The following is a 55,847-nucleotide window of genomic DNA, read 5'->3' as shown; positions in this document are numbered from 1 at the left end:
GTCAGCACCACGGCATCGGCGTCGACCCGTGGCAGGTCGCGCCCCTCGGCAAAGTGTTCGAGATGCAGGTCGGAGAGAAGCCTGAGGCGCATCGTCGGTTCCCTGTGCAACGAGCCATTCGCTCCAGTGTGAGGCACGGAGCGGACGAACACTACCGGACGCTCGGTACCTGACGGTCGCTCCTTGCGCTCCGCCGGCAAAGCCGTCAAGCGGAGCGAGCCTCGCCAGACAGGCCGAGTTGCTGAAAAACCCTTCCATCAAGCATGCTGCGTCTCCAACCCCATTTGCCAGGAGACCTTCCATGTCCCAGCCACGAATCGGCTTCATCGGCATCGGCCTGATGGGCGATCCCATGACTCGCCGCCTGCTGGAAGCCGGCTTTACCGTCACGGTCTGGAACCGCTCGCCGGACAAGACCGCCGGCGTGGCCGCGGCCGGCGCCCGGGTGGCGAACTCAATCGAGGCGCTGATGGCCGAGGTGGACGTGGTGCTGCTGTGCCTGGCCAACACCGCCGTGGTGGAAGCCGTGGTGTTCGGCGAGGGCGGCGTGGCCCAGCATGGTCGTGCCGGCCAGCGCCTGATCGATCTTTCCAGCTGCGACCCGGCGGCGACGCGCGACTTCGCCGACTGGCTCCAGAGCGAGAGCGACATGCGCTGGGTCGATGCCCCGGTCTCCGGCGGCGTCGCCGGCGCCGAGACGGGGAGCCTGGCGATCATGTGCGGCGGCGAGGCGGAGGATATCGAGGCGATCAGCCCGGTGCTGACGCCGCTCTCCGCCCGGTTGACCCACATGGGGCCGGTGGGCAGCGGCCAGGTGACCAAGGTGTGCAACCAGATGATCGTCGGCTGCCAGGCGGCGGTGATCGCCGAGATGGTGGCCCTGGCCGAGGCCAGCGGCGTGGAGGCGACCCGACTCACCGAGGCGCTGGCCGGCGGCTTCGCCGACTCGACGCCGTTTCGCATCCTCGCCCCGCGCATGGCGGCAAGCGACTTCGACGCCCCGCCCTGGCACCTGCGCACCCTGCTCAAGGATCTGGACCTGGCGGTGGCCCAGAGCCAGCGCGCCGGCAGCGCCACGCCGATGAGCGGACTGGCCGCGCAGCTGATGCGCACCCACGCCGCCCGCGGCCACGCCGAGCACGACCCCGCCACCCTGGTCGAGGCCTACCGCGGTGCCGGTCAAGCGGAATAGCGGCGGCGGTTTCGTCCGCTTGGGCGGTGACGCCATTCCTCGACGTCGTTTGTCGATGAGCCACCCCTACCGTACACTCGTTTGATTTCCGACGATCACGACTTCGAGGCCCGATCCATGGCGTTTGAATCCACTTCCACCTATGTGGCCACCGAGTCGCTCAAGCAGGCGGTGAACGCCGCCGTGACCCTGGAGCGGCCGCTGCTGATCAAGGGCGAACCGGGCACCGGCAAGACCCTGCTGGCCGAGGAGCTGGCCGCCTCGCTGGATACCCGGCTGATCACCTGGCACATCAAGTCCTCCACCAAGGCGGCCCAGGGGCTCTACGAGTACGACGCGGTCAGCCGGCTGCGCGACTCCCAGCTGGGGGTCGAGGGCGTGGAGGACGTCGGCAACTATATCCGCCCAGGCAAACTGTGGGAGGCCTTCACCGCGGATAAGCGGGTGGTGCTGCTGATCGACGAGGTCGACAAGGCGGACATCGAGTTCCCCAACGACCTGCTCCAGGAACTGGATCGCATGGCGTTCCACGTCTTTGAAACCGGCGAGACCATCACCGCGACGCACCGTCCGATCATCGTCATCACTTCCAACAACGAGAAGGAGCTCCCCGACGCCTTTCTGCGCCGCTGCTTCTTCCACTACATCGAGTTCCCCGACCGCGAGACCATGCAGGCAATCGTCGACGTGCACTTCCCCGACGTCGCCCCGAGGCTGGTCGGCGAGGCGCTGGAGGTGTTCTTCGAGCTGCGCCAGGCCCCGGGCCTCAAGAAGCGGCCCTCCACCTCGGAGCTGGTCGACTGGCTGAAGCTGCTGATGAGTGATGAGCTGGCCCAGGAGGCGCTCTATCAGCGCGACCCGGCGAAGGCGCTCCCGCCGCTCGCCGGGGCGCTCGTCAAGAACGAACAGGACACCCAGCTGCTGGAGCGGCTGGCGTTCATGATGCGCAGGAAAGGCCGCTAAGCCATGTTCATCGGCCTGTTCGAGACCCTCAAGCGCCACGAGGTGCCCGTCTCGCTGCGCGAGCTGCTCGACCTCCATGCGGTGGTCGAGCGCGGCGTGGTGTTCGCCGACATGGAGGCCTTCTACCAGGTGGCGCGCACCGTGATGGTCAAGGACGAGCGCCATTTCGACCGCTTCGATCGCGCCTTCGCCGCCTGGTTCGAGGGGCTCACGAGCCTCGATGCCGCCATCGAGGCGATGATTCCCGACGACTGGCTGCGCCGCGAGTTCGAGAAGCAGCTCTCCGATGAGGAGAAGGCCAGGATCGAGTCCCTGGGCGGCCTAGAGCAGCTCATCGAGACCTTCAAGCAGCGCCTCGAGGAGCAGCAGGCGCGCCACGCCGGCGGCAACAAATGGATCGGTACCGGCGGCACCAGCCCCTTCGGCGCCTACGGCTACAACCCCGAGGGCATCCGCATCGGCCAGGACGGCTCGCGGCATCGCCGCGCGGTGAAGGTGTGGGACGAGCGGCGCTTTCGCGACTACGACGACAGCCTCGAACTCGGCACGCGCAACATCAAGATGGCCCTGCGCCGGCTCAGGCGGTTCGCCCGCCAGGGGGCGGCACAGGAGTTCGACATCGATGCGACCATCCGCGAGACCGCCCGGGATGCCGGCCTGCTCAACGTGCGCATGCGCCCGGAGCGCCACAACGCGGTGAAGGTGCTGCTGCTGCTCGACGTGGGCGGCTCCATGGACGACCACGTACGGGCCTGCGAGGAGCTTTTCTCGGCGGCGCGCTCGGAGTTCAAGCACCTGGAGTCCTTCTACTTCCACAACTGCCCCTACGAGGGACTGTGGCGTGACAACCGGCGACGCGGCAGCGAGCGCATCCCGACGCTGGACGTGCTGCACACCTACGGCAGCGATTATCAGGTCGTGATCGTCGGCGACGCCGCCATGTCACCTTACGAGCTGACCCATCGCTACGGCAGCGTCGAGCACATGAATGACGAGGCGGGCGCCGTCTGGCTCCAGCGCTTGGTCGCTGCCTTCCCGCACCTGGTCTGGCTCAACCCGCTCCCGCCGCGCGCCTGGGAAGTGACCCACTCCACCCGGCTGATCCGCGAGCTGATCGAGGATCGCATGTACCCCATGACCCTGGCGGGGCTGGAGCGCGCCATGGGCGAGCTGGCTCGCTAGCCGTTCTGAAGTTCTCCTGGGAAGCCCTTCTGGGAAGCCCTTCTGGGAAGCTCTTCTAGACAAGCCCTGCCATAGCCCTTAATCACTATAAAACAAATTTATAGCCTTTAAGGGCTATCACGTTGCACTATAGGCCTCCACGGCTATGCTGGCGGTAGAGTCCTGCGGAGAGTGCGCCATGCCAAGACGAATCGCCGTGCTTACCGGCGACGTGATCGAGTCCCGCAAGGTCGGCGACCGGCCGCGGCTCTACCGACGGCTGGAGGATACCCTGGCGACGCTCGCTGCCCGCCACGGCGGCCACGGCGAGCGCTTCCGCGGCGACGGCTTCCAGCTCGCCCTGCCCCGGGCGGCGACGGCCATGGAGGCCGCCGTGACCCTGCGGGCGGCGCTGATCGAGCACTCGGAACCCGACCAGCGCTGGGATGCGCGAATCGCCGTGGCAGTCGGCCCGGCGGAACAAGGGATGAACGAGGCCGACGGCGAGACCTTCATCGCCTCGGGGCGCGCCCTGGATGCGCTCTCGAGCACTCCCGGCCACCTGGCCCTGACCCTGCTCGACGAACCCGAGGACGAGGGGCTCGGCTTGCTGGTGCGTTTCATCGACGACCTGCTCGATGGCTGGTCTCCCTATGCAGCCGAGGTCGTCGGACTGAGCCTGGGCCATGACACCTCCCGGCAGGTCTCGCAGCAGGCCCTCGCCGAACGCCTGGGCATCTCACAACCCAGCGTGCACAAGCGCCTGCGGGCCGCGCGCTGGGCGCTGCTCTCCGACAGCCTCGCCTACCTGCGCCGGCGGCTCGACGACCGGGAACCGTCGACATCAGGTCCGACGCCATGAGCCCCGAGGCCCTCTCGCTGCTCATGGCGCTGGTGCTGGCCCACCTGGTGGGCGACTTCCTGCTGCAACCCAGCCGCTGGGTGGAGGAGCGCTACCGCCTGCACCAGCGCTCCCCACGCCTGCTGCTGCATGCCCTGCTGCACGGCCTGCTCGCAGGAGGCGTGCTGCTGGTGGCCGCCGGCGACGCGTCACGAGGGCCGGCCGCCGCGGTGCTCGGCGCGCTCGCGGTGGGCGCGAGCCACTGGCTGATCGACTTCGCCAAGTCCCGGCTGCCGGCCGGCGAGCTGCGCTGGTTCCTGCTCGACCAGGCCGGCCACCTGCTGGTGCTGGCGGGCCTCTGGCTGGCCTGGCTGGAGAGCCTTGCCCCGCTGCAGACGCTGGCCGCCTGGCTGGCCTCGCCGACGGTACTCGGGGTGGCCACCGCCTACCTGCTGGTGACGCGCCCGCTGTCGATCGCCATCGCGCTGATCATGCGACGCTGGAGCGCCGAGCTCGAGGACACCGGCACCCTGGCCAGCGCCGGCGCGCGCATCGGCGTGCTGGAACGGCTGCTGGTGCTGACCCTGGTGCTGCTGGACCAGCTCACCGCGGTGGGCTTCCTGCTGGCCGCCAAGTCGGTGCTGCGCTTCGGTGACCTGCGCGAGACCCGCGACCGCAAGCTCACCGAATACGTGCTGCTCGGCACCCTGCTCAGCGTCTCGACGACCCTGGTGCTGGGCATGCTGGTGCGCCTGCTGCCGCTGGGAGGCTGAGCCATGCGCTACCGTGTGATGCTGCCTCTGCTCATCCTGACGCTAATGCTGGGCGCCTGTGCCGGCCCCGAGACGCTGGAGCGCCGGGCGGGCTACACGGTCGACCACAGCCAGGTCGCGCCCTCCCACAACAGCCGGGTCCGCCACCTGGTGCTGCACTACACCGACGGCGACGAGGCCGAGGCGCTGGCCACCCTGACGGGCCCCCGCGTCAGCAGCCACTACGTGCTGCCGCGCGGGCCCAGGGGTCGGGTCTACCAGCTGGTGGATGAATCACGGCGTGCCTGGCACGCCGGCGCCAGCCGCTGGAAGGGAGGCTCGGATCTCAACGCCACCTCCATCGGCATCGAGATCATCAACGCCGGGCCGGATCACAGGGCGGCCGAGATCGAGCGCCTCCTGGCGACCGACCGGGCAGGTGCCATCGCCTGGGCGCCCTACCCCGAGGAGCAGCTCAGCACCCTAATCGCGCTGTCCCGGGACATCATCGACCGCCACGGTATCGAAGCCACGAACGTGGTGGCCCATTCCGACATCGCCCCCACGCGCAAGATCGATCCCGGTCCGGCCTTCCCCTGGCGGCGCCTGCATGAGGCCGGCATCGGGCCCTGGCCCGAGCCCTCCGCCGTGGCCCGCTGGCGGACCCGCTTCGCCGGCGAGTCGCCCTCGCTTACCCGCCTGCAGGAGGCGCTTGCGGCCTGGGGCTATGGCCTTGCGATCACCGGCGAGGCCGACCCGCCCACCCGGGCGGTGCTGCGCGCCTTCCAGATGCGCTTTCGCCCCGCCGACTACCGCGGCCTGCCCGACGCCGAGACCGCAGCGATCCTCTGGGCGCTGCTGGAGCGCTACCGGCCCGAGGCCATGCCGGGACGCTGAGCCCCGGCGGGCCGAGTCTCGTGACGGGCCCTCGCGACGGGCCCTGCCAGCGGGCTTTTGCCGCCAACCGGGGTTGGCCGTACAATGCGGGGTCATTGTCGCCGCTCCGTGCGGCCCCGTATCCGCTTCTGCACAAGCCCCCGCTCGAGGAAACCCCGGACCCATGCGCGCCAGTCAACTGTTGATCGCCACCCTCAAGGAAACGCCTGCCGACGCCGAGGTCATCAGCCACCAGCTGATGCTGCGCGCGGGCATGATCCGCCGCCTCACCTCTGGCCTCTATACCTGGCTGCCGATGGGGCTCAAGACCCTGCGCAAGGTCGAGCGCGTCGTGCGTGAGGAGATGGACCGTGCCGGCGCCCAGGAGCTGCTGATGCCCGCGGTGCAGCCGGCGGAGCTGTGGCAGGAGTCCGGCCGCTGGGAGCAGTACGGCCCGGAACTGCTGCGCCTCAAGGATCGCCACGACCGCGACTACTGCGTCGGTCCGACCCACGAGGAAGTGATCACCGACCTGGTCCGCAAGGAGATCGCCAGCTACAAGCAGCTGCCGGCCAACTTCTACCAGGTGCAGACCAAGTTCCGCGACGAGATCCGGCCGCGCTTCGGGGTGATGCGCTCCCGCGAGTTCATCATGAAGGACGCCTACTCCTTCCACGTGGATGAGGCCTCGCTCAAGGAAACCTACCAGGCGATGTACGATGCCTACGTGCGCATCTTCACCCGCCTGGGGCTCGACTTCCGCCCGGTGATCGCCGACAACGGCGCCATCGGCGGCACCGGCTCCCACGAGTTCCACGTGCTCGCCGACTCCGGCGAGGACGACATCGTCTTCTCCACCGGCTCCGACTACGCCGCCAACATGGAGAAGGCCGAAGCGCTGCCCCCCCAGGGCGAGCGCGCCGCCCCGAGCGAGGAACTGCGCCTGGTCGACACCCCCAATGCCAGGACCATCGCGGCGCTGGTCGGGCAGCACGGCCTACCCATCGAGAAGACCATCAAGACGCTGATGGTCCAGGGCGCAGAGGGCGGCCTGGTCGCCCTACTGGTGCGCGGTGATCATGAACTCAACGAGGTCAAGGCCGAGAACCTCGCCGAGGTGGCCGCCCCGCTGACCATGGCCACCGAGGAGGAGATTCGCGCCGCCGTGGGGGCCGGTCCGGGCTCGCTGGGTCCGGTGAACCTCGAGATGCCGATCATCATCGATCGCAGCGTGGCGCTGATGAGCGACTTCGGCGCCGGTGCCAACGTCGACGGCCAGCACTACTTCGGCATCAACTGGGAGCGCGACGTGGCGCTGCCCAAGGTGGCCGATCTGCGCAACGTGGTGGAGGGTGACCCCTCGCCGGACGGTCGGGGCGAGCTCGCCATCAAGCGCGGCATCGAGGTCGGCCACGTCTTCCAGCTCGGCCAGAAGTACTCCGAGGCGATGAACGCCACCGTGCTGGGCGACGAAGGTCGCGCCGTGCACCCCTGGATGGGCTGCTATGGTATCGGGGTGACCCGGGTCGTGGCCGCCGCCATCGAGCAGAACCACGACGATGCCGGGATCATCTGGCCCGACGCCATCGCGCCCTTCCACGTCGCCATGGTGCCGATGAACGCCCACAAGTCGCAGCGGGTGCGTGAGGAGTCCGAGCGACTCTACCAGGCCCTCACCGCCGCCGGCCTCGAGGTGCTGCTGGATGATCGCGACCTGCGCCCTGGCGTGCGCTTCGCCGACCATGAACTGATGGGCATTCCCCACCGCCTGGTCGTCGGCGATCGGGGGCTGGACAAGGAAGAACTCGAATACAAGGGACGCCGTGACACTGACGCCACCATGGTACCGGCCGGGGAGATCATCGACTTCCTGCGTGCGAAGGTCGCGATCTAGGCGCTATCGGGCCGCCGCCCTGGCGGCGGCCTGCCTCCTGCCGGCCCTGACGGCCCTGGGTCAGGGCGACCGGGACTTCCTGGCCGCCCTGTCCACCGACGCCCAGGCCGCCGACCACCCAGTCCCCTTCGTGCGGGCCCTGCCGGCCACGCCGGCCAGCCTGCGCGACACCCTCGACGCCGTACGCGACTCGCCCGCCTCGCCTGCCGATATCTGGGCGGCGCGCCAGTGGCTGAACGCCATGGCGCCGCGGCTCACCCGCTACGTGCCGGATGAGGGCCGTCGCCGGGAACTGCTGGGCCGCGTCCACCACGAGGCGCGCCTGGCGGGCCTGTCGCCCTCGCTGGTGCTGGCGGTGATCCAGGTGGAGAGCGCCTTCCAGGCCCAGGCCGTCTCCTCGGCCGGCGCCGTCGGGCTGATGCAGATCATGCCGTTCTGGGTCCGCGAACTGGGCCTTCCCGCCGACGACCTCAAAGACCCGCACCGCAACCTGCGCTACGGCTGCACGATCCTGGCCCACTACCTGGCCGTCGAGCGCGGCGACCTGACCCGAGCGCTGGCGCGCTACAACGGTAGCCTCGGCAAGACCTGGTACCCGGAACGAGTGATGCGCGCCCTGGCCGACCGCTGGTCGGTGCAGGACGCCGGCCATGCCACTGCCCGGCGCTGAGGCGTCAGGCTACCAGCAGGCGAAGCGGCGACACCGAGATGAGAGACGTACAGACGAAAAAAAGCCGACCCATGTGGGTCGGCTACTGGGGGGAAAGCTCCCCCCTCCCCTGACGACTAGTGAAGCGGCTGGATCAGTGCTTGTTCTTGCGATGGTGATCGCGAACGATGAACGCGATCCAGCCCCCCATGAAAGCGATCATCATCGCGACGGTAACAAGTCCGAAAATTACGGCGTCATCCAAGTACATGGTGTGTCCTCCCGTCTCGATGTGTTGAATGCACTTTAGCGCGGCATCACGGGACGCAAACTGACCTGCATCAAGTTTTCCGCCGGCCCCGGAGTAGGGGCCGGCGGGAATTGACGCAGATCAGATTCGGGGGCACCGACAGCAAAATCGACGGTGAAACGCCGCGCTCAGCGCTCGACATCGGGCGCAATCAGCTCGGCCGCCGCCAGGTCGTCGAAGAGCCGCGCCACGTCCCGGGCAAGCCGTGCGGACTCGACCGTGGGGAAGCGCTCGGCCAGCAGCGCCACCACCTCAGACAGGCTCAGGGCGTCGAGCTCCAGCAGGCGCCAGATGCCGGCGGCCACGGCGCTCAAGCGATGCACTCCGCCCCGGGGATCGACCAGGAAGTGCTCCTCGCCCAGCGGGTACTCCGCCTCGACCGGCCGGCGACGCCAGGCCGCGCCCGGGACGCCGATGGCCGATGCGCGCTCTGTGGCCCCAGCGGGCGGGCACCGGCCGGCCTCATCCAGGGGCGAGTCGATCAGCCCCGCCTCACCCTGTTCAGCATCGGCCAGTCCCGCCACCACCCGCTCGACGGCCGCTTTGGGGTCGTCGTAGCAGAGCAACCGGCACGGCAGGCCCCGCATCATCGGCAGCAGCCGCTCGACCAGTCGCCCGGGATCGTGCGCGTCACCGGCGAGGCTCTGGCCCAGCAGCCGCAGCAGGCCATCGCCGGGGGAGAGGCGCGTCAGGCTCGGGGCCGGCGTCCCGGGGACGCGGTCAAGCATCACGATGGCGCCGATGGGAAGCCGCTCGCCGTGGCCGGCGAGGCGGTCGTCGCTCAGGGCCAGATAGTGATAACGCTCATCCGAGACGCCGTCGTGGGCGGTGATGAACGCCGCCAGGTCGGCAGGGAGGTGCGACGGCAAGGGCAGGCGCAGTCGGGGGGGCGATGCCCAGCGCCTCGCCCATTGGCTTTCCCATTGATTCTCCCGGCGCGCGGCCTTGGCCCCTGCTCCCGTCCTTGTCGCCTCCCTTGTCCCCCTCATCGTCGCTAAGCATCAGTACGTCGTCGGCGAAGACGCGATAGCCGGCGGCGGCGAAGGCGGCGCTGAGCAGGCTCTTGCCCGACCGATGGGTGGCGGGAAAGAGCACCAGCCGACCGCCGATCTCCACGGCGGCGCAGTGCAGGCCGCTCTGGTGGGGCCTCGACTCGAGCAGCCGGTCGATCAGGTCGGCGATCAGGCTGGCCGCCGCGGTGGCGGGGCCGGAGAGCCGACGGGGATGCGCGCGCCCCGGCACCGCCTGGGCATAGCCGTTGGCTTCCCGCCAGGCGGTGAGCGCCTCTTCCGAGGGTGCAGGGCACAAAGAGCGGGCGGCCTGCACGGCTTCGAGCGGCCAGCCGGGCATCGCCCCGAGCAGCGCCTTGGCAAGCTCGGGCGCCTGCTCGAGTCGCAGGGCCACCTCGAGCCCTGCTGGCTTGAGGATCTCGAGGCTCCGAGCGTTGGCATGCGGCGCGCTCACCAGCGGCTGGGGTAGCTGTGGCTGGGATAGCTGAAGCTATGGCTATGGCTATGACTGTGCTTCGAGTGCCGGTGACGTCGGTGATGCTTGTGATGGCGGTGACGGCGATGTTCTCGGTAGTCGTCCACGTAGCGACGCTCCCGGGTCTCCGGGTGGGTTTCATAGACGATCCGCCAGCGCCCGTCGTCCCAGTCGCCGGCCTGGGCCTGCCCCAGGGTGGAGAGGGTCGGGGCCGCGTAGGCGGCAACGCCGAACAGGCCGAGGGTGGCCAGCAGCTTGCGTCGGCGGGGGCAAGGGGCAGAGTGGTCGCTCATCGATGGGCTTCCCTGGGTGGCTGAACGAGGCGCCCAGCCTACCGCGAGTCGACCGCGACGCGGCCTGCCCCACGCGCGTTTCCCCAGTCGCTGCAAATTGCCGCCGGCGCTGTCGCCCGGCGACGACGCTCAGACCATCTTCTTGTCTTCCACTTCGCCGGGCTCGGTGCCGGGCGGCAGCGGATGGCCCTTGGCGAGCTCCGCGCGGGTGGCCTCGCGGACCTCGAGCACCTCCAGACGATAGCGCAGGCTGTGTCCCGCCAGGGGATGGTTGGTGTCGATCATCACGCCGTCGTCGCGCACCTCGAGAATGGTAACGATCTCGGGGCCGTCATCGCCGGGGGTCTGGAAGCGCATGCCCGGGGCGAGGTCGGGGGCGGGAAAGGCGTGCCGCCCGACCTCGCGCACCAGCGCTTCGTCGCGCAGCCCGTAGGCCTCGGCCGGCATCAGGGTGACGGAGAGCTCGGCACCGACGGACTGGCCCTCCAGATCACGCTCCAGGCCGGCCATGATGTTGCCGTGGCCGTGCAGGTACTCGAGCGGCTGCGACCGAGCCCGGGAATCGTCGAGGACGTTGCCGTCCCGGTCGCTGAGCACGTAATGCAGGGTCACGACGCGTTGCGGGGCGATGGTCATGGGGTCTCCTTGAGCAATGAAGGAATAGGCGACGAGGCTGACGGCTAGTCGCGGCGGCGCAGCTGGCCGACGGGCATCTCGAGGCGCTGCTGCTGGTGCAGCAGGTTGAGCAGCACGATAGCGCGCTCCTCGCCCTTGTGGCTTGCGAACACCGCCTGCAGGTCCTTGAAGGGCCCCTCGGTGATCTCCACCGCGTCGCCGGCGCGGAAGTAGACGTTGGCGGTCGCATCCTGCTCGTCGCTGCCATGTTCGAGCAGGGTCGTGATCAGCGAGTCGCCGACCGGCACCGGCTGCGCGAGGCCGAAGGTGACGATCTTCAGCACCCCGCGGGTGGAGCGAATGGGTCGCCAGTTACTGGCCAGGCGATCGAGCCGGATGAACAGGTAGTAGGGAAAGAGCGGTTCGCTGACCCACTCGAGCTTGCCGCGGCGCTTCTTCTGGACCTGCAGCACGGGATGGAATATCTCGTACCCCTGGTTGGTCAGGTGCTCGGCGGCGCGGAAGGATTCCCCGCCCTTGCACTGAATCACGTACCAGCGGGGGACGGCATCATCGGCCTTTTCGTGACGAATCTCTGAATCGCTCATATGGCTCCTGATCGGCTTCCTGCTGGCATCACTGCCGGTGCTCTGCAACAATCCCACCGCATGTCAGACCCGGGCATCGGCCCGCGGGCGACATGGGCCGAACGGCCGCTGGTCCGGCGACTGATGGCAATTTTATCATCGATGGCGGGGACCTGCGTGACCGCCCTCGAGTTACAACGCACGCCCCGGCGCAAGGAGTCCTCCCCGACATGTCGCCCCCCACCGCTCGCCGCAGCTGGCATGACGCCCTGGTGATCTATCTGCGCGCGCCGGTCATCACCATGCTGTTCCTGGGTTTCTCCGCCGGCCTGCCCTTCCTGCTGGTCTTCTCCACGCTCTCGGCCTGGCTGCGCAGTACCGGCGTCGAGGTGGCGGCCATCGGCTTCTTCGCCTGGATCGGCATGCTCTATTCGATCAAGTTCTTCTGGGCCCCGGTGGTGGACCGGCTCGCCCTGCCGCTGCTGACCCGCAACTTCGGTCAGCGTCGCGGCTGGATGCTGCTGGCCCAGGCGATGATCGCCGCGGGCCTGGTGGGGCTCTCCGGCGTCGACCCGGTCGATCACCTGCCGCTGGTCGCCGCCTTCGCGCTGCTGGTGGCCTTCGGCAGCGCGACCCAGGACATCGCCATCGACGCCTTTCGCATCGAATCGGCCCCGGACGACGTCCAGGCCGCCATGGCCTCGACCTACATCATCGGCTATCGCGGCGGACTGCTGGCCGCCGGCGCCGGCGCCCTCTACGTGGCTTCGCTGATCTCCTGGGAGGCCGCCTACCTCTGCATGGCGGCACTGGTCGGCGTCGGGGCGGTCACGGTGCTGCTGCGCCCGGAGCCCCAACGGACCTCGCTCGGCACCCAGCTGATCCACGAGCCGCGGGTGCGCGCCTTCCTGCGCGCCTCTCGCGGGCGGCCCAAGCCGCTGCGCCGCCTGGTCGCCTGGGTGATCGGCGCCATCGTCTGCCCCTTCACCGACTTCTTCACCCGCCATCGCCGGCGCGCGATCTGGCTGCTGGCGTTCGTGGCGGTGTTTCGGATCAGCGACCTGGCCATGGCCTCGATGGCCAACCCGCTCTACATCGACCTGGGGTTTTCGCTTTCGACCATCGCCAACGTCACCAACGTCTTCGGGATCGCCATGAGCATCGGCGGGGGGATTCTCGGCGGGCTGCTGGTGGCCCGCTACGGCATCGGGCCGATCCTGGTGCTGGGCGCGGCGGCGGCGGCGTTGACCAACCTGCTGTTCGTGGCCTTGTCGCTGGCGGGACAGAACGTGGCGATGCTGGTCATGGCCATCGTCGGCGACAACCTGGCCAACGGCCTGGCGAGCGCCGTCTTCATCGCCTTCCTGTCGAGCCTCACCTCGCGGGCCTATACGGCGACCCAGTACGCGCTCTTCTCGTCGCTGATGACCCTGCCCGGCAAGTTCCTGAGCGGCTTCGGCGGCCTGCTGGTCAACGCAGAGGGCTACGCCACCTTCTTCATGGTGTCATCCGTCCTCGGCCTGCCCGCTGTGCTGCTGGCGATCTGGATCAGCCGAGACCGGACGTTGATGGCCTCGCCGCGGGCGGCCTGAGCGCGGCTCGCTCGCCGGCATCCAAGCCTGCACTCCACGCCGGCGCGCGGCCGGCGGGTCACTCGCCCAGTCGGCCCTGCAGCCAGTCCAGCGCGCCCGGGGTGGTGCGCCACTGGTCGCGCATCAGGGTTCGATACTGCCAGGCCTCGGCCCGGGAACCGGGCGCGGCGACCCCATCACCGCCGCCGACCGGGCGCGGGTTCTCGGCACACAGCATCGGGACCGCATGGGTATTGTGGCGGCGCACCTCGGCCAGCGCCGCGTCGGCCTCGTCCCGGCGCTCCAGGCGATAGAGCGCCAGCACGCGTCCCATCAGCAGGCCCAGCGGCGGCGCCTCGTCGTCCTCGCCCTCGAGTTCGCGCACACTCAGCTCCAGGGCCGCGCGATCGCGCCCCTCTCTCAATAGCTGGTCGAGCACCAGCTCGCGCAGTCCCAGGCTGTCCTGGGCGTCCAGGGTCAGCAGGCGCTCGGCCAACTCCCGTGAGCGGGCGCGGGCGCCACGCTCCATGCCGACCACCAGGGCCAGGCCCGAGCGCAGCAGCACGGCGTTATCGGCGCTGTCCCACACGAAGCCGCCCTCGCCCTCGGCCCGGACCTGTTCGAGCCAGCGCTCGAGCCGGGTCGCCAACGGCTCGAACAGGCTCGGCGCCATCCACGGCAGGCTGCCGAAGCGGCTGGCCAGCGCCAGCGCCAGGGCCTGAAGCACGGCCGGCGAATCCAGCCACTCGGGATGAGAGCAGAGGGCGGGGAGCCACTCGCCGGCACGGGACCAGGGATCCTCGTCGAAGCCCATGGGCGCATCGCTCTCGACCTGGGACTGGAAGACCTTCTGCCAGGCAGCGAACAGGGTGTCCTCGCGGGCGGTGGAGTGGTACTCGAGGCCACCCTCGGCGTCGCGGCGGATCTCCAGGCGCGGGGCGACGGGCAGCTCGGCGAGCAGCGCTTGCAGGGCCACCAGCGGCTCGGCCAGATCCTCCTCGGCGCTGAGCAGCTGGTCGGCCAGGGTCGCACCGGGGTTCTCGGCGAGATCGGCCAGGAACTGCAGCTGATCGGGCTCCAGGTCGCCCTGGCGAGCCAGGCGCCGGAACCAGAAACGCGAGCGCTCCGCGGCCTCCTGCTCGTGCCCCTCGTGGAGCAGTAGCATGGCCTCGATGTAGGCCAGCGTCGGCGAGTCGGGCAGCGCCTGCTGGGCGCGCACGAAGGCCGCCCGGGCGCTGTCCAGGTCGTCGTTGTCCAGGTGCATCAGGCAGAGGCGCTCCAGGGCCACGCCGCGCAGGAACAGCGGCCCGCGATCGAGCACCGCATCGAGCAGCGCCTCGCGCTTGCGATTGAAACCGCGCTCCTGATAGAGATCGATGAGGATCTCGAAGGCGGGCTCGGCCTGTTCCGGCAGCGTCAGCCAGTCGGCGCGCTCGAACAGCGACTCGAGAATCTGCTGGGCGCGCCCGCGCTGGCCCGACTCGGCGGCGATCAGCCCGGCCTCCAGCAGCGCCTGGGCCGGCGCCTGGCCGCTGGCCAGCGCCGCCTTCAAGGTATCGCCCTTCCAGTCGCGCAGCGAGAGCATCCACATCAGGTGGGTCGGTACGTGCCCGGGCAGGCTGACCGCCCCGCAGCAGTGCTTGGTCTTGCGCCCGGAGTCGCACCAGCAGGGCTCGTTGCGCCCCGGCCGGGCCAGCGGCTCGGCGGCGAAATCGAGCCGTGCCAGCGGCGTCTGTGACCACAGCTCAGGGGCCAGCGCCTGGGCCAGGGCTTGATCGCCGCCGACCAGCGCCGGTCCCTCCTTGCGGGCCCAGGCCATCAGCGTCGGATAGCGCTCATCCTCGCGAATGGCGCCCAGTGCCCCCGAGGCAAAGCCCAGCAGCTGTTCCACCCATACTGCCAGCATCACACTCTCCGCAATCCACAAAATGGCACAGTCTACCAGCCTGCCGCCGGGCTGGGCAGGTGGCTCAAACCGTCGCGCTCGGCAGCAGCGCGCGGGTACGGGCGTGCATGTCGAGACGCGCGCCGAGGCGCACCAGGTTCCAGTAGTGGCCGTTGAGGGTGCGTGACAGCAGCAGGGTATCCGCCGGCGGCTGCAGGCGGTCCATGGCCGCCCACACCTTCGGGGAGAGATCGCGCAGCCGGCGATGCACCCGCACGTCGCCGAAATCCTGCTCGCCTGGCTGGAAGAGCGGGGACACCGCCTCGGCCGACTCGCGGTAGAGCGACAGCGGGGCACCCTGCCCCTGGCGGCCACCGAGTTCGAGCAGCGCGGCGTCCATGGCCATGGCATCGCCCTCGAGGGTCGCCTCGAGCAGATGCATCATCGCCGTGAGGCGTGCCTCCGGCACCGGGATCACCGCGCCCAGATCGTAGATCACCAGGCGCCCCGCCTCGTCCGCGGCGAAATTGCCGGCGTGGGGGTCGGCGTGCAGCTCGCCATGGGTGAAGAGCTCCTCGGTCAGCCAGTCGGCAAGCGTCGTCGCCACCTGCTGGCGCCGCTCATGATCGGCCTGCTCGAGATCACGCAGCGGGGTGCCGGCCACGTAGCGCATGGCCAGCACCCGGGGGCCGGAGAACTCGGGCAGCGGCTCGGGGATCACCAGACGCTCGAGATGGGCGTAGCGCTCGCGATAGCGGGCCAGCGCCTCGGCCTCGGCATGATAGTCGAGCTCGCCGCGCAGGCTCACCGCCAGCTCCTCGAACAGCGCATCGAGGCGCGCCTGGGGCACCTTGAACCAGCGCCCCAGACGCATCAGGCGCCGCACCTGGGCCAGATCGCTCTCCAGCACCTCGGCGAGACCGGGATACTGCACCTTGAGCACCAGGGTCTCGCCGTCGTGAGTCACGGCACGATGCACCTGCCCCATGGAGGCGCTGGCGAAGGGGCGGTGCTCGATCTCGCGAAACGTCGCATCGAGATCGCCGTACTGCTCGACCAGGGTGCGCCGGACACCCTCCCAGGGCATCGGTTCGGCCTGACGCTGGAGGCGGGCGAGTTCCTCGGCGAGGTCCGGCGGCAGGAGGTCGTCCCACTGGGACATGATCTGAGCCAGCTTCATGGCCGGCCCCTTGAGCTCCGAGAGCCCCTCGAAGAGCGCCTCGCCCAGGGCCCGCCAGTCGGCCTGTCCGCCCAACCGGGTGCGGATCAGCGCCCCGCCGGTGCGGGCGCCGAGGCCCAGCAGGCGTCGAGTACGGCCACGTTCGCGCATCGCCTTATCTCCTCTCGAGAATTTGTACAACCATTGTACACCTAGCGATCAGCTTACACCTGGCGAGGCGCCGAGAATACTGGAAGAATGTCCATGTCATTTCCGCCGACGAGCCGTCATGCGCCTGATCATCGCCGAAAAACCGAGCCTGGGCCGGGCCATCGCCGACGCGCTGCCCGGCAGCCCACGCCGCCACGACGGGGCCGTCGTGGTCGGCGACACCACGGTCACCTGGTGTCTGGGGCATCTGCTGGAGCAGGCGCCGCCGGACGCCTACGACCCCGCCCTCAAGCAGTGGCGCCTCGACGCCCTGCCGATCCTGCCGAGCCGCTGGAAGCTGATGCCCCGACCCAAGGCGCGCGGCCAGCTGGCGGTGATCCGCAAGCTGCTCAAGGACGCCCGCGAGGTGGTTCACGCCGGCGACCCGGACCGCGAGGGGCAGCTGCTGGTACAGGAGGTGATCGAGCACCTGGGCTGGAAGGGCCCGGTCTCGCGCCTGCTGGTCAGCGACCTCAACCGTCCGGCGGTCAAGCGGGCGCTGGGGCGGCTCGAGGACAATGCCCGCTACACGCCTCTCTATCGGGCGGCCCAGTCTCGAGCCCGGGCCGACTGGCTCTACGGCATCAACCTGACCCGCGCCTGGACGGTCAGCGGGCGACAGGCCGGCCACGACGGGGTGCTCTCGGTGGGCCGGGTGCAGACGCCGGTGCTGGGGCTCGTCGTGCGCCGCGACGCCGAGATCCGCGACTTCCGGCCCACGCCCTTCTTCGTGCTGTGGGCCGATCTCGCCGTCGCGCAGGGGCGGCTGAGGGCCTGGTGGCAGCCCGGCGAAGCCCATCCCCTGGACGATCAGGGGCGATTGCTGGCGCGGGAACCCGCCGCCTCCCTGGCCGAGCGCCTGCCCGGCGCCCAGGGCCGGCTGACCCAGCTGGAGAGCCGCGACAAGCGCCAGGCCGCGCCCCTGCCCTACTCGCTCTCGGCGCTGCAGGTGGACGCGGCGCGGCGCCACGGGCTCTCGGCCAAGGCGACCCTGGACGTCTGCCAGCGCCTCTACGAGCGCCATCAGCTGATCACCTACCCGCGCTCGGACTGTCGCTACCTGCCCGAGGAGCACTTCGCCGCCGCCCGGGCCACGCTCGAGGGCGCCTGTCGCGCCGATGACACCCTGCGTGGCTGGCTCGCCGGCGCGGATTTCTCGCGTCGCTCCAAGGCCTGGAACGACAAACAAGTCGGCGCGCACCACGCCCTAGCGCCCACCGGCAAGCCCGCCGACCTCGCGCGTCTCGAGAAGGCCGAGGCCGACGTCTTCCGGCTGATCGCCCGCAACGTGCTGGCCCAGTTCTACCCGCCGCTGGCCGTGCGCGAGGTCAAGGCGGACTTCCTGATCCTAGAGGAGCCCTTCCGCGCCAAGGGACAGGAGATCCTCGACCCCGGCTGGAAGCCGCTGTTCACCACTCGCGAGGAGGCGCCGCCCTTGCCGCCGCTCACCGAGGGCGAGGCCTGCCGGGTGGCGGAGGCCGGCGTGGAGGATCGCGAGACTCGCGCCCCCGAGCCCTTCACCGACGCCAGCCTGATCAAGGCGATGATGAATATCGCCCGCTACGTCGACGACCCGGCGGTGCGCCGCACCCTGCGCGAACACGACGGCCTGGGCACCGAGGCGACGCGTGCCGGCATCCTCGAGACCCTGGTGGAGCGCGGCTACCTGGTGCGCCAGGCCAAGGCGCTGCGCGCCAGCCGGCTGGGTAGCGCGCTGATCGCCTCACTGCCCGACGCGGCCGGGCGTCCCGAGCGCACCGCCCTGTGGGAGCAGCGGCTGAGCGCCATCGCCGAGCAGGGCGACGATCCGGCCCCCTTCCTGGCGGCGCTGATCGAGGACCTGCGCGGCCTGCTCGGCGCCGCGGACGCCGGCCGGATACGCACCGCGCTCGCCGGCGCCCAGGGCGAACAGGCGCCGACGCCCAAGCCTGGCGCCAAGAGTGCCAAGAGCGGCAAGAAACGCGGCGCCCCCCGCCGCCGCAGCGGTGCCGCGGCCAAACGCCCCCGGAAGACATGACGCACCGCGCCGCCGCCTAGTGTGCTGTAAAAGCGTGCTGCGAACGCTTGCCGCGGACACTTGCCGCCCACGATGCCGCGGCCACGAATTCGAGGAGAAGTGCCATGACCCTGACGCGACACTGGATCGTCGGCCCCGGCGCGCTGGGCCGACTGATCGCCCTGCGGCTGGCCGGCACGGCCGAGGTGACGCTGATCGCCCGCCGCACGCTGCCCGCCGAGCAGACGCTGATCACCCCGGAGCACGCGGCGCTCGTGCGCCGCGTCGACGTGGCCCACATCGAGGCCCTGCCATCGCCGCCCCCCGATGTGATGCACCTCACCACCAAGGCGCACGGCGCCGAGGCGGCCCACGCCGCCTTGGCCGGCCACCTGCCCGAGGGGGTACCGCTGGTGCTGTGGCAGAACGGCTTCGCCTGCCAGCCGCGGCTCAGCGAGCGCCACGCGGGGCCGGCGCTGTGTGCCAGCACCACCGAGGGAGCGCACGTCCAGGACGATGCCCGGGTGACCCATGCCGGGCACGGCCACACCTTCCTTGGCAGTCTCGATGGTCGCCACGGCGAGCTCGCCGCGCGCCTGGCTGAGACGCTCGCCTCGGCGGGCCTTCCCGCCGAGGCGGTCGACGACATCCGGCTGCGCCTGTGGCGCAAGCTCGCCGTCAACGCGGCGATCAATCCGCTGGTGGCCCGGTTCGGCATCCGCAACGGCGAGCTTCGCGACGCCGCCTTCCGCACCCGGGTCGAGGCCCTGCTCGCCGAGCTCGCGCCGATCCTCGCCGCCGAGGGCATCGCACCGCCCGATGGCGAGGGGATCGCGGGCTGGCGACGCCTGGTGTGGCAGGTCATCGAGGCGACGGCCGCCAACCGCGCCTCCATGCTGCAGGACGTCCAGGCCGGGCGCCTCACCGAACACGAGGCGATCCTCGCGCCGCTGCTCTCTGCGGCCGAGCAACACGGCCTGGCGGCGCCCGACCTGGCCGATCATCTGACCGCCCTGCGGGCGCGCGCCGACGCATTGGCGCAACCTGGAGGCGGTTGCTAGATTGAGAGGGTGATAATTCCGGGCCGGCATCCCCACTGCCGACTCAAGGTCGGAGATCATGCACCCGAATTCGCGCTTTCTCATCGCCCTGACCGCCCTGCTGGCGGTCATTGCCCTGCCCTGCCAGGCCGACCTCGAGCTTGAACTCGACGCCGACACGGAGATCGAGGCCGACATGCCCGCCTACGGCGGCATCGCCCAACCCCTGGTGCTGCTCGATAACGGCATGCTCGTCCAGGGCGACGACGTCGCTAGCCCCGATGGCGCCACTTCCGGCTTTCGCCTCACCGCCGGCTTCACCCCAAAGAACCTGCCGCGCCTCGATCTGGGCGCCGAGGTCAGCTATCAGCGCAGCGATAACGTGCCGATCACCGGAGAAGACGGTTCGCGGCTTCACGAAACCACCAGCCTCGGCGGCAGCCTGCTGGCCGGTGTGCGCGTCGGCGCCCTCGGCCTCTATGCCAAGGCGGGTCTCGCGGAGTGGCAGGGCGACCCCATCGGCTCCGACGATCGCGCCGCGCAACGTCGCGGCACGGCGCGGACCCAGGGCTTCGGGGCACGCCTGCAGTTTCGCCAGGTGGTCAGCCGCCTCGAATTCGAACAGATCGATGCCCCGGCCATGGAGCACCTCAACCTGATGACCGCCTCGATTCACCTTCCCTTCTGAGATTCTGAGTCCAAGAACCTCTGATTCCCACACTGAAACGATCTCGCCCCGACCAGTGATGGTCGGGGCGAGATCGTGTGCCTGACAGGATCTGGCTGGCGGAAAGGGCTCAGCCGGTATTGCGAAGCCCCGCCGCGATACCCGCCATGGTCACCATCAGGGCCCGCGACAGGTCCGCGCTGATGGCGCCGTCGGCATCGCGGTTACGCTGCAGCAGCTCGGCCTGGAGGCCGTGTAACGGATCGATGTAGGGATTACGCACATCGATGGCCTGGCGAATCAGCGGCGTGCCCTCCAGCAGCTCCTGCTGGTCGAGTACCTGCAGCACCGCGTCCTGAAGGCGACCGAAGCGCGTCCGCAGCCGCTCCCCCAGCGCCTTGAGGGCCGGCTCGTCGACCAGGCGATGCTCGTAGTAGGCGGCGATGTCCACGTCGGCCTTGGCCAGCAGCATCTCCAGCATGTCGAGATAGGTGCCGAAGAAGGGCCACTCCTGGCGCATCTCGCGCAGCAGCTCGAGGCCGCCCGGCGTCTCGAGGCGCTCGCTGAAGGCCTCGCCGCTGCCGAGCCACGCCGGCAGCATCAGGCGGGTCTGGGTCCAGGCGAAGATCCAGGGGATGGCGCGCAGGGTCTCCACCCCGCCGTCCTGGCGACGCTTGGTCGGCCGCGAGCCGAGCGGCAGGCGACCCAGCGCTCCCTCCGGGGTCACCGAGCGGAAGTAGGGCACGAAATCGGGATCCTCACGGACCACGCTCACGTAGGCGCCGTGGGCCACCTTGGCCAGGCGATCCATCTCCTCGCGCCACTCCGCGCGCGGCGACGGCGGCGGCAGCAGGCTCGCCTCGAGCACCGCGCAGGCATAGATCTCCATGGAGCGCAGGGCGATCTCGGGCTGGCCAAACTTGAAGCGGATCATCTCGCCCTGCTCGGTCACCCGCAGGCTGCCGTTCACCGAACCCGGTGGCTGGGAGAGGATGGCCGCATGGGCCGGGCCGCCGCCGCGCCCCACGGTGCCGCCGCGACCGTGGAACAGCGTCAGGTCGACGCCGTGGCGATCGCACACCTCCACCAGCGTCTCCTGGGCGCGGTACTGCGCCCAGGCGGCGGCCAACTGGCCGGCATCCTTGGCAGAGTCCGAGTAGCCGATCATCACCTCCTGGCTATCGCCGGCGAGCTCGCGGTAGCCCGGCAGCGCCAGCAGGTGGTCGATCACCTCGCCGGCATGATCGAGGTCATCGAGGGTCTCGAACAGCGGCGCGATGGGCAGGCTCACGGCGCCGCCCACCTCCTTCATCAGCAGCGCTACGGCCAGCACGTCGGAGGGCTCCCCGGCCATGGAGATGATGTAGGTGCCGAGCGCCTCGCGATGCTCGGAGGCGATCACGCGGAAAGTGTCGATGACCTCGCGGGACTCCGCCGAGCACTCCCAGCGCCGCGGGATCAGCGGGCGCCGGGAGGACAGCTCGGCGAGCAGGAATTCCTGGCGCTTCGCCTCGTCCCAGTCACGATAGTGGCCAAGGCCCAGGCCGTCGGTGAGCTCCTCCATCACCTGGGCGTGGCGGCTGGCCTCCTGGCGCAGGTCGAGCTTGGTCAGGGTCACGCCGAACACGGCGACGCGGCGCAGGGTATCGAGCAGCGCGCCGTTGGCGATGGTGTCCAGGCCGACGTCACACAGCGACCGGTAGCAGGCCAGCAGCGGCGCGTAGAGCTGATCGCGGGTCTCGATGATCGGGGCCTCGTCGACGCTGCGCCCATCGAGCTGCGCCTTGGCCCAGTCCCGCGTCGCCTCGACGCGGGTCACCAGACGCTTGAGCAGCTCGCGGTAGGGCTCGGCCACCTCGCCCACCTCGGCGCGCAGCGCGCTGTTGGCCTTCCACATGGAGAGCTCGGCCTTGAGCTGCTCCAGGTCGCGCAAGTAGAGATCGGCGGCCATCCAGCGGCCCAGCAGCAGCACCTCCCGGGTCACCTTGGCGGTGACGTTGGGATTGCCGTCGCGGTCGCCGCCCATCCAGGAGGCGTAGCGGATCGGCGCGGCGTCCAGCGGCAGGCGCTCGCCGGCGGTCTCCAGCAGCAGGTTGTCGAGGTCGCGATGGAAATCGGGCACCGCCTGCCACAGCGAGTTCTCGATCACCGCGAAGCCCCACTTGGCCTCGTCCACCGGGGTCGGCCGCTCGTGACGGATCTCGTCGGTGTGCCAGGCCTGGCTGATCAGCTCCTCCAGGCGCCCCTGGGCGCGCACGCCGCGCTCCGGATAGTCGCCGGAGGATTCGATGGCGGTCAGGCAGTCGTCGATGGCGTCGTACTTCTGAATCAGGGTCCGCCGGATGACCTCGGTGGGGTGGGCGGTGAGGACCAGCTCGACGCGCATGCCGGCGAGGCTCTCGACCAGCTTGCGCGGCGAGTGGCCGGCGCCCCGGGCACGCTCGAGCAGCTCGGAGAGCACCGGCTGGGTGCCGGGCCGGTAGTCCTCGACCCGGCGAAAGCGCGCCCGGTAGTGCTGCTCGGCGATGTTGGCCAGGTTGAGGAACTGGTTGAAGGCGCGGGTGACCGGCAGCAGGTCGCGGTCGGGCAGCTGGCGCAGGTATTCGATTAGCTCGCGCTGGCTGCCGTCCTCGCCCTGACGCCCGCCCTTGGCGAAGCCGCGGATGGTCTCGATGCGATCGACGAAGCCCGGCCCGAGATCATCGGCGATGGTGCGCCCGAGGCTATCGCCCAGGATACGAACGTTGTCACGCAGTGATTCATGCAGGTCATGGCTCATGGCTGACTCTCTCCTTGCGGCGATTCCTTGAGGGGGACGTCGTGTCGCTTGGCCGCCTGCCAGTGGCGCTCCATGGCCGCGAGGCCCGCCTCGGGCAGCGGCACGTCCTCGGCGGCCAGGGCCGCCTCCAGGTGGCGAAAGCGCCGCTCGAACTTGGCATTGGTGTGGCGCAGGCACTGCTCGGGATCGGCCTTGAGGGTGCGCGCCAGGTTGGTGACGGCGAACAGCAGGTCCCCCACCTCCTCGGCGGCATGCTGGCGATCCCCTTCGGCCAGCGCCTCCTCGACTTCGTCGAGCTCCTCGCGGATCTTCGCCAGCACGCCGCGTGCATCGGGCCAGTCGAAGCCGACCCGAGCCGCCCGCTTGGAGAGCTTGGCGGCGCGCGCGAGTGCCGGCAAAGTGCGCGGCACGTCATCGAGCACCGAGTGGGCCTCAGCGTCATGTGCTCGCTCGGCGCGCTCCTCGGCCTTCAGCGACTCCCAACGCGAGTGCACCTGCCGGGTCTGGACCTCGGCGGCGCTCATGCCCTCGCGACGCGAGGCGAGGGTGCCGTCGGGGAAGACGTGGGGATGACGGTGCAGCATCTTGGCGGTCAGGGTGTCGACCACGTCGTGGAAGTCGAAGCGCCCCTCCTCGGCCGCGAACTGGCTGTAGTAGACCACCTGGAAGAGCAGGTCGCCGAGTTCGCCGGGCAGCTCGTCAAAGGCGCGACGCTGGATGGCATCGGCAACCTCGTAGGCCTCCTCGAGGGTATGGGGGACGATGGAGTCCCAGTCCTGCTGGACGTCCCAGGGGCATCCCTGCTGGGGGTCGCGCAGCACGGCCATCAGCTCGAGCAGGTGGTTCAGATCGTGGCGGGTATCGCTCATGTGGCCTTCCTCTTGCTCTTGCCCTTGCCCTTCTTGCCACCGCCGCGCAGGCGGCGCACCTCGATCACGTTGGGCAGCTGCTGAATACGCGAGAAGAGCCGCCCCAGGGTCTCCAGGCCATCGACCTCGACGGTGATGGACATGCGGGCGATGCCGTCGTCGGTATCGGTGAGGGTGTTGACGGAGAGCACGTTGAGGCGGTCGTTGCTGAGCACGCCGGTGACGTCGCGCAAGAGCCCTGAGCGGTCCCAGGCCTGGATCTCGATGTCCACGGGGTACTGGGTGCGGGCGCGCTCCCCCCACTCCACCTCGATGATGCGTTGCGGCTCATCGAGACGCAACTGCAGGATATTGGGGCAGTCCTGGCGGTGCACGGTGACGCCGCGCCCCTGGGTGATGAAGCCGACGATGGCCTCGCCGGGCACCGGATGGCAGCAGTTGGCCATGCTGGTCTTGAGGTTACCCACGCCGAGCACGGTGATGTCGCCGCCAGAGCCCTTGCCGGCGGCCTTTCGCGGCTTGGCCAGCAGGCGGTCGAGCTGCTCCTGGTCGTCGCTCTCGCCGAACAGCTGCTGGGCCTGGTGCAGCACCTGACCGATGCGCAGGTCGCCGGCCCCCAGGGCGGCATGCATGTCCTCCGGAGTCGGATAGTTGACCTTGTTGGCCAGGCGGGTGAGGTCCATGTCCTCGATGTCGAGGCGCTTCATCTCGCGCTCGAACAGCGCCCGGCCCTCCTCGAGGTTGCGGTCGCGCGCCTGCAGCTTGAACCAGGCCTGGATCTTGGCCCGGGCCCGGGAGGTGCGCACGTAGCCCAGGTTGGGGTTGAGCCAGTCGCGGCTCGGCCCGCTCTTGCTGGCGGTGAGGATCTCCACCTGCTGGCCGGTCTTGAGTCGATAGGTGAGCGGCACGATGCGCCCGTCGACCTTGGCGCCGCGACAGCGATGGCCCACCTCGGTGTGTACCCGGTAGGCGAAGTCGATGGGCGTAGCGACCCGCGGCAGGTCGATGACGTGGCCGTCGGGGGTGAAGACGTAGATGCGATCAGGTGCCACGTCACTGGTCAGCCCCTCGCGCAGGTCGCCGAAGTCGCCGACATCCTCGTGCCACTCGAGCACCTGGCGCAGCCAGGCGATCTTCTCCTCGTAGCTGGCGCTGCGGGCGCTGGTATCGTGCCCCTTGTAGCGCCAGTGCGCGCAGACCCCGAGCTCGGCCTCCTCGTGCATGGCGAAGGTGCGGATCTGGATCTCCAGCACCTTGCTCTCCGGACCGAACACGGCGGTGTGCAGCGACTGGTAGCCGTTCTTCTTGGGGTTGGCGATGTAGTCGTCGAACTCGTTGGGCACGTGGTGCCAGCGCGAGTGGACGATACCCAGCACCGTGTAGCAGTCGCTCACCTCGGGTACCAGTATGCGCACCGCACGGATATCGTGGACCTGGGAGAAGTCGATGCGCTTGAGCTTCATCTTCCGCCAGATCGAATAAATGTGCTTGGCGCGGCCGTCGACCTGATAGCGACGGATGCCCTGGGCCGACATCAGCGACTTGAGGGTTTCCACCACCTCGCTGATGTAGCGGTCGCGATCCTGGCGCCGCTCGGCCAGCTGCCGGGCGATGGTCTTGTAGTCGTCCTCGTGCAGGTAGCGAAAGGAGAGATCCTCGAGCTCCCACTTGAGATGGCCGATACCCAGCCGGTGGGCCAGCGGCGCATAGATGTCGAACACCTCGCGGGCCACCTGCAGGCGCTTCTCGCGCGGGGCATCGCGCACCTGGCGCAGCGCACAGGTGCGCTCGGCGATCTTGATCAGGGCGACGCGCACATCGTCGATCAGGTTGACCAGCATCTTGCGCAGGTTGTCCTGCTGATCGTGCTGGGTCAGGCCCTGGCTGGGCGCCTGGAAGGTGCTGATGGCGGCCATCTGCAGCACGCCATCGATCAGCCCGGCCACCTCGCTGCCGAAACGCTTCTCGACCTCCGCGAGGCCGATCAGCCGCTCGCGCACCGCCCGATAGAGCACCGCCGCCTCAAGGGCCGGCTGGTCGAGCTTGAGCTCGCCGAGGATATCGGCCATCTCGAGCCCCATGCGAAAGCTCGAACCGTTCAGTAGCCAGGTCTTGTGGGGGCGCCCGGAGGTCTGTTCCAGGTGCTGGGCGAGCCGGCAGGCCTGATCCATCTCCGCGACGTCACGCAGCTTCACGTCATCCTGCAGGCGCGTCAGCCACAGGTCGATGTCGACCGCCCCATCCTGGGTCAACGGCTGATCCTCACGCACTTTAACCATCGCTTGGCGCTCCTTGGGGGTCGCGAGTCGACCCTGTGAACTCGAACATCAGCATGGATTCCAGGTGGGAGGTGTGCACGAACATGTCGGCGACCGCCGCACGCACGATCCGATATCCCCCCTGCACGAGGTGCGCCGCATCCCGCGACAGGGTCGCCGGATCGCAGGAGATATACAGCAGATGGGGCACCGGGTACGCCGTCAGCGCCTGACTCACCGCCTCGGCGCCCTCGCGCGGCGGATCCAGCACCACCAGCTCGGGTCGCGTCACCGCGAGCAGCTCGCGCACCGCCGCCGGGTCGTTGAGGTCGGCCTGGTGGGCATCGATATCCAGGCCGTTGGCGTGCGCGTTGTCGGCCAGGCGCTCGACCATCGCCGGGCTGCCCTCCGCCGTGGTGACCCGGGCGCCGGCCGCGGCCAGCGGCAGGCTGAAGTTGCCGACGCCGGCGAACAGATCGAGCATCCGAGCCTTCTCGACGAGCGGCGATAGCCAGGCGAGCGCGGCGCCAACCATCAGGCGATTGACCTCGGCATTGGCCTGGAGAAAGTCTCCGGGGGCGACGCGAAGCGGGATCTCGCCGGATGGCCCCGGCACTCGGCACTCGAGCGCCGGCACCGGCGTCAGCCACTCGAAGGCCGGGCCCTCGCGGCCTAGCCAGCGGGCGAGGTTCACCCCCTGGGCCGCGGCGAAGTCCTGCCAGCGGCGGGTGTCGCCCGCATGCTCGCGCAGCTGGCGTACCACCAGCACCACGCCGCGATCGCTCTCGAGCAATTCGAGGTGCCCCACCTGACGCGGCGCCTCGAGCGCCGAAAGCTGCCGATGCAGGGGCGCCAGCAGGGCCTCCAGGGCCGGCACCAGCACGCGGCAGGAGTCGATGTCGATCAGGCGATGCGTATGGCGCGCGCGAAAGCCGAGATGCACCCGGCCATCGGCATCGACCTTGACGCCCAGGCGGGCGCGACGGCGGTAGTCCTCTCCCGCCCCGGCCAGCAGCTCGGGGGCGTCCTCAAGCGAGATGCCCTGGCGCCCCAGCAGCTCCGTGAGGACCGCTTGCTTGTGGCGGCGCTGGGCCGGCAGGGCCAAGTGCTGAAGGTCGCAGCCGCCGCAACGCCCGAAGTGGGGACAGGGCGGCGCGACGCGCTCCGGCGAGGAAGTCACGAGCTCGCGGACATGCGCCTCGTCGAAGCGCTTGCGGGTGAGATGCACCGCGACTCTTACCCGCTCGCCCGGCAGCGCGCCGTCGACGAACACTGTCTTGCCCTCTGGAGAGCGGGCCACACCCCGCCCGTCGTGGGCCAGGCCCTGGATCTCCAGCAGATCGGGCTCCTGAGAGGCGGCGGGCGTGTGGCGGTCATCGGCCTTTCGTCCCTGCAGCCCCGAGACGCCCGACGGGGCCCGTTTCGGTCGGCGCTTGCCCAGCATGGCCATATCAGCGCTCCGGGGCGAAAAGGCCGGTGGACAGGTAGCGGTCGCCGCGGTCGCAGACGATGAAGGCGATCACCGCGTTCTCCACCTCGTCGGCGATGCGCAACGCGCCGGCGAGCGCGCCGCCGGAGGAGACCCCGGCCAGGATGCCCTCTTCGCGGGCCAGGCGACGCATGTGCTGCTCGGCCTCCTGCTGGCCAATGTCCAGTACCCGGTCGACGCGACTGGCGTCGAAGATGCTCGGCAGGTACTGCGGCGGCCAACGGCGAATGCCGGCGATACTGGCCCCGTCCTCGGGCTGCAGGCCGACGATCTGCACCTCGGGATTGCGCTCCTTGAGGTAGCGCGACACACCCATGATGGTGCCGGTGGTGCCCATGGAGCAGACGAAGTGGGTGATGGTGCCGCCGGTCTGCTCCCACAGCTCCGGTCCGGTAGTGCGATAGTGGGCCAGCGGATTGTCGGGGTTGGCGAACTGGTTCAGCGGCTTACCTTCACCGCGGGCGACCATGGTCTCGGCCAGGTCGCGGGCCTCCTCCATGCCCCCTGTCTCGCTCACCTCGATCAGCTCGGCCCCGTAGGCGGCCATGGCCTGCTTGCGCTCGGCGGAGGCGCTCTCCGGCATGATCATCACCATGCGATAACCCATGATGGCGGCCGCCATCGCCAGGGCGATGCCGGTGTTGCCGGAGGTCGCCTCGACCAGGGTATCGCCGGGAACGATCTCGCCCCGGGCCTCGGCCTGCTGGATCATGGAGAGCGCCGGACGATCCTTGACCGACCCGGCCGGATTGTTGCCCTCCAACTTGGCCAGCAGAGTGTTGCCGCGCCCGGCGGTGATGCGCTTGAGGCGGACCAGCGGCGTATGGCCGACGGTCTCCTCGAGATTGGGGAAATGCATGTCACCTTCCTGATGAATCCGTCTTTTCGGCATTATATCCGTGCCACCCCATGCTGGACAGGCATCCACCCACGCTGTGGCATACTGGGCGCCGATCCACCGACTGACGAGCCCGCCATGTTCCTGAAGACGCGCCTGATGCTGTCGATCCTCGGCCTGCCGCTGATGCTGCTGACGCTGCTGGCCGGCGTGGCCGTGGTCCTCGAGGACCGCCAGGATCGGGCGGCGCTGCGCGAGACTCTGAGCCAGGGTACCAGGCTGCTCGCTCCGAGCCTTGGCGAGGCGCTGGCGGCGGGCGATGAGCGGGCGCTGTCACGTCTGGGCGAGCGCCTGATGGCCCTGCCTCATGTCGAGTCGCTGAGCGTTCAGGATGGCCACGGAGAGCTTCGCCTCACCCTCGGCCAACTCGGCAAACCGCCGACACCGCCGAGGGACGCGGCCCCGCAACTGCTCGAGCAGGGCCTTGTCTGGCGCTGGCAGACGCCCCTGCCGAGCCCGGGGACAGCCACGGCCTGGCTGACCCTGGACGTCGACACCACGCCCCTGCTGCTGTCTCGCTATCGCCTCATGGCCAGTGCCGGGCTGGTGCTGATGCTCGCCGGGCTGCTGCTGCTCCTGGTCGGCTTCGCCGTCACGCGGCGCGTGACCCAGCCGCTGGAAGATGCCGGGCGTGCCCTGAAGCGCCTCGCCTTCGGCATGGTGCCGGCGCGCCTGGCGCCGCCGGCCTCGCCGGAGCTCGGCTCGCTGACCCGGCGCGTCAACGATCTCGCCGACCACCTGGCCGCGTCCCGGGACGACCTGCAGGCGCAGATCGAGCAGGCCACCAATGAGCTCCAGGAGTCCATGGAGACCATCGAGGTCCAGAACATCGAGCTGGACATGGCCCACCGCCGCGCCGTGGAAGCCAACCGGGTCAAGTCGGAGTTCCTGGCCAACATGAGCCACGAGATCCGCACCCCCCTCAACGGCATCGTCGGCTTCTGCCGCCTGCTCGGGCGTTCGCGACTGGAGCCGCGACAGCGCGAGTGGCTGGACCACGTGCAGCGCGCCTGCGACAACCTGCTGATGCTGGTCAACGACGTGCTGGACTTCTCGAAGCTGGAGGCCGGACGGGTCGAACTGGAGACACTGCCGCTGGACATGGTCGCCCTGGTCGACGAGGTGCTTGGCCTGCAGGCGCCGCTCGCGCAGCACAAGCACCTGAGGCTGCTTGGCCTGGTCTTCGACGACGTGCCCGCCGATCTCAAGGGTGACCCGCTGCGCATCCGCCAGGTGATCACCAATCTGGTCAACAACGCCGTGAAGTTCACCGATCGGGGTGAAGTGATCGTGCGCGTCATGCTGGAAGAGGCCGAGATCGACCGGGTGCTCCTGCGCATCGGCGTCAGCGACACCGGCATGGGCCTCAGTGAGGAGGCCTGCCGCCGACTGTTTCAGGCCTTCCACCAGACCGATATCAGCCACTCTCGGGAATTTGGCGGCACCGGGCTGGGGCTTGCCATCAGCCGTCAGCTGGTCGAGCAGATGGGCGGCGAGGTGAGCGTGGAGAGTGTTCCTGGCGAGGGCTCGACCTTCTCCTTCACCCTGCCGCTTGAGGGCAACGCCGAGGCCGAACGCCTCCCCGAGCTTCGCCTGCAGGGCGATACCGTTGCACTCGACGAATCCCATCTACCCACTCGACGGGCCCTCGAGCACCTGATGCGTCGCTGGGATGCGCGGGTCGTCACGGCGACCCAAGCCGCCGCCGAGCCCGGCGTCGCGCTGGCCGTGGTAGCGCTCGACGCCGAGGATCTCGAGGCCGCCTCGCTGGACGTGTGGCGGGGGCGACTGGAGCAACTGGCCTGCCCGGCCCTGCTGCTGGTCAACGCCGGCCTACCCGATCTCCCCGCCCTGCCCCTGCCGCATGGCGGCGAGATACTGACCAAGCCGATCGCCCGCGCCACGCTGGTCCAGGCGATGCGCCGTCACCTGGCGCATACGCCTCAGGCCCTGCCAGCGCCAGGGTCTCCGCGAGCGCCCGCGAGCATGCCGCGGCTGCTGGTGGTCGACGACACCGAGTCCAATCGCCTGCTGATGCGCGAACTGCTGAGCGATGTCGGGGTCGCGGTGACCCTGGCGGCGAGCGGCTCCCAGGCGCTGACCCTGGCGCGCCAGCAGCGCTTCGACCTGGTGCTGATGGACATCCGCATGGCCGGCATGGATGGGCTGGAGACGACCCGGGCGCTGAGGAGGCTCGGCGGGGAGTGGCGGCGGGTACCGATCATCGCCGTCACCGCTCACGTGCAGGGCGAGCAGCGGCGAACGCTTCTGGAGAGTGGGCTCGACGACGTGCTGATCAAGCCGCTGGAGCCCCAGCGGCTCGTCCGGCTGCTCGAGGAGACCCTCGGCCTGACGATGCCATCGCGCTTCACTGCGGAGGCAACGACGATGCAGGACGACGGCCGGCAGAACGCGGGGCAGGAACTGGCCGTGGTCGACCTGGAGATCGGCACGCGACTCGCCGGCGGGCGCGAGGCGCTCGCCCGGGAGCTGCTCGAGAGACTGGCCGACTCGCTGCCGGAGAGCGAGCGGGCCATCCGCGATGCCGTCGAACGTCACGACGGCGAGGCCCTGCTGGATGCCCTGCACGCCTTGAACGGCGCCTGTCGCTACTGCGGCACTCCGCGCCTCGGGCTGTTGGCAGAGACCCTGGAGACGCGACTGAGATCACGCGGGCGGGAGTCCGTGGTGGCGCTACTGCCCGAGCTCTATGCCGCCATGGCCGAACTGCGCCGCTGGCAGGCGGATCAGCCCTCGAGCACGACGAAGGCCATGGCCAGTGCCTCCTCATCGGAGAGCGAGAGGTGAAGGGAGCGCACGCCGGCCGCCTCGGCCAGCGCCTGCGCATTGCCGGAGAGCACCAGCGAGGGACGCCCCAGGGCATCGTTGACCACCTGGATCTCGGTCCAGCGCATGCCGTGGCGCAGCCCCGTGCCCAGCGCCTTGACGAAGGCCTCCTTGGCGGCGAAGCGCTTGGCCAGGAAGGCCGCCGGCAGCACGTGGCCGCGTAACCGCTCCCGTTCGAGCTCGCCGAGCAGACGCCGAGCGAAGCGCTCGCCGTGGCGCTCCATGGCCCGCTCGAAGCGGGCCACCCGGGCGATATCGGTGCCGATGCCGACGATCATCGGCAGCAGCCTGCCTCGTCGTCGTGGCCATGGTCGTGATCGTGCTCATCGAGGGCCGCCAGCAGGCCGGCCTCCTGGCCGGCGATGGCCAGCCGCTTCATCTCGACCACGGCCTCCTTGAGCCCCACGAAGAGCGACCGGGCGATGATCGCATGGCCGATATTGAGCTCGTGGACACCGGGCAGCGCGGCCACGGCCTCGACGTTGTGGTAGTGCAGGCCGTGGCCGGCATTGACGGTGAGGCCAAGCTCACAGGCCATCTCGGCGGCGGCGGCGAGCCGCGCATGCTCGCGACGCGCGGCCGCCCCCGTGGCCTCGGCGTAGGCGCCGGTATGCAGCTCGATCACTGGCGCCCCGACCCTGGCGGCGGCGGCGATCTGCTCGGGCTCCGGGTCGACGAACAGTGACACCTCGCAGCCCGCCGCCGCCAGGCGCCGACAGGCCTCGCCGATCGCCTCCTGGCTACCCGCCACGTCGAGCCCGCCCTCGGTGGTCAGCTCCTCGCGCTTTTCCGGCACCAGGCAGACGTGGGCGGGGCGCAGCTCCTCGGCCAGGCGCAGCATCTCCTCGGTCACGGCCATCTCGAGGTTCATGCGGGTATTGAGCACCTCGGCCAGCAGGCGCACATCGCGCTCCTGGATGTGGCGACGATCCTCGCGCAGGTGCACGGTGATGCCGTCGGCGCCGGCCTCCTCGGCGAGCAGGGCTGCCTGGACGGGATCGGGGTAGCGCGTCCCCCGGGCCTGGCGAAGAGTGGCGATGTGGTCGATGTTGACGCCGAGCAAGATACGCGGGGGATGCATGGGGACTCCAAGGGGTCGAAAAATCAGGAATTAAGCCACTCGCCTGAGCCGTGGGCTCGGGGCTGATCCGGCGGCAGCCCTGCGAGGAGACGCTATGAACCCATCCCTGAGCGCTACCGATGCCATCCGTGGCATAGGACCTCCTCTTCGGTCTACCCCCGGCGCCCCTCGCGGTCATGGCGAGACGTGCCAGAAAGTCATCAGTGTGAACCGGCCCGCCGACGCTGGGCAAGCTGGCGCATCAGCTCCCGGGAGCGCAGCGGGCGCGAGCCTAGCAGCGGTGCCAGGGCCCGCCGCGTGATCGCCTTGGCCGGCCCGGCGAGCCCCGGCTCGTCCCAGCCGCCCCTGGCCAGCAGCCGGAGGGTGCGCCCATCGATGCCGCGCTCGGCGACCACGAAGGCGCGCGAGCCATGGTCCAGATCGTAGCGGCCCTGGGGATCGAGCTCGCCGCCCTCGGGGTCGGTGAAGCGCGGCAGGGCATCGAGCGCCTCGAGCACCGCCACCTCCAGCCGACGCAGCGAGGCGGCCCGCCCCTCCGGGCGCGGCAGCGCCTCCAGCATGGCGGTGTAGTAGGCGAAGGTCTCGGCGACGGGCAGCTCCACCGGCAACACCCGGGTCAGCAGCTCGTTGGCATAGAGCCCACAGAGCAGGCCTTCGCCTGCCAGCAGCGCCGCGCTGCCGCGCCCCTCCATCAGCCGCAGGCGCTTGAGCTCGCCCTCCCCGGCCCAGGTGACGTGCATCGGGGCGAAGGGCTGCAGCCGGGTGCGGGCGCGGCTGCCCGGGCGCTGCACGCCCTGGGCCACGGCCCGCACCCGGCCATGCTGCAGGGTCAGCAGATCGACCAGGGCACTGGTCTCGCGATAGGGACGCTTGTGCAGCAGGAAGGCCGGTTCGGGGGTCATCGCGGCGTCATGGCATCAGTCCAGGTCATAGCCCAGGCTCTTCAGGGCCCGCTCGTCGTCGGACCAGCCACTCTTGACCTTGACCCAGAGGTTGAGCATCACCTTGGCGCCCAGCGCGCGCTCCATGTCCAGGCGCGCCTCGCGGCCGATGCTCTTGATCCGATCGCCTTTCTCGCCGATCAGGATCTTCTTCTGACCCGCCCGTTCGACGAGGATCAGGGCGCTGACGTGCACTACCCGCCCCTCGTCACGGAACTCCTCGATCTCGACGGTCATCTGGTAGGGCAGCTCGTCGCCGAGCTGGCGCATCACCTTCTCGCGCACCAGCTCGGCGGCCAGGAAGCGCTGGCTCTTGTCGGTGACCTGATCCTCGGGGAAGTAGTGCACGCTCTCGGGCAGGTGCTTGGCGACCTCGGCCTCGAGCTCGGGCACATTGGTGCCGTGCTTGGCGGAGATCGGCACGATAGCGGCGAAGTCGCGGCGCGCACCGACCTGCTCTAGCCACGGCAGCAGGCTTGCCTTGTCCTGCAGGCGATCGACCTTGTTGACGGCCAGGATCACCGGCGCCTCGACATGCTCGAGACGCTGCAGCACTACCTGGTCCTCATCGCTCCAGCGGGTGCGATCGATGATGAACACCACGCAGTCCACGTCGCGCAGGGCCTGCACGGCGGCCTGGTTCATGAAACGGTTGATCGCCTTGTTGCGATCCTTGGCCAGGATGTGGATGCCCGGGGTGTCGACGTAGATGAACTGCGTCTGATCCTCGGTCTTGATGCCCATCACCTGGTGGCGCGTGGTCTGGGGACGGCGCGAGGTGATAGAGATCTTCTGGCCGAGGATCCGGTTCATCAGCGTCGACTTGCCGACGTTGGGGCGGCCGACGATAGCCACGAAACCGCAGGTAGTGGTCATGATTGGCTCCCGGTGCCGTGGGTCTTGGTCGGTTCGAGCTGAGACAGGGCCTGTTCGGCGGCCAGCTGCTCGGCGTGACGACGGCTCGAGCCGACGCCTCGGGTGTGCTCGTCGAGCACCTCGACGTGACAATCGACGGTAAAGGTCTGGGCGTGCGCCTCGCCTTCCACCGAGGTCACCTCGTAACGTGGCAGGGCCACCTGGCGCGACTGCAGGAACTCCTGCAGGCGCGTCTTGGGATCCTTCTGGGTGTCCTCGAGGCTGATCGCTTCGAGGCGCTCGGCGTACCAGGAGAGCACGCGCGTGCGGGCCGTCTCCATGCCGGCGTCCAGATAGATCGCCCCGAGCACCGCCTCGACGGCATCGGCGAGGATCGAGTCGCGGCGGTGTCCTCCGCTCTTCATCTCGCCGGAGCCGAGCCTCAGACACTCGCCGAAGGCCATCTCGCGGGCCAGTTCGGCCAGGGTCTTGCCCTTGACCAGGCGCGCGCGCAGCCGCGACAGCTGCCCTTCCCGCGCCTCGGGAAAGCGCCGGAAGAGCGCCTCCGCGATGACGAAGTTGACGATCGAGTCACCGAGAAATTCGAGGCGTTCGTTGTTCTGACCGCCGTAACTGCGGTGCGTCATGGCCAGTTCGAGCAGACCGGGATCGGCGAACGCATGACCGATGCGGCGGCTGAAGGCGTTGAGGGAGTTGCTCACGGAGCTCCTGAATACGTCGATATCAAAGGGGTGTGTTCTCTCGCCGGGCCCGACGATCGGTCGGACCCGGCAGGCGGGCCGGCTAACGGTCACCTCGCCACGGGATGCCAGTCGCTACTGGATGTGGCGCACGCTGGTAAAGCTCGGCAGGCCACCATCCCAGTGCATCCAGACGGCGAAGGCCTTGCCGACGATGTTCTCCTCCGGCACGAAGCCCCAGTAGCGGCTGTCGTTGGAGTGATCGCGGTTATCGCCCATGGTGAAGTAGTGGCCTTCCGGCACCACCAGCTCGCGTACCTGGGGACCGGGGTCCCGAGGATTATTGTAGAGTCGGTGCTCGCGCTCGCCCAGCTGCTCGGCCAGCAGCAGCTCGGTGGGCGCCTTGACGGGCCCGGCCTCGAGCAGCCGCTTGGGCACCGCCTCGCCGTTGATGTAGAGCTGCTTGTCCTCATAGCGAATTCGATCGCCGGGCAGGCCCACGACGCGCTTGATGAAGTTCACCGACGGCTCATCGGGAAAACGAAACACCATGACGTCGCCTCGTTCGGGGTCGTCGACCTCGACGAAGCGGGTATTGATCACCGGCAACCGCAGGCCATAGGCGAACTTGTTGACCAGGATGAAGTCGCCAATCTCGAGGGTCGGGCGCATGGAGCCGGAGGGAATCTGGAACGGCTCGACCAGAAAGCTCCTGAGCACCAGCACCACCAGCAGCACCGGGAAGAAGGAGCGGGCGTAGTCGACCGGCCAGGGCTCCTTGAGCGCCCGCTCGCGCGCCCGTTCCCCGAGCCCCTCGGTGGTACCGGCCTCGACCGTGGCCAGTCGTTGCTGGCGGGCGGGGCGCCACCAGAGCAGATCGAGCAGCCAGATCACTCCGGTGACGGCCACGGCCACCACCAGCATCAAAGAGAAGTCCATGCGGTTATCCGTCCCTAGTCATTGACCCTGAGCACGGCAAGGAAGGCATCCTGAGGAATCTCCACCCGGCCGACCTGCTTCATGCGTTTCTTGCCCGCCTTCTGCTTCTCGAGCAGCTTCTTCTTGCGGCTCACGTCGCCCCCGTAGCACTTGGCGGTGACGTTCTTGCGCAGCGCCTTGACGGTGGAGCGCGCCACCACCTGCCCGCCGATGGCGGCTTGGATGGCCACGTCGAACATCTGGCGCGGAATCAGCTCCTTCATCTTCTCGACCAGCAGGCGGCCGCGGCTGTGGGCGTGATCGCGATGGATGATCACCGCCAGGGCATCGACGCGGTCGCCGTTGATCAGCACGTCCAGGCGCACCAGCTGGGCCGCCTGGAAGCGCTCGAAGTTATACTCCAGGGAGGCGTAGCCCTTGGAGATCGACTTCAGGCGATCGAAGAAGTCCATCACCACTTCACTCATGGGCAGCTCGTAGGTGAGCTGGATCTGGCTGCCGAGGAACTGCATGTCGAGCTGGGTGCCGCGGCGCTGCTCGCACTCGGTGATGACGTTGCCGACGAATTCCTGGGGCACCAGGATGCTGGCGCGCACGATGGGCTCGCGCATCTCCTCCACATCGGCCATGTCGGGCAGCTTGGAGGGGTTGGCGACGTAGACGATCTCGCCGTTTTTCATGGCGAGCTCGTAGACCACCGTGGGCGCGGTGGTGAGCAGGTCCAGGTCGTACTCGCGCTCCAGACGCTCCTGGACGATTTCCATGTGCAGGGTGCCGAGGAAGCCGACCCGGAAGCCGAAGCCCAGGGCGTCGGAGTTCTCCGGCTCGTAGTCCAGCGAGGCGTCGTTGAGCGCCAGCTTCTCCAGGGCGTCGCGGAAGTCCTCGTAGTCGTCGGCGCTGACCGGGAACATGCCGGCGTAGACCTGGGGCTTGACCTTCTGGAAACCGGGCAGGCGCGCCACGTCCGGGGTCTTGGTGTGGGTGATGGTATCGCCCACCGGCGCGCCGTGGATGTCCTTGATGCCGGCGACCACGAAGCCGACCTCGCCGGCGCGCAGGATGCCGGTTTGCTTGCGCAGCGGCGTGAAGATGCCCACCTCGCCGACCGGCCAGTCACGACCGGTGGAGGTCATGCGAATCTTGTCGCCCTTCTTGAGGGTGCCGTCGAAGATCCGCACCAGCGAGACCACCCCCAGGTAGTTGTCGAACCAGGAGTCGATGATCAGCGCCTGCAGCGGCGCGGTGGGATCGCCCTTGGGGGGCGGAATGTCGCGCACCAGGCGCTCGAGCAGCGCGTCGATGCCAAGCCCGCTCTTGGCCGAGACCTGGCAGGCGTCGGTGGCGTCCAGCCCGATGATCTCCTCGATCTCGTGGCCCACTTTGTCCGGGTCGGCCTGGGGCAGGTCCATCTTGTTGAGCACCGGCAGCACCTCGAGGCCCTGCTCGATGGCGGTGTAGCAGTTGGCGACCGACTGGGCCTCGACGCCCTGGCCGGCGTCCACCACCAGCAGCGCCCCTTCGCAGGCGTAGAGCGAGCGGGAGACCTCGTAGGAAAAGTCCACGTGACCCGGGGTGTCGATGAAGTTCAGCTGATAGACGTTGCCGTCATCGGCATGGTAATCCAGCGTCACCGACTGGGCCTTGATGGTGATCCCGCGTTCACGCTCGAGGTCCATGGAGTCGAGCACCTGCTCCTTGAGCTCGCGCTCGGTCAGGCCTCCGCAGGTCTGGATCAGCCGGTCGGCCAGGGTCGACTTGCCGTGGTCGATGTGGGCGATGATCGAGAAGTTACGGATGTGCTTGAGGGGATCGGAGGTTGCGTCTTGGGACATCGAGTCGATTCTGCCTTGTGGGTGTCGGGCCACGGCCGACCCGACGGATCGCGAGGCGGTCGGCTGGCGGGCTCTGATGGAATGGCCGCCATTGTAGCGGGATGCGCCTGCCAGATACAGCGACCCGACGGCGGCGGCCGTCGGGTCGGGATCACACAGGACCTTTTTCGAGGCCTCTCGCGCGCCCTGGCTGGGCTTGAGAGAACTGAGAGAGACCGGATAGAGGCCGGGAACAGCCCGGATCAGTCGCCGGAGAGCCGCATGGCGACGAACATCGAACGGCCATCGCGGAAGAGGCGCACCGGCACCGCGCGATCCTCGGGAAGATCCGCCACCAGGCTCGCGAGCTGGTCGGGATCCTCGACGGCGCGATGGTCGATGCTGACCAGCACGTCGCCGACGCGCAGCCCCGCTGCGGCGGCAACGCCGTTCGGTTCGACCTCGGCCACCCGCACGCCGTGTTCGATGCCGAACTCCTCACGCGCGCCTTCCTGCAGCGGCTGCACGGCGATACCGAGCCGGCCCGGGCCTTCATCCTGGGCGGCAGCGGGGCCCTCGCGAAGCGCGTCGGGCCACTCACCAAGGGTCACGGTCTCCTCGCGGCGCTCGCCATCGCGCAGCAGGGTCAGCTCGACGTCGCTGCCCGGGAGCACCTGGCCGATCAGGCGCGGCAGGGTGCTGGACTGATCCACCTCGAGGCCGTTCACCGAGAGGATCACGTCGCCGGCCTCGAGCCCCCCGCGAGCGGCCGGGCCCTCGGGGTCCAGATCGGCGATCAGCGCGCCCTCGGCGGTCTCCATGCCGAAGGACTCGGCCAGATCGCGAGAGACCGGCTGAATCATCACCCCGAGCCAGCCGCGGCTGACCTGGCCGTCGTCGCGCAGCTGATCGGCCACGTCCATGGCGACGTTGATCGGAATCGCGAAGGAGAGCCCCATGTAGCCGCCGCTGCGGGTGAGGATCTGCGAGTTCACCCCGATCACCTCGCCGTCGAGGTTGAATAGCGGGCCACCGGAGTTACCCGGGTTGATGGCCACATCGGTCTGAATGAATGGCACGTAGGCGTCGCGGGGCAGCGTGCGGTCGATGGCGCTGATGATGCCGGCGGTCACCGAATGATCGAAGCCGAAGGGCGAGCCGATCGCCGCCACCCACTGACCCACGCGGAGTCCGTCGGAGTTGCCGAGCGCCAGGGTAGGCAGGTTGTCGGCATCGACCTTGAGCACGGCCACGTCGGTCTTGGCATCCGCGCCGACCAGCTCGGCCTGCAGCTCACGTCGATCGTTGAGGCGAACCACGATCTCGTCGGCCCCGTCGACGACGTGGGCGTTGGTCATGACGTAACCGTCCTCGTCGATGATGAACCCTGAGCCCAACGACTGGCGCTCCTCGCTGGGGCGCTGACCGTGTCCGGGCGGCATCTGGAACTGCTCACCAAAGCGATCGCCGAAGAAGTGACGGAAGATCTCGGGGATCTCCCGTCCCTCGAAGTCGTGGAAGGACGACCCACGCCCTTTCACCGTGCGCGTGGTGGAGATATTGACCACGCCGGGGGCGGCCTCCTCGACCAGCTCGGTGAAGTCCGGCAGGTCACGAGCCATGGCCGACTGCCAGGCCAGCAGTGCCGCGGCAAGCAGCATCCAGAGGGAAAGATGTCGCGTCATGCGTTTCATGAAGCACTCCTGGGTCGACGGGAAGGGATGACAAGCGCGTGCTATTTCTTACCGCGCTCGCGCCAAAAGGTTCAGAGCTCAGGGCGAGGCGGCGCCCGTCTCGGAGCGCCACGTCACCGAGTCGGCCACGCGAATCAGCACCCGCGGCGGCAGTTCGCCCATCACCACCACCTGGCGCGCCTGACCGCCCAGCTCACGACGGCGAACGGCGGCATGAGACACACCGAGTCGATGCAGGCCGGGCATCAGCTGGTCCTTGCCGGCCACGGGTTCCACGAACAGGCTGAGCGTCGCCAGGCCATCGCTGTAGACACGATGCCCGACGGTCTCGTCGTGGCGCGGGCTGCGGGTCTGCACCGGCTTGGCGATGAACCCCTCGGGCAGCCAGGCCGGACGCCAGGGGTCGTCCGGCGCGGGGCGCCGACGATCGAGGTCCACCGCCCCCTGATGGAGGCGGGGCCGGTTCAGCTGAGTGATCTGGAAGGTCTCCACCACGCGCCCCTGCTCATCGAGCAGGATCTGCTTAAGAGTCAGTCCCGTGGCGTTGTCGAGCCAGACGCGGTGGCCATAGCGAAGATCATCCAGGGGCTCGATGTCGAGGCGCACGGTATTTCGATTAGCGAGGCGCTCCTCGCCGCTCATACGCAGGCGATAGAGCCCCTCGAGGTGAGCCACGATGCCCGCCGGAGAAGCGGCCACCGCCGCATCGCCCTCGGCCCAGTGGAGGCGACCGATGCGCCCGCGCCGCTCGAAGACCACCGGTGGACCGTCCAGGAAGCGGGCCACCTCCCGCTCCACACCGTCAACCACATCGTGGGATAACGCCAGCGAGCGAACGCCGTCGCTGCCGATGCGAACGGCGCGCGCCTGAAAGGCGTAGCAGTGGTTGGCCCAGAGACTTCGTTCGAGCCAGGCCTCGGCACTCTCGGGAGTTGGTCGCGAGATCAGCACCTGACAGTCGAAGCGCTCGAACTCGCCACTGCCGGCATGATCGCTATCGCCAGGGGAGAAATCCGCCTGTTCAGCGGCGGCGTCATCGGTCTGAGCCGGCTCGGCCTGCGCGAGGCAAGCCTGCGGCAACGCCGCCAGCAGGCCGCTCAACAGGAAAACTGGGAGTCCTTTCGCGACCCCGTGGGTCGATCGACCCGAACGCATCAACGCTGGCCCAGCGACTCGCTGCCGGAAGCGCGCAGCAGCGGCATCCAGGTATCACCGCTGCCGTAGGCCGCGCCCTCGGCGTGACGATCCAGGTAAGATTGCAACAACTGAGCCTGCTGCTGATTGACGCGCGCGGACTGGCGCGGGGAGAGCACCAGCGGGGAATCGACGCCCGCGCCCACCGTCATCAGGCCCCGGCCATCGCCGGACGGCGTCTGGAAAAGCGGAAGGTCAGCAAGCGAGGGGCGACCACCGACTTGGGGTGCGGCCAGCTCAGACCCACCGAGGGCGGCCGGGCTCGCCTGCAGCTCTGGACTCGACATGGGCTGCGAAGGCATCTGGGCGGCCACGTCGGAGGGCACCTCGCGGCCGATGCCACCCTGATAGAACTGCACGCCGGTGATCACCATCAGCGACACGGCGGCGGCGATGCCGGCGCCGCGCAACAGCGACATGGAACGCCCCGTGCCGCCCTTGGCCTCGACCTGCGGCAACGGCTCGTCCTCGAGACGCGCCATGATGCCGGCGGAGAGATCGGTGGCGACATCGACCTCATGTTCCCGGCGCATCAGGCTGCGCATGAGATGGTAGCGCCGCCAGGTATCGGCCGCGTCGGGTGAATCATCCAGTGACTTCAGCACTCGACGCAGTTCAAGCTCATCCCCTTCGTTATCCATCAGGGCAGAAAGCGATTCCCGTGCGTTCTGACTCATTCTTCACACCTCACACTCGACAAGGCGACCCGCTCCGGGTCCTTTGACAGCCTGTATTTTCCGACATCGGCGCGTGTCGCCCTGGCCATGTCGGCATGTACGTTCCCGCGGGTGGCGGGCCGATCACCGCATATGACGTCGCAGACCGCGGACAGTTCAGCAAATCGACAAAAAACATGCAGTTTCCCGGCCCGAGCGACTTACTCGGTCACCGATTCCTGGTTACGCGCGGTGGTGACCAGCGGCCGGATATGCTGATCGACGGCCTCCCTGGCCCGGAAGATCCGCGAGCGCACGGTCCCCACGGGGCACTGCATGATGGCCGCGATGTCCTCATAGGAGAGCCCGTCGAGCTCTCGCAGGGTGATCGCCGTGCGCAGATCGTCGGGCAGCGCCTCGATCGCCTCGAAGATGGCCGACTCCAGCTGGTCACGCGCCATGGCCGCCTCGGGCGTCTCGGCATCGGCCAGCCGCCCGCTGTGGTCGACGATCTCCGCATCGACGATATCGAGATCGCTGCCCGGCGGACGGCGCCCCTTGGACACCAGGTAGTTCTTGGCGGTATTGATGGCGATGCGGTACATCCAGGTATAGAAGGCGCTCTCGGCGCGAAACTTGCCCAGCGCCCGATAGGCCTTGATGAAGGCCTCCTGTGCCACGTCCTGTACCTCCGCATGATCGTGCACGTAGCGACTGATCAGGCCGATGATCTTGTGCTGGTACTTCTTCACCAGTAGATCGAAGGCACGGCTATCCCCCTTCTGGGCTCGCTCGACGAGCTGCTGATCGGTTTCCCGGGTGCCCATTCAGGCCCTCCCTGAACGGAAAGGCGTGGATGACGACCCGAACTCGGGTCGCGAAAGCTGTGGTGTCGCTAACATAGTGTCAACCTGGGGCATGTCGCCGCTGAAGGATCAGGGTCGTGAGTCTCGAAGGGTACAAGTGTTCCTGTTTCTTGAACGTCCATCAAGCCGATCGACTCGCCGCATCGCCGGCAAGACCACTGCGACCGGTCCGACGGGCACCGTCGACGATTGAATTTGCCGGCCGCGCACGCGATAGTAGAAGCCAAATAATTTCGCCATCAGCGCAGACACGACACAGGAAGCACCATGTCAGAACAGCAGGTCAACAACCTCAACGTTCTCGCCCAGGACGTCTTGATCACTCCCGAGGCCCTCAAGCGGGAGATTCCGCTGACCGAGGCCGCGGAACGCACGGTGATCGAGGGACGCGAGACCATCCAGGCCATCCTCGACGGCCGCGACCCGCGCCTGCTGATGGTGGTGGGCCCTTGCTCCATCCACGACGTTGACGCCGCGCTGGACTACGCGCGCCAGCTTCGACGCCTGGCCGACGAGGTCAAGGACAGCCTCTACATTGTGATGCGCGTCTACTTCGAGAAGCCGCGCACCACGGTAGGCTGGAAGGGCCTGATCAACGATCCCCACCTCAACGGTTCCTTCGAGATCGAGGAGGGCCTGCACATCGCCCGCCGCCTGCTCGTCGGCCTCGCCGAGATGGGCCTGCCGCTGGCCACCGAGGCACTGGATCCGATCTCACCCCAGTACCTGCAGGACTGCATCAGCTGGTCGGCCGTCGGCGCCCGCACCACCGAGTCCCAGACGCACCGCGAGATGGCCTCCGGCCTCTCCGGCCCGGTGGGCTTCAAGAACGGCACCGACGGCAGCCTCGATGTCGCGGTCAACGCCCTGCAGTCGGTGTCGCACCCACACAACTTCCTGGGCATCGACCAGGCCGGGCAGGTGGCGATCATCCGCACCCGCGGCAACGCTTACGGACACGTGGTGCTGCGCGGCGGCAACGGCAAGCCCAACTACGACAGCGTCAGCGTGGCGCTCGCCGAGCAGGAGCTGAAGCAGGCCGACCTCAAGCCCAACATCATGATCGACTGCTCGCACGCCAACTCCAACAAGGACGCGGCCCTTCAGCCGCTGGTGCTGGAGAACGTCACCAACCAGATCCTCGAGGGCAACCACTCGATCATCGGGTTGATGGTGGAATCCAACCTCGGCTGGGGCAACCAGAAGATGCCCAAGGATCCCAGCGAGCTGAAATACGGCGTGTCGATCACCGATGCCTGCATCGACTGGGACACCACCGTCGAGGCGTTCAAGCGCATGAACGAGAAGCTTGCCCCGGTGCTGGCCAAGCGCCACCAGGCCGCCTGAGCCGTTCCCCGCGCGATGCGCGATCACAAGACGAGACGGGCCCGCCATATGGCGGGCTCGTCTCGTTAGCGCAGCTGGCTAGGTGTCTATCGGAAGACAGGCCCGCCTGTTGGATAGACCTGCTCCATGCGCTAGGCCTGACTCGCCGCGCGGCTGCGGATCAGCTCAGCCGCCCAGGGCAGCGCCTCGGGATAGGCCGCGGCGTCCAGCACGAACTCCTGGCCCCGAGCCACGGCCTTGAGCTCGGTGTACTCCGCCTGCTGTCGCCAGCGGTCGAGGTCGGCGTGATAGGAGAGCGGCGGACGGCCGTGGTGCGGATACCACCAGGACGGGAGCCGCCAGTCGGTGACGTTCGCCGCATCCGGTGCGGTGAGCCGCAGGGTCGGCGCGTCATGGGAGAAGACGCCGGCACCCGACAGGGTCTCGGCGAGACCATCGATGGTCAGATGTCGACGGGCGAGATAGAGCACATTGTTGCTCTCCCGGCGCTGGCAGTGCGGATGATCGCTCGCCCAGGCCATCTCGGCCGGCAGCGGGCCGTCCAGGGGCAGCATGCGCTCCACCTGCATCCAGCCCCAGAGCACGTGACGGGGCCGCGCGTCCCGCACGAAGCCCCAGCCGTCGCGACCTCGCGCGACCTGCCGGAAGAGCCCGAAGAACAGAAACAGATCCCCCGGTCCGACACCCTGGTTACGGAGGTGGCCCTGCGCCTGGCCCATCTGACCAAACAGCGGCCGCCAGCTCGGCCGGCGCGGCAGGCTCTCTTCCAGCAGATCGGGATCGAGGTGCGCCCGGTGTCGGGCGGTAAGCCGGCCCCGGGTCAGGTCACTGACCAGGGGTGCCAGCGGTTCGCCGTCCTGGGTGAGCTCGCCATAGGTCGTGAGGGAGTGTACATCGGGGATGGGCAGCACGATCAGCCGCCCGTCGGGCAGGATCGGGCTCGGCACGCCACCGGCGGCGCTGTCGAAGCCCTTGCGACTGAGGATCAGCCTCATGTCGCGCCCTGCACCACCCCGTCGATCTCGCGCACGAAGGGCGGCAGGGCATCGAGCAGCGCGCGGCCGTAGCGGCGGGTCAACACCCGTCGATCGAGCAGCGTGATGCGACCCTGGTCGGCCTCCTTGCGGATCAGCCGACCGCAGGCCTGCACCAGCTTGATCGAGGCGTCGGGCACGCTGATGCGCATGAAGGGATTGCCGCCGCGGCTCTCGATCCACTCGGCCAGCGTCGCGCCCACCGGGTCGTCCGGCACCGAGAAGGGCAGCCGGGTGATCACCACGTGGGTCAGGTAGTCGCCGGGCAGGTCGATGCCTTCGGCGAAGCTCGCCAGGCCGAAGATGATGCTGCCCTCCCCCGCATCCACCCGCGCCCGATGCCGAGTGATCAGCTCGCGTTTGGGCAGGCGGTCCTGCGCCAGCACGCGCTCACGCCGCTCCCTGGAGAGCGCCTTCTCCACGCCGCGCAGCTGCGCTCGCGAGGAAAAGAGCATCAGCACCGCCTCCTGCTCGCCGAGGGCCTCGACGAAATCGACGATGGCCCGCTCGTGGCCCTCGCGGTCGGCGGGATCGACCGCCTCGCGGGGCACGCTGAGCACCGCCCGGGAGTAGTCGAAGGGGCTCGGCAGGCGCTGGTAGCGGTAACGATTGGCGAGCCCCGCCCGCTCCTGGAGCCGTTCGAAGCGCCCGAGCGCGGTGAGGGTGGCCGAGGTGATCACGGCACCATAGGTGCTGCCCCAGAGGTTGCGCGCCAGGGTGTGCGCGGCGGAGACCGGGCTCGCCGAGAAGCTCAGCTCCGGCTCGCCGTTGAAACGCTCCAGGGTCAGCCAGCGCGCCCGAGGCGGCTCGCCATCGGGATCGAGCTCGGCGAAGGCCAGCCAGAGGGCATGAGCCTCCAGGGCGCGACCGTGCAGCAGCGCCACCAGCGGCAGCCAGGCCTCGGCCTGCTCCCGGGGCAGGCCAGTGTGCTTGTCCGGGTCGAGGCTCTCGCGCAGGATGTCCGCCATGGACTCCAGGGTCCGCGCGAGCTCGGCGAAAAGCGTTACCAGGCCGTCGGCGTGCTCGCGCAGCGCCTCGGGCACCCGCCCCATCTCGAAGCGATGGTGCCGGCTCTCTTCGCCCTCACCCAGCCCCTGGGGCCGCCCGGCGAGCTGGTGACCCATCGCGAACGCCTCACCGAGGCGCGGCTCCAGCACGTTGATCGCCTCCGGCAGCCCGGACAGCAGGCGAGCCAGGGTCGGCTGCACGGCTAGCGCCTGGTTGAGCTCGGTCAGCGAGCTCTTCAGGGTGCGCAGCCAGCGCAGCGCCCCGCCGACGGCGACGCGATGGGTGAAGTGCTGCAACGCCTTGTCGGGCAGGTGATGGCCCTCGTCGAAGACGTGGATGCAGTCGCCGGGGTCGGGCAGCACCACGCCCCCACCCAGCGCCAGGTCGGCCAGCACCAGATCGTGATTGGCGACGATGATGTCGGCGCTGTCCAGATGACGGCGGGAGCGGAAGAAAGCGCAGGAGGCGAAGTGGCCGCAGCGGCGATTGGTGCACTGGCGATGATCCACGGTCAGGCGGCGCCAGTGGCCGTCGTCGATGGCCTCGGGCCAGCTGTCGCGATCGCCCTCCCAGCGCCCGTTGCCGTATGCGTCGCCGAGCTCCTTGACCAGCGCCTGGAAGTCGTCGCCGCCGCTGGCGAGCGACTGCTCGAAGAGCGACAGCGTCGGGTTCTCCTCGCCGCCATCGAGCGCCTGGTCGAGGCGCGCCACGCAGACGTAGCGGCCGCGTCCCTTGGCCAGGGCGTAGTCGAAGGAAAGCCCGCTATGAGTCTTCAGCGAGGGCAGGTCCTGATGGAGCACCTGCTCCTGCAGGGCCACGGTGGCGGTGGCGATCACCAGGCGCTTGCCGCGGGCCTTGGCCACCGGCAGGGCGGCCAGCAGGTAGGCCAGCGTCTTGCCGGTACCGGTGCCGGCCTCGAGCACGCAGACATGTTCATCGCTTAAGCGTCGGCCGGCGTCGTCCGCCTCGATGCCCGCCAGGGTGCGGGCGATCTCGGCGATCATCAGCCGCTGCCCGTAGCGCGGGGTGAGCCCGAGGCCCTCGAGCACGCGCCGATAGGCCTCTTGGATCTCGCCCTTCAGGGCCTCGTCAAGCATGGGACGTCAGAGCAGCCCTTCCGGCGGATGTTCGCACGGCAGCTTGTCGTTGATGTAGCGCTCGATCTCCGGCAGGGAGAAGGCGTCTTCCTCGCCGACGAAGCTGATCGACACGCCCTTGGCGCCGGCGCGGCCGGTGCGGCCGATACGGTGGACGTAGTCCTCCGGATCTTCCGGCAGGGTGTAGTTGATCACGTGGCTGACATCCTCGATGTGGATGCCGCGTCCCGCTACGTCGGTGGCCACCAGCACCTGAATCTTGCCCTCGCGGAACTTCTCGAGGGTCTCGATGCGCTGGTTCTGGGGCACATCGCCGGAGAGCATGGCGGCGTTGATGCCGGCCTTCTCGAGCAGGTCGTCGAGCTTGCGCACCAGATCCCGGCGGTTGCCGAAGACCATCACGCGCTCGAAGCTCTCCTGCTTGAGCAGGTTGACCAGCAGGCGTTGCTTGTCCTCGTCGCCGACCAGATAGACGCGCTGATCGATATCGGCAGCGTTGTCGACGGTGACGGCGATATCGACGTGGGCCGGCTTGTGGGTCCACTGGCTAGCCAGGTTGAGAATGTCCTGGCTGAAGGTCGCCGAGAACAGGAAGGTCTGGCGCTGCTCGGTGTTCGGCGTGTGACGGATGATGCGCTTGACGTCGGGAATGAAACCCATCGACAGCATCCGATCGGCCTCATCGAGTACCAGCACTTCTACCTGGGTCAGGTCGACGTCGCGCTTCTCATGGAAGTCCAACAGCCGGCCCGGGGTGGCGACGAGGATATCGAGCTTATCGCCCAGCGCCTCGCGCTGATTCTGGTAGTCCATGCCGCCGACGACGCTGGCCACCTTGAGGTCGGTGAAGCGCGCCAGTGCCTTGGCGTCCTTCTCGATCTGCAGCGCCAGCTCGCGGGTTGGAGCCACGATCAGTGCTCGCGGCGCCCCTGGCTTCTGGGCGTTGGGCGCCTCCTCCTCGAGGAAGTAGGCCAGGATCGAGATCAAAAAGGCCGCGGTCTTGCCGGTGCCGGTCTGGGCCTTGCCCACCACGTCGCCACCCAGCAGGGTCTGGGCCAGCGCCTCGGCCTGGATCGGCGTGCAGTATTCGAACCCCAGGGCATGAATCGCCCGCATCAGCGGCAGCGGCAGATCGAAGTCATGGAAGCGCCACTTGCCCGCGACAGCGGGAACCTGGAACTGGCGCAGATCCCAGTTCGACTGACGACGCCGCGGCTTGCGCCGACGACGCTTGGGCTTGCGGTTCTGGGCCGGTGCTGTGGTCTGTTCCGACTCGCTCATAGGCTGTGCTGTCTTGTCCGTATGGGTGGATGGGGTGCGTGACGCAAACGGCCATTGTAACAGCCTCCGGCGACGAGGGCGCCCCCGGACGCCTGCCGGCGGTTGATTGCTGTCAGCCGGCGGGCCTCGACTGCTAGAATAGCGCCCTTACATGCAGGAGTTGCACCATGACACGCCAAAAGAAGACCCGGTCGCTGGCCGATAAGGTGAAGATCCGCACCGGCAAGCGCAAGGATTTCAAGAAGTGGCGGCACGAGAATCCCGATCAGGTGACCTCGTCGACCCGCTATACCCAGAAGAAGCGCCAGCAGCGCAAGCTGCAGGCGGCCCGCAAGCAGGCCCGCCAGGAAGCGGGACCGTCCATCGCGATCCACCCCGACACGACCGAGCACAAGGACGACTGATCGATGCGCCTGGTGTCATTCAACATCAACGGCATTCGTGCCCGCCTGCACCAGCTGGAGGCGCTGATCGAGGCCCATCGCCCGGCGGTGATCGGCCTGCAGGAGACCAAGGTCCAGGACAGCGAGTTTCCCATGGCCGCCGTGGAGGCGATGGGCTATCGCGTCGAGTTCCACGGCCAGAAGGGCCACTACGGCGTGGCCCTGATGATCGACACGGCCCAGTGCGGCGAGCCCGAAGCGATCTTCAAGGGCTTCCCCGACGACGGGGACGACGCCCAGCGCCGCATGATCGGCGCGCGGCTGGCGCCGGGCGACGGCCAGCCGATCACGGTCTGGAACGGCTACTTCCCCCAGGGCGAGAACGTCGAGCACCCGGTGAAGTTTCCGCACAAGCGCGAGTTCTATGCCCAGCTCCAACGCCTGCTGGAGACCCAGCATCGCGCCGATGAGCACCTGGCGGTGATGGGTGATTTCAACATCTCCCCCGAGGACATCGACATCGGCATCGGCGAGGCCAACCGCAAGCGCTGGCTGCGCGAGGGCAAGACCAGCTTCCAGCCCGTGGAGCGCGAGTGGCTGGCCGGCATCAAGGCCTGGGGCCTGACCGACAGCTACCGCCTCCGCTACCCGGACGTCGACGATCGCTTCAGCTGGTTCGACTACCGCTCCCGCGCCTTCGAGCGCGACCCCCGGCGCGGGCTGCGCATCGACCATATCCTGGTCACGCCCCCGCTCGCCGAACGCGTCGCGGACGCCGGCATCGACTATGAACTGCGCGCCATGGAGAAGCCCTCGGATCACGCCCCGGTCTGGACCGAGCTCTCGCTCTGATCGGCGATCGCCGAGGCGTCCTCGCCCGCCGCGTCGGGCAGCGTGGCGAGCCACGCCTCGGCCTCCTCGGCGCCCAGCGCGCGGGCCCGCCTCAGGGCGCGGCCCGCCAGCGCCTTCTCTCCCCAGCCGTGGGCCAGCTGGCCCAGGCGCAGCCAGTCGGTTGCCCGCTCGCTCTCGCGAGCGACCGTCTCCCAGGCCGAGAGCGCCCGGCCATGATCGCGCGCCGCCTCCCAGGCCGTGGCCAGCAGCCGCCGGTGACGGGCATCGATCGCCAACACGCCATCCTCTAGCCCTCGCTCCAGGTGCTCGGCCGCCCGCGCCGGCGTCCCGCCGGCCAGGTGCAGCCGGGCCAGGCGCAGTAGATCCTCCTTTCCCGTCAGATGCCCCCGCTGCCAGCCGACCTCCCAGAGCGCCGCGGCGAGCCCCGGATCGCCGAGGCGCTGAGCCAGCGCCGCGGCGCGTCGCCACTGCGTCGGATCGGCCTCGCGCTCCAAATGCTCGCGCAGCAGCGCCAATGCCAAGGACTCGCGTCCCGCCTGCCGATAGATCGAGAGCGCCAATGCCCGGCGATCGGCCGACCAGGCGCCCGACGCAGCATCCAGCGCCTCGAGCCGCGCAGCGGCCGCCTCCCAGCGCTCGAGCTCCGCCAGCCAAGCGATCAACCGCCAGCGCTCGTCCATCGCCGGCGGGGCCGTCTCATCCAACCAGCGGGTCAGACGCTCCACGGCCAGGGCCGTGCGCCCCGCGGCCCGATACTGCAGCGCTGCCTCGCGACGCCGTGCCTGGCGCCAGGCCGCCGGGGCCGGATCGCTGCCCGCCGCGGCATCCAGCCACGCGGCGGCTCGTCCGTGCTCGCCCTGACGCGCCGCGGCACCGGCCGCCAGCTGCAGATAGAGGGCCCGCGCCCAGCGATCGGCGACGTTGCCCGCCGCCAAACGCTCGGCCTGCCGGCGCGCCTTGTCCTGTACCTCGACCAGCACCTCGGCGGGCGCTTCCGCGAGCCGGGCCTCGAGGCTCTGCAGGTCGCGAATGAAGCTCCCGGGCAGGGCCGGCTGGGCCTGAACACCCGAGGAGACCAGCAGCAGGACGACTGACAGGATAGATAACAGGCATCGTGACATCGGGCTCACCTCAGCTGAAACTCGAGTCGTTGGCGGGCGCGACGCAGGCGACCGTCGGCCGCGAAGCGCCAGTCGGCCACGGCACGCGTGGCCGCCTCGTCGAAGACCCGCCGCGGCCGGGCCTCAACCACCCGGACCGAGCCGACCTTCACCCGGCCGTCGGGGCGAATCAGAAACTCCACCACCACGTGGCCTTCCAGGCTGCGGCGCTGAGCGCGGCGCGGATAGCTCGGCGGCACGCGCCGGGTGGGCGTCGCCTGCCCCACGTCCTGAACCGCCTGGCTGGCCTGGCCGGCGGCGCTCGGTGTCCCCTGCCCCGAAGCGGCGGGCGACTGCGTCGCCGCGGCGTCGGTAGCCGTCGCCGACGGGCTCGCCGGCTCGGTAGAGGGTGACGGTTCCGGCTGCGGTTCGGGCTCGGGTTGCGGTTCAGGCTCTGGCTGAGGCTCGGGCGTCGGCGCCGCCTCGGTCAGCTCGGGCAGCGCGGTGTCCAGCTCGGCGACCGCCTCGGGCTGCACCGGCGGAGGATCGACCGGCGTCGGCTCCGGCAGTGACAGGGTGCTGTCGGGCAGCGGCGCCGGCGGCGGCGGACTGGGAGGTGCCGGCTGCGGCGCGGGCGGTGCGCTGGACGCCGGGGCCGTCGTCTCGGCCGGCTGCTCCGGCTGGTCGACCGCCGCGGCCATGCTCATCGTCATGGCCCTCTCGCGCACCTCGACGTCCGCCTCGGGCGGCGCCACCAGCAGCGCCAGCCCCCAGAACAGCAGCAGCGCCAGGGACACTCCGGCCAGCGACGCCAGGGGCCAGCGAATCACGCCCCCTCCCGGGCAGCGGCCACGGCGATCTGCTCGACGCCCGCTTCGCGCAGGCGATCCATCACCTCGACCAACAGGCCGGTGGTGGAGGCGCGGTCGGCCTGGATCACCACCCCGCCGGCCTCGCTCACCAGCGGTGACACGGCCTCGCCCACGCGATGCGCGTCCACCGGCGCACCATCGACCCACACCGCGCCCTCCGCGGTCAGGGCCACCATCACCTGGGCCTCGGGGCGCGGCGTCGCGGCGCTGGACTGGGGGCGCTCGATCTCCACGCCGCTTTCCTTGACGAAGCTGGTGGTGACGATGAAGAAGATCAGCATGATGAAGACGACGTCCAGCATGGGGGTCAGGTTGACCTCGCTGGTCTCGCCGCTATCGGCACTCAGGCGACGCCTACGCATCGGGCTCCTCCACGGCGCGGGCCATGCGGTCGTGCAGCCGCTGGTCCTCGCGCCGAATGATGTGTTCGAGACGGGTGGTGAAGAGCAGGCCGGCCACCGCCACCGCCATGCCGGCCAGTGTCGGCAGCGTGGCCCGGGCGACGCCGTCGGCCATGGCACGGGCCTGGCTGGTCTCGCTGGCGGCCAAGCCCTCGAAGACGGTGATCATGCCGGTGACCGTGCCCAGCAGGCCGAGCAGCGGACAGAGCGTCACCAGTAGCCTGAGCCACGGCAGCGGGCGACGCAGCCGGGCGAGCAGCGCCTGGGTCCATACTTCGCGCAGCGTCCGCGCGCTCCAGCTTGTGTGGTCCTCGCGGCGCACCCAGCGCGCCACCAGGGCTTGGCGCTCGCGCCGCCAGACGAAGCGGAAGTAGCACCAGCGCTCCAGCGCCAGGGAGAAGAGCAGCATGGCCACCGCGCCGATGGCCACCAGCACCGGTCCACCAGCCTGGCCCAGCCAGGCGAGCGGCGCGGTGGCGCCCGCCAGGAGTTCAGGCCAAGGCAGCGGCATGACGTGACTCGCGATGCTGGGCAGAAGAAGCCGGCAGGGCCTCGAGATGCTCGGCCAGCGCCGCGCTGGCGTGCCCCTCGATCACCCCGGAGAGCCAGCGGCTGCGGCTGGCGAGCGTGGTATGGGCGAGCATCAGCGGCACCGCGGTGATCAGGCCCAGCACCGTGGTGACCAGCGCCTGGCTGATGCCGCCGGCCATCAGCTGCGGGTCGCCGGTGCCGAACACCGTGATCGACTGGAAGGTACCGATCATGCCGGTCACGGTGCCGAGCAGCCCCAGCAGCGGGGCCACAGCCGCCAGCAGCTTGACCAGCGCCTGGCCCCGCTCGAGCCGCGGCAACTCGGCGAGCAGGGCCTCGTCGAGGCGCGCCTCCAGCGCCTCGGGTACGAGCCCCTGGCGCAGCGTCTGGACCTTGGCCAGCACCCGGCCCAGGGGGTTGTCGTCGCGCAGGTTCGCGCCGTCCCGGAGCTGACGCCGCAGGCGCGCGCTCACCCGCATCAGGTACCCGTACTGGCCCAAGGCAATCAAGAGGCCCAGCCCGCCCAGGGCCACCACCACGTAGCCCACGGCGCCACCCTGGTGGAAGCGTGCCAGCAGGTCGGGACGCTGGGCCAGCGCCTCGAGCAGTTCGCCGCCGGTGGGGTCGAGGGTGACCCGATCGCTTTCGCCCCGCGCGAAGGCCGCCAGGGTTTCGCTGGCGTCGTCGGGGGTCGCGGCCAGCGCCGCCGGGGGCAGGTCCGGCGAGTCGCGACGCAGCCAACGCCCGCCCTCGATCATGGCGAGATCCCCCAGCCGAAGCACCTCCCGGGGGGCGACGCGCCCGTCGACCGAGGCGACCGGCACCGTCAGCCGCTCGATACGCCCGGTCTCCCGGGTGAGGGCCATCAGGGCATCGGCCAGCGACTCGAGTCGCGGAAGGTCGGGCAGCGTGTCCGCCTCGCCGCGCGCAGGCAGCTCGGCCCCGTTGAGGGTGAGCCAGCTCTGGCCAAGGGCGTCGCGCAGCTCGCCGACGTGGCGTTCCAGCACCGGCTTGACGTCGGAGAGCTCGCCTCCCTGTGCCTGCTGTCGCTCCGCCAGCGCCTCGCGGCGAGCCTGCTGCTCGTCGCGCTGCGCCTCGAGGTCCTGGCGCCGTTCGGCGGCCGCCTCGCGGCGCTCGCGGGCCGCCTCGACGGCATCGCGCAGGGCGTCGCGATCGTCGACCAGCTCGGCCAGCCGCGCCCTGTCCCGCGCGAGCTCGGCCTGGCGCGCCTCGGCGAAGGAAGCCGGAGCGTCCTGCCGGAGCTGGGGAGCAGACGGGGCATCGGCCTGAGGGTCGGTCTGGGCCTGGAGCAGCGCCGCCGGCAGCAGCAGGGCGCCGCAGAGCAGCAGGCGGCTCACGTAGCGTGACAGCGTCATGAGGCTTCTCCCCCACTCTCGTGGCTCGTCTTCGGTTGGGAGATGGGCTGGGAGACCGGCAGCGTCAGCAGCTCGGGAGCCCGCTGCTCCCGGGCGATACGGATGCCGTTCTCGAGCGCCTGGCGCGACGCCTTCTCGAGCGGCTGCCAGGCCTGCTCGTCGGCCTTCCACACGCCGCCCTCGCGACCATTCGGCGTCAGGTAGTAGAAGCCGATCCGCCCCAACCTCAGGAAGTCCACCTCTCGTTCGCCGTCCAGCAGGCCGCGCCAGGCGTCCAGCTCGCGGCCGTAGGCGAGCTCCCCACGCCAGGCGGACAGCACACGATCCAGCCGTTCGGCGGGCGACAGCGCCGGATCGGAGAGTGCGCGCTCCAGGCTCGCGATTCGGGCGCGGCGCTCGTCCTGAAGGAACGGCAGGTCGGCCTCGATCCAGTGATCGAGGCGCTCGACCATTCCTCGCAGCAGGGGCGGCAGCCCCTCGCGGGTCGTCGCGGCGCCCTCCAGGGCGCGCTCGCGGCGCGCCAGCGTCTCCTCCTGGCGCTCCACCACGCGCGCAAGCTCGGCGTTGTAGGCCTCGACCCGCTGCGCCTCGGCCCTCGCCTTTCGCAGCTCGCCGATCAGGCGGCGAGTCTCGTCATCGGCGTCGTCGATGCGCGTCTGCAGCTTGGCCTGGTGGCGCTGCGCCTCGACCGATCGGTCGACCAGCGATTCCTGCGCCTGACCCTGAGCCAGGCCGCCAGCGCACAGACCGACGACCGCGACCAGCGCGGCGGGGAAGCGAAACATCCTCACGATGACTCTCCGGTTAAAGGTCTCGAACGGGGCGAGACAGTGACACAAATGGGAATGCTTATCAATGCACAATACTGCCATGCCCGCGCTTGCCGACGGTTTTTGAAAGCGTAAGACGTAAAGGTGCGATCAGAGCGCCCTGCCCGTCCTGGCCGCGTCAGACCGCCCACCAGCATCGCCCATCGGGGGCGTGGGCGCACTGACCGCGAGCAATGACGCGGCGTCCGACAGGCCGAGGAGGAACACGTGAAGAAACCACGACGAGGACACGACGCGTGCCCTCGATATTTTGATAACGATTCGTATTTGCTTTAGTGTTCGTCGGGACACCACGAAGGAGAGCCCCATGGCTCACGCGCTCGCGACGCTCTATATCGGCCCTCTGGAGGGCCTGACGCCGCCACGGGTCGCGCCGACACCCGGCCCCGACGCTCTGCCCGCCCGCACCCTGCTCGAGCCGGCCTACCTCGCCGAGCTGTTCGAGCGCTTCGGCCGCACCTACGGCCACGGCGACCGCCGGGCGGTGGCTTCGCTCTGGTCCAAGTGGCACTTCAGCGCGCTGGCCGCCCATGGCCTGGCGGCCAACCTGCTGCTCGAACGCGACCTGCCGCTGGGGCTTCATGAGCTGCACCTGGTGCAGTCCGACGAGGGGCAGACCGCCGGGCTGATGCTGCCCCATGCCGGCAAGCCCCTGGCCGAGCTAGATCCCGGCGCGCGCTTCGCCACGCTGCTCGACGCTCACCTGACGCCGCTGATCGAGGCGCTGGCCGGGGCCACCGGCGCCTCACCCAAGGTGTTCTGGAGCAACGCCGGCAACTACTTCGAGTACTTCGCCGGTGCCCTGGCCGATCACCCCATGGCCGAGCCCGACGTGGGCGAGCCCGCCCAGGCGCTGATGGAGCGCCGCTCCCTGCCCGACGGCCGCCGCAACCCGCTCTTTCGCCCGGTGCGCTACGTCACGCCCGCCGACCCGGGCAAGCCCGCCCGGGTGCGCCGGCTATGCTGCATCCGCTACCTGATCGACGAGCTGGGCTATTGCGCCAATTGCCCGCTGGAGTGCCGGCGCGGCACCAAGCCAGCCAGGGACTCAGCAAAGGAGGATAGTGCCGGGACGGGACGGGACGGGCAGGAAGGGAGCCTACGGAGGTAGGCGATACGGCGATGAACGCCAGAGGATGAGCCTGCTGCCCGCCGGTTGGAACGCCAAGGGCCCACCCCGTCGCCGAGGTGGGCCCTGGATGGCCTGGTCAAATGAGGCGAGGCCTCAGTAGGTCCAGGTCAGGTTAGCCATGACGTGGCGCGGCGCGCCATAGAAGCCCTGATCCCACTTCAGGCTGGTCAGGTACTTTTCGTCGGTGACATTGTTGACGTTCAGCGAGCCGGTCAGGCTGTCGCTGAAGTCGTAGCTCGCCATCAGGTCGACCAGCGCATAGGCGTCCTGACGGGTCTTGCCGTCGGCGTTGTCGCGCTCGCGCTCGATATCGTCCTGCCAGCGCAGCCGGGCGCCGACCTTGAGCGCGGCCAGGGACGCAGGCCGATAGCTGGTGGTCGCCTGTACCAGATGACGCGGGATATAGGTATTGGTGGCCTCACCGTCGGCGTCCTCGATATCCAGGTAAGTGTAGCCTGCGCTCGCCTGCCAGCCCGGTGCCAGCTCGCCGGCCAGGGTCACCTCGACACCCTCGCTGGTGATGCCGTCTGCCCCAGCGTAAACATCCCGGCCACCGATATTATCGATCACCTGAGCCAC

Annotated in this window: 52 protein-coding genes (2 of these 52 running past the window's edge); 17 read left to right on the top strand and 35 right to left on the bottom strand. The window is 69.2% G+C overall.

Annotated features, from left to right (window positions below):
• Positions 1–92, bottom strand: the beginning of a protein-coding gene (locus tag RSO68_RS13625; RefSeq protein WP_315586960.1) for a metallophosphoesterase. It extends 679 nt beyond the left edge of the window; the window shows 92 of its 771 coding nt (coding positions 1–92); the start codon lies at positions 90–92; its stop codon lies off the left edge, out of view.
• Between the two features lie 209 nt (positions 93–301).
• Between RSO68_RS13625 and RSO68_RS13620 the strand changes: the two genes are divergently transcribed.
• From RSO68_RS13620 to RSO68_RS13585, 8 genes are all read left to right on the top strand, one after another.
• Positions 302–1,192 (top strand): NAD(P)-dependent oxidoreductase, encoded by an 891-nt coding sequence (locus tag RSO68_RS13620; RefSeq protein WP_315586959.1) that lies wholly within the window; start codon positions 302–304, stop codon positions 1,190–1,192.
• A 117-nt stretch (positions 1,193–1,309) separates the two neighbouring features.
• Positions 1,310–2,155, top strand: a complete 846-nt coding sequence (locus tag RSO68_RS13615; RefSeq protein WP_089846344.1) for an AAA family ATPase — start codon at positions 1,310–1,312, stop codon at positions 2,153–2,155.
• Positions 2,156–2,158: 3 nt separating this feature from the next.
• Positions 2,159–3,337 (top strand): vWA domain-containing protein, encoded by a 1,179-nt coding sequence (locus RSO68_RS13610; RefSeq protein WP_315586958.1) that lies wholly within the window; start codon positions 2,159–2,161, stop codon positions 3,335–3,337.
• 178 nt (positions 3,338–3,515) lie between these two features.
• A complete protein-coding gene (locus RSO68_RS13605; RefSeq protein ID WP_315586957.1) occupies positions 3,516–4,178 on the top strand; it encodes a helix-turn-helix domain-containing protein in 663 nt (220 codons plus the stop codon).
• Positions 4,175–4,930, top strand: coding sequence for a DUF3307 domain-containing protein (locus RSO68_RS13600; protein WP_315586956.1), 756 nt, complete (start codon positions 4,175–4,177; stop codon positions 4,928–4,930). Before RSO68_RS13605 ends, RSO68_RS13600 begins: the two co-directional genes overlap by 4 nt.
• 3 nt (positions 4,931–4,933) lie before the next feature.
• Complete coding sequence (locus tag RSO68_RS13595) at positions 4,934–5,806, top strand: N-acetylmuramoyl-L-alanine amidase (RefSeq protein ID WP_315586955.1); 873 nt, start codon at positions 4,934–4,936, stop codon at positions 5,804–5,806.
• A gap of 163 nt (positions 5,807–5,969) precedes the next feature.
• Positions 5,970–7,679 (top strand): proline--tRNA ligase, encoded by a 1,710-nt coding sequence (locus RSO68_RS13590; protein WP_315586954.1) that lies wholly within the window; start codon positions 5,970–5,972, stop codon positions 7,677–7,679.
• Positions 7,660–8,349 carry a transglycosylase SLT domain-containing protein gene (locus RSO68_RS13585; protein WP_390882409.1) on the top strand — a complete coding sequence of 230 codons (690 nt, stop codon included), beginning with the start codon at positions 7,660–7,662 and terminating at the stop codon, positions 8,347–8,349. Before RSO68_RS13590 ends, RSO68_RS13585 begins: the two co-directional genes overlap by 20 nt.
• Positions 8,350–8,482: 133 nt before the next feature.
• On the opposite strand, the gene ccoM is transcribed toward RSO68_RS13585, so the two are convergent.
• The 6 genes from ccoM to rfaH all read right to left on the bottom strand — a co-directional run bounded on the left by ccoM (position 8,483) and on the right by rfaH (position 11,639).
• The gene (ccoM, locus tag RSO68_RS13580) at positions 8,483–8,599 is read right to left on the bottom strand and encodes a cytochrome c oxidase subunit CcoM (protein WP_281245157.1); all 117 of its coding nucleotides are present in this window, start codon (positions 8,597–8,599) and stop codon (positions 8,483–8,485) included.
• A gap of 167 nt (positions 8,600–8,766) precedes the next feature.
• Positions 8,767–9,507, bottom strand: a complete 741-nt coding sequence (locus tag RSO68_RS13575; RefSeq protein ID WP_315586952.1) for a PqqD family protein — start codon at positions 9,505–9,507, stop codon at positions 8,767–8,769.
• A complete protein-coding gene (locus RSO68_RS13570; RefSeq protein WP_315586951.1) occupies positions 9,443–10,102 on the bottom strand; it encodes a hypothetical protein in 660 nt (219 codons plus the stop codon). Before RSO68_RS13570 ends, RSO68_RS13575 begins: the two co-directional genes overlap by 65 nt.
• Positions 10,099–10,416: a hypothetical protein gene (locus RSO68_RS13565; protein ID WP_089846298.1), complete on the bottom strand. Its 318-nt coding sequence runs from the start codon at positions 10,414–10,416 to the stop codon at positions 10,099–10,101. Before RSO68_RS13565 ends, RSO68_RS13570 begins: the two co-directional genes overlap by 4 nt.
• Positions 10,417–10,545: 129 nt before the next feature.
• A complete protein-coding gene (locus RSO68_RS13560; protein ID WP_089846296.1) occupies positions 10,546–11,052 on the bottom strand; it encodes an FKBP-type peptidyl-prolyl cis-trans isomerase in 507 nt (168 codons plus the stop codon).
• A 44-nt stretch (positions 11,053–11,096) separates the two neighbouring features.
• Positions 11,097–11,639, bottom strand: coding sequence for a transcription/translation regulatory transformer protein RfaH (gene rfaH, locus RSO68_RS13555; RefSeq protein WP_089846293.1), 543 nt, complete (start codon positions 11,637–11,639; stop codon positions 11,097–11,099).
• Between the two features lie 209 nt (positions 11,640–11,848).
• On the opposite strand from rfaH, the gene RSO68_RS13550 reads away from it, so the two are divergent.
• Positions 11,849–13,210, top strand: coding sequence for an AmpG family muropeptide MFS transporter (locus RSO68_RS13550; RefSeq protein ID WP_089846290.1), 1,362 nt, complete (start codon positions 11,849–11,851; stop codon positions 13,208–13,210).
• A gap of 58 nt (positions 13,211–13,268) precedes the next feature.
• On the opposite strand, the gene RSO68_RS13545 is transcribed toward RSO68_RS13550, so the two are convergent.
• Both RSO68_RS13545 and RSO68_RS13540 read right to left on the bottom strand, forming a co-directional pair.
• Positions 13,269–15,095, bottom strand: a complete 1,827-nt coding sequence (locus RSO68_RS13545) for an SEC-C domain-containing protein (RefSeq protein ID WP_315586950.1) — start codon at positions 15,093–15,095, stop codon at positions 13,269–13,271.
• A gap of 64 nt (positions 15,096–15,159) precedes the next feature.
• Positions 15,160–16,404 (bottom strand): ABC1 kinase family protein, encoded by a 1,245-nt coding sequence (locus tag RSO68_RS13540; RefSeq protein WP_315586949.1) that lies wholly within the window; start codon positions 16,402–16,404, stop codon positions 15,160–15,162.
• Between the two features lie 118 nt (positions 16,405–16,522).
• Here RSO68_RS13540 and RSO68_RS13535 point away from each other — a divergent pair, with 118 nt between their 5' ends.
• The 3 genes from RSO68_RS13535 (at position 16,523) to RSO68_RS13525 (ending at position 20,167) form a co-directional block, all read left to right on the top strand.
• On the top strand, positions 16,523–18,460 hold the full coding sequence (locus tag RSO68_RS13535; protein WP_315586948.1) for a DNA topoisomerase III: 1,938 nt from the start codon (positions 16,523–16,525) through the stop codon (positions 18,458–18,460).
• 104 nt (positions 18,461–18,564) lie between these two features.
• Entirely contained in the window at positions 18,565–19,500 is a 936-nt protein-coding gene (locus tag RSO68_RS13530; RefSeq protein WP_315586947.1) for a ketopantoate reductase family protein, read from the top strand.
• 58 nt (positions 19,501–19,558) lie between these two features.
• Complete coding sequence (locus tag RSO68_RS13525) at positions 19,559–20,167, top strand: hypothetical protein (protein ID WP_315586946.1); 609 nt, start codon at positions 19,559–19,561, stop codon at positions 20,165–20,167.
• A gap of 109 nt (positions 20,168–20,276) precedes the next feature.
• Here the strand turns inward: RSO68_RS13525 and ppc are convergent, their stop codons facing one another.
• The 5 genes from ppc to cysM are packed head-to-tail and all read right to left on the bottom strand — an operon-like array spanning position 20,277 to position 28,400.
• Positions 20,277–22,925, bottom strand: a complete 2,649-nt coding sequence (ppc, locus tag RSO68_RS13520; protein ID WP_315586945.1) for a phosphoenolpyruvate carboxylase — start codon at positions 22,923–22,925, stop codon at positions 20,277–20,279.
• Positions 22,922–23,794, bottom strand: a complete 873-nt coding sequence (mazG, locus tag RSO68_RS13515) for a nucleoside triphosphate pyrophosphohydrolase (RefSeq protein ID WP_315586944.1) — start codon at positions 23,792–23,794, stop codon at positions 22,922–22,924. Before mazG ends, ppc begins: the two co-directional genes overlap by 4 nt.
• On the bottom strand, positions 23,791–26,073 hold the full coding sequence (gene relA, locus RSO68_RS13510; RefSeq protein WP_315586943.1) for a GTP diphosphokinase: 2,283 nt from the start codon (positions 26,071–26,073) through the stop codon (positions 23,791–23,793). Before relA ends, mazG begins: the two co-directional genes overlap by 4 nt.
• Positions 26,066–27,502 carry a TRAM domain-containing protein gene (locus RSO68_RS13505; RefSeq protein WP_315586942.1) on the bottom strand — a complete coding sequence of 479 codons (1,437 nt, stop codon included), beginning with the start codon at positions 27,500–27,502 and terminating at the stop codon, positions 26,066–26,068. Before RSO68_RS13505 ends, relA begins: the two co-directional genes overlap by 8 nt.
• A gap of 1 nt (position 27,503) precedes the next feature.
• The gene (gene cysM, locus RSO68_RS13500) at positions 27,504–28,400 is read right to left on the bottom strand and encodes a cysteine synthase CysM (RefSeq protein WP_315586941.1); all 897 of its coding nucleotides are present in this window, start codon (positions 28,398–28,400) and stop codon (positions 27,504–27,506) included.
• 117 nt (positions 28,401–28,517) lie between these two features.
• Between cysM and RSO68_RS13495 the strand changes: the two genes are divergently transcribed.
• Entirely contained in the window at positions 28,518–31,247 is a 2,730-nt protein-coding gene (locus RSO68_RS13495) for an ATP-binding protein (RefSeq protein ID WP_315586940.1), read from the top strand.
• On the opposite strand, the gene RSO68_RS13490 is transcribed toward RSO68_RS13495, so the two are convergent.
• From RSO68_RS13490 to rpoE, 11 genes are all read right to left on the bottom strand, one after another.
• Complete coding sequence (locus RSO68_RS13490) at positions 31,187–31,564, bottom strand: holo-ACP synthase (RefSeq protein WP_315586939.1); 378 nt, start codon at positions 31,562–31,564, stop codon at positions 31,187–31,189. The genes RSO68_RS13495 and RSO68_RS13490 overlap by 61 nt on opposite strands.
• Positions 31,561–32,367 (bottom strand): pyridoxine 5'-phosphate synthase, encoded by an 807-nt coding sequence (gene pdxJ, locus RSO68_RS13485; RefSeq protein ID WP_315586938.1) that lies wholly within the window; start codon positions 32,365–32,367, stop codon positions 31,561–31,563. The genes RSO68_RS13490 and pdxJ overlap by 4 nt, the downstream gene beginning before the upstream one ends.
• A 200-nt stretch (positions 32,368–32,567) precedes the next feature.
• Positions 32,568–33,269, bottom strand: a complete 702-nt coding sequence (gene recO / locus RSO68_RS13480; RefSeq protein ID WP_089846262.1) for a DNA repair protein RecO — start codon at positions 33,267–33,269, stop codon at positions 32,568–32,570.
• A 15-nt stretch (positions 33,270–33,284) separates the two neighbouring features.
• A complete protein-coding gene (era, locus tag RSO68_RS13475) occupies positions 33,285–34,184 on the bottom strand; it encodes a GTPase Era (protein WP_089846260.1) in 900 nt (299 codons plus the stop codon).
• On the bottom strand, positions 34,181–34,885 hold the full coding sequence (rnc, locus tag RSO68_RS13470) for a ribonuclease III (RefSeq protein WP_089846258.1): 705 nt from the start codon (positions 34,883–34,885) through the stop codon (positions 34,181–34,183). The genes era and rnc overlap by 4 nt, the downstream gene beginning before the upstream one ends.
• A 114-nt stretch (positions 34,886–34,999) precedes the next feature.
• Positions 35,000–35,803, bottom strand: coding sequence for a signal peptidase I (lepB, locus tag RSO68_RS13465; protein ID WP_315586937.1), 804 nt, complete (start codon positions 35,801–35,803; stop codon positions 35,000–35,002).
• A 14-nt stretch (positions 35,804–35,817) separates the two neighbouring features.
• Positions 35,818–37,635, bottom strand: a complete 1,818-nt coding sequence (gene lepA / locus RSO68_RS13460) for a translation elongation factor 4 (RefSeq protein WP_315586936.1) — start codon at positions 37,633–37,635, stop codon at positions 35,818–35,820.
• Between the two features lie 242 nt (positions 37,636–37,877).
• Positions 37,878–39,308, bottom strand: a complete 1,431-nt coding sequence (locus RSO68_RS13455; protein WP_089846252.1) for a DegQ family serine endoprotease — start codon at positions 39,306–39,308, stop codon at positions 37,878–37,880.
• A gap of 78 nt (positions 39,309–39,386) precedes the next feature.
• Positions 39,387–40,409 (bottom strand): MucB/RseB C-terminal domain-containing protein, encoded by a 1,023-nt coding sequence (locus RSO68_RS13450; RefSeq protein WP_315586935.1) that lies wholly within the window; start codon positions 40,407–40,409, stop codon positions 39,387–39,389.
• Between the two features lie 53 nt (positions 40,410–40,462).
• Positions 40,463–41,179 (bottom strand): sigma-E factor negative regulatory protein, encoded by a 717-nt coding sequence (locus tag RSO68_RS13445; protein WP_315586934.1) that lies wholly within the window; start codon positions 41,177–41,179, stop codon positions 40,463–40,465.
• Between the two features lie 200 nt (positions 41,180–41,379).
• Positions 41,380–41,985, bottom strand: a complete 606-nt coding sequence (gene rpoE, locus RSO68_RS13440; RefSeq protein ID WP_089846246.1) for an RNA polymerase sigma factor RpoE — start codon at positions 41,983–41,985, stop codon at positions 41,380–41,382.
• A gap of 306 nt (positions 41,986–42,291) precedes the next feature.
• On the opposite strand from rpoE, the gene RSO68_RS13435 reads away from it, so the two are divergent.
• Complete coding sequence (locus RSO68_RS13435) at positions 42,292–43,371, top strand: 3-deoxy-7-phosphoheptulonate synthase (RefSeq protein ID WP_315586933.1); 1,080 nt, start codon at positions 42,292–42,294, stop codon at positions 43,369–43,371.
• Positions 43,372–43,502: 131 nt separating this feature from the next.
• Here the strand turns inward: RSO68_RS13435 and RSO68_RS13430 are convergent, their stop codons facing one another.
• The 3 genes from RSO68_RS13430 to rhlB are packed head-to-tail and all read right to left on the bottom strand — an operon-like array spanning position 43,503 to position 47,791.
• Positions 43,503–44,366: an Nmad3 family putative nucleotide modification protein gene (locus tag RSO68_RS13430; RefSeq protein ID WP_089846244.1), complete on the bottom strand. Its 864-nt coding sequence runs from the start codon at positions 44,364–44,366 to the stop codon at positions 43,503–43,505.
• A complete protein-coding gene (gene dinG, locus RSO68_RS13425) occupies positions 44,363–46,510 on the bottom strand; it encodes an ATP-dependent DNA helicase DinG (RefSeq protein WP_089846242.1) in 2,148 nt (715 codons plus the stop codon). The genes RSO68_RS13430 and dinG overlap by 4 nt, the downstream gene beginning before the upstream one ends.
• A 6-nt stretch (positions 46,511–46,516) precedes the next feature.
• Complete coding sequence (gene rhlB / locus RSO68_RS13420) at positions 46,517–47,791, bottom strand: ATP-dependent RNA helicase RhlB (RefSeq protein WP_315586932.1); 1,275 nt, start codon at positions 47,789–47,791, stop codon at positions 46,517–46,519.
• Positions 47,792–47,958: 167 nt separating this feature from the next.
• On the opposite strand from rhlB, the gene RSO68_RS13415 reads away from it, so the two are divergent.
• Both RSO68_RS13415 and xthA read left to right on the top strand, forming a co-directional pair.
• Positions 47,959–48,195, top strand: coding sequence for a hypothetical protein (locus tag RSO68_RS13415; RefSeq protein ID WP_089846239.1), 237 nt, complete (start codon positions 47,959–47,961; stop codon positions 48,193–48,195).
• 3 nt (positions 48,196–48,198) lie between these two features.
• The gene (gene xthA / locus RSO68_RS13410; protein ID WP_315586931.1) at positions 48,199–49,026 is read left to right on the top strand and encodes an exodeoxyribonuclease III; all 828 of its coding nucleotides are present in this window, start codon (positions 48,199–48,201) and stop codon (positions 49,024–49,026) included.
• Here the strand turns inward: xthA and RSO68_RS13405 are convergent.
• The 6 genes from RSO68_RS13405 to RSO68_RS13380 are packed head-to-tail and all read right to left on the bottom strand — an operon-like array spanning position 48,993 to position 54,091.
• On the bottom strand, positions 48,993–50,147 hold the full coding sequence (locus RSO68_RS13405) for a hypothetical protein (protein WP_315586930.1): 1,155 nt from the start codon (positions 50,145–50,147) through the stop codon (positions 48,993–48,995). The genes xthA and RSO68_RS13405 overlap by 34 nt on opposite strands.
• Before the next feature lie 5 nt (positions 50,148–50,152).
• Positions 50,153–50,956: an energy transducer TonB gene (locus RSO68_RS13400; RefSeq protein WP_315586929.1), complete on the bottom strand. Its 804-nt coding sequence runs from the start codon at positions 50,954–50,956 to the stop codon at positions 50,153–50,155.
• A complete protein-coding gene (locus RSO68_RS13395; RefSeq protein WP_315586928.1) occupies positions 50,953–51,360 on the bottom strand; it encodes an ExbD/TolR family protein in 408 nt (135 codons plus the stop codon). The genes RSO68_RS13400 and RSO68_RS13395 overlap by 4 nt, the downstream gene beginning before the upstream one ends.
• Positions 51,353–51,910 (bottom strand): MotA/TolQ/ExbB proton channel family protein, encoded by a 558-nt coding sequence (locus RSO68_RS13390; RefSeq protein WP_315586927.1) that lies wholly within the window; start codon positions 51,908–51,910, stop codon positions 51,353–51,355. The genes RSO68_RS13395 and RSO68_RS13390 overlap by 8 nt, the downstream gene beginning before the upstream one ends.
• Complete coding sequence (locus RSO68_RS13385) at positions 51,891–53,306, bottom strand: MotA/TolQ/ExbB proton channel family protein (protein ID WP_315586926.1); 1,416 nt, start codon at positions 53,304–53,306, stop codon at positions 51,891–51,893. The genes RSO68_RS13390 and RSO68_RS13385 overlap by 20 nt, the downstream gene beginning before the upstream one ends.
• Positions 53,303–54,091 (bottom strand): DUF3450 domain-containing protein, encoded by a 789-nt coding sequence (locus tag RSO68_RS13380; RefSeq protein WP_315587012.1) that lies wholly within the window; start codon positions 54,089–54,091, stop codon positions 53,303–53,305. Before RSO68_RS13380 ends, RSO68_RS13385 begins: the two co-directional genes overlap by 4 nt.
• A gap of 352 nt (positions 54,092–54,443) precedes the next feature.
• Here RSO68_RS13380 and fhuF point away from each other — a divergent pair, with 352 nt between their 5' ends.
• Positions 54,444–55,247: a siderophore-iron reductase FhuF gene (fhuF, locus tag RSO68_RS13375; RefSeq protein ID WP_315586925.1), complete on the top strand. Its 804-nt coding sequence runs from the start codon at positions 54,444–54,446 to the stop codon at positions 55,245–55,247.
• Positions 55,248–55,361: 114 nt separating this feature from the next.
• Here fhuF and RSO68_RS13370 read toward each other — a convergent pair whose 3' ends face one another.
• Positions 55,362–55,847 carry the 3' end of a TonB-dependent siderophore receptor gene (locus RSO68_RS13370; protein WP_315586924.1) on the bottom strand. Its footprint extends 1,683 nt past the window's final position, so only the last 486 of its 2,169 coding nucleotides appear in the window; its start codon lies off the right edge, out of view; its stop codon occupies positions 55,362–55,364.

Source organism: Halomonas saccharevitans (assembly GCF_032333995.1).
GTDB lineage: Bacteria > Pseudomonadota > Gammaproteobacteria > Pseudomonadales > Halomonadaceae > Halomonas > Halomonas saccharevitans.
This window is presented reverse-complemented; position numbering and strand designations above follow the sequence as displayed.

What these genes read in the sequence shown, in the direction of transcription:
- RSO68_RS13620 (WP_315586959.1), top strand. Translation starts at nt 302, where the DNA reads ATGTCCCAGCCACGAATCGGCTTCATCGGCATCGGCCTGATGGGCGAT.
- RSO68_RS13615 (WP_089846344.1), top strand. Translation starts at nt 1,310, where the DNA reads ATGGCGTTTGAATCCACTTCCACCTATGTGGCCACCGAGTCGCTCAAG.
- RSO68_RS13610 (WP_315586958.1), top strand. Translation starts at nt 2,159, where the DNA reads ATGTTCATCGGCCTGTTCGAGACCCTCAAGCGCCACGAGGTGCCCGTC.
- RSO68_RS13605 (WP_315586957.1), top strand. Translation starts at nt 3,516, where the DNA reads ATGCCAAGACGAATCGCCGTGCTTACCGGCGACGTGATCGAGTCCCGC.
- RSO68_RS13600 (WP_315586956.1), top strand. Translation starts at nt 4,175, where the DNA reads ATGAGCCCCGAGGCCCTCTCGCTGCTCATGGCGCTGGTGCTGGCCCAC.
- RSO68_RS13595 (WP_315586955.1), top strand. Translation starts at nt 4,934, where the DNA reads ATGCGCTACCGTGTGATGCTGCCTCTGCTCATCCTGACGCTAATGCTG.
- RSO68_RS13590 (WP_315586954.1), top strand. Translation starts at nt 5,970, where the DNA reads ATGCGCGCCAGTCAACTGTTGATCGCCACCCTCAAGGAAACGCCTGCC.
- ccoM (WP_281245157.1), bottom strand. Translation starts at nt 8,599, where the DNA reads ATGTACTTGGATGACGCCGTAATTTTCGGACTTGTTACCGTCGCGATG.
- RSO68_RS13565 (WP_089846298.1), bottom strand. Translation starts at nt 10,416, where the DNA reads ATGAGCGACCACTCTGCCCCTTGCCCCCGCCGACGCAAGCTGCTGGCC.
- RSO68_RS13560 (WP_089846296.1), bottom strand. Translation starts at nt 11,052, where the DNA reads ATGACCATCGCCCCGCAACGCGTCGTGACCCTGCATTACGTGCTCAGC.
- rfaH (WP_089846293.1), bottom strand. Translation starts at nt 11,639, where the DNA reads ATGAGCGATTCAGAGATTCGTCACGAAAAGGCCGATGATGCCGTCCCC.
- RSO68_RS13550 (WP_089846290.1), top strand. Translation starts at nt 11,849, where the DNA reads ATGTCGCCCCCCACCGCTCGCCGCAGCTGGCATGACGCCCTGGTGATC.
- RSO68_RS13545 (WP_315586950.1), bottom strand. Translation starts at nt 15,095, where the DNA reads ATGCTGGCAGTATGGGTGGAACAGCTGCTGGGCTTTGCCTCGGGGGCA.
- RSO68_RS13540 (WP_315586949.1), bottom strand. Translation starts at nt 16,404, where the DNA reads ATGCGCGAACGTGGCCGTACTCGACGCCTGCTGGGCCTCGGCGCCCGC.
- RSO68_RS13535 (WP_315586948.1), top strand. Translation starts at nt 16,523, where the DNA reads ATGCGCCTGATCATCGCCGAAAAACCGAGCCTGGGCCGGGCCATCGCC.
- RSO68_RS13530 (WP_315586947.1), top strand. Translation starts at nt 18,565, where the DNA reads ATGACCCTGACGCGACACTGGATCGTCGGCCCCGGCGCGCTGGGCCGA.
- RSO68_RS13525 (WP_315586946.1), top strand. Translation starts at nt 19,559, where the DNA reads ATGCACCCGAATTCGCGCTTTCTCATCGCCCTGACCGCCCTGCTGGCG.
- ppc (WP_315586945.1), bottom strand. Translation starts at nt 22,925, where the DNA reads ATGAGCCATGACCTGCATGAATCACTGCGTGACAACGTTCGTATCCTG.
- mazG (WP_315586944.1), bottom strand. Translation starts at nt 23,794, where the DNA reads ATGAGCGATACCCGCCACGATCTGAACCACCTGCTCGAGCTGATGGCC.
- relA (WP_315586943.1), bottom strand. Translation starts at nt 26,073, where the DNA reads ATGGTTAAAGTGCGTGAGGATCAGCCGTTGACCCAGGATGGGGCGGTC.
- RSO68_RS13505 (WP_315586942.1), bottom strand. Translation starts at nt 27,502, where the DNA reads ATGGCCATGCTGGGCAAGCGCCGACCGAAACGGGCCCCGTCGGGCGTC.
- cysM (WP_315586941.1), bottom strand. Translation starts at nt 28,400, where the DNA reads ATGCATTTCCCCAATCTCGAGGAGACCGTCGGCCATACGCCGCTGGTC.
- RSO68_RS13495 (WP_315586940.1), top strand. Translation starts at nt 28,518, where the DNA reads ATGTTCCTGAAGACGCGCCTGATGCTGTCGATCCTCGGCCTGCCGCTG.
- RSO68_RS13490 (WP_315586939.1), bottom strand. Translation starts at nt 31,564, where the DNA reads ATGATCGTCGGCATCGGCACCGATATCGCCCGGGTGGCCCGCTTCGAG.
- pdxJ (WP_315586938.1), bottom strand. Translation starts at nt 32,367, where the DNA reads ATGCATCCCCCGCGTATCTTGCTCGGCGTCAACATCGACCACATCGCC.
- recO (WP_089846262.1), bottom strand. Translation starts at nt 33,269, where the DNA reads ATGACCCCCGAACCGGCCTTCCTGCTGCACAAGCGTCCCTATCGCGAG.
- era (WP_089846260.1), bottom strand. Translation starts at nt 34,184, where the DNA reads ATGACCACTACCTGCGGTTTCGTGGCTATCGTCGGCCGCCCCAACGTC.
- lepB (WP_315586937.1), bottom strand. Translation starts at nt 35,803, where the DNA reads ATGGACTTCTCTTTGATGCTGGTGGTGGCCGTGGCCGTCACCGGAGTG.
- lepA (WP_315586936.1), bottom strand. Translation starts at nt 37,635, where the DNA reads ATGTCCCAAGACGCAACCTCCGATCCCCTCAAGCACATCCGTAACTTC.
- RSO68_RS13455 (WP_089846252.1), bottom strand. Translation starts at nt 39,308, where the DNA reads ATGAAACGCATGACGCGACATCTTTCCCTCTGGATGCTGCTTGCCGCG.
- RSO68_RS13445 (WP_315586934.1), bottom strand. Translation starts at nt 41,179, where the DNA reads ATGAGTCAGAACGCACGGGAATCGCTTTCTGCCCTGATGGATAACGAA.
- rpoE (WP_089846246.1), bottom strand. Translation starts at nt 41,985, where the DNA reads ATGGGCACCCGGGAAACCGATCAGCAGCTCGTCGAGCGAGCCCAGAAG.
- RSO68_RS13435 (WP_315586933.1), top strand. Translation starts at nt 42,292, where the DNA reads ATGTCAGAACAGCAGGTCAACAACCTCAACGTTCTCGCCCAGGACGTC.
- RSO68_RS13430 (WP_089846244.1), bottom strand. Translation starts at nt 44,366, where the DNA reads ATGAGGCTGATCCTCAGTCGCAAGGGCTTCGACAGCGCCGCCGGTGGC.
- dinG (WP_089846242.1), bottom strand. Translation starts at nt 46,510, where the DNA reads ATGCTTGACGAGGCCCTGAAGGGCGAGATCCAAGAGGCCTATCGGCGC.
- rhlB (WP_315586932.1), bottom strand. Translation starts at nt 47,791, where the DNA reads ATGAGCGAGTCGGAACAGACCACAGCACCGGCCCAGAACCGCAAGCCC.
- RSO68_RS13415 (WP_089846239.1), top strand. Translation starts at nt 47,959, where the DNA reads ATGACACGCCAAAAGAAGACCCGGTCGCTGGCCGATAAGGTGAAGATC.
- xthA (WP_315586931.1), top strand. Translation starts at nt 48,199, where the DNA reads ATGCGCCTGGTGTCATTCAACATCAACGGCATTCGTGCCCGCCTGCAC.
- RSO68_RS13405 (WP_315586930.1), bottom strand. Translation starts at nt 50,147, where the DNA reads ATGTCACGATGCCTGTTATCTATCCTGTCAGTCGTCCTGCTGCTGGTC.
- RSO68_RS13395 (WP_315586928.1), bottom strand. Translation starts at nt 51,360, where the DNA reads ATGCGTAGGCGTCGCCTGAGTGCCGATAGCGGCGAGACCAGCGAGGTC.
- RSO68_RS13390 (WP_315586927.1), bottom strand. Translation starts at nt 51,910, where the DNA reads ATGCCGCTGCCTTGGCCTGAACTCCTGGCGGGCGCCACCGCGCCGCTC.
- RSO68_RS13385 (WP_315586926.1), bottom strand. Translation starts at nt 53,306, where the DNA reads ATGACGCTGTCACGCTACGTGAGCCGCCTGCTGCTCTGCGGCGCCCTG.
- RSO68_RS13380 (WP_315587012.1), bottom strand. Translation starts at nt 54,091, where the DNA reads ATGTTTCGCTTCCCCGCCGCGCTGGTCGCGGTCGTCGGTCTGTGCGCT.
- fhuF (WP_315586925.1), top strand. Translation starts at nt 54,444, where the DNA reads ATGGCTCACGCGCTCGCGACGCTCTATATCGGCCCTCTGGAGGGCCTG.